This is a genomic window from Streptomyces sp. NPDC093097 (assembly GCF_044754325.1).
GTDB lineage: Bacteria > Actinomycetota > Actinomycetes > Streptomycetales > Streptomycetaceae > Streptomyces.
The window spans coordinates 341,994-383,622 of the sequence record NZ_JBIVOW010000007.1 but is presented as its reverse complement, the minus strand read 5'-3'; the positions used below and the strand labels follow the sequence as shown (position 1 = coordinate 383,622).

The window sequence follows — 41,629 nt, the reverse complement described above, 5'->3', positions numbered from 1 at the left end:
CACCCGCAACGGCGCCGGCACCGACCTCCCCATCGGCACCCCCACCGCCGGCCGCACCCACCCCCACCTCGACAACCTCATCGGCTTCTTCATCAGCACCCTCATCCTCCGCACCAACACCACCAACAACCCCACCCACACCCAACTCCTCCACCACACCCGCAACCTCAACCTCACCGCCCTCACCCACCAAGACCTCCCCTTCGAACGCCTCGTAGAAGCCCTCAACCCCACCCGCACCCCCCACCGACACCCCCTCACCCAAACCACCCTCACCCTCAACAACACCACCACCACGAACACCGAACTCAACGGCCAGCACGTGGAGTTCGAGAGCGCCGCCAAGTTCGACCTGACGTTCTCCGTCACCGAGCACCACACGGCGGACGGCGCCCCCGACGGCCTCACGATCACCATCGAGTACGCCGCCGACCTCTTCGAACCCGCCACCATCGAGCGCCTGGCCGGCCAGTTCCAGCGCATCCTGCGCAACGCCGCCGACCACCCCGACACCCGCATCCACGACATCGACCTACTCGGCGAGGAGGGCCGGACCGAGCTGGCCGCGCTGGCCACCGGTGCCGTCCACCCGCTGCCCGCCTCCGCCCTGCCGGAGCTGTTCGCCGCCCAGGTCGCCCGCACCCCCGACGCCACCGCCGTCACCTGCGGCACCCACACCCTCACCTACACCCAACTCGACACCGCCGCCAACCGCCTGGCCCGCCACCTGGTGGCGCTCGGCGCGGGTGCGGAACGCCCGGTCGCGTTGCTCCAGCAGCGCTCGGCGGAGCTGGTGGTCAGCACGCTGGCCGTGGTGCGGGCGGGCAGCGCGTACGTGCCGCTGGCCGAGAGCTGGCCGGACGAGCGGATGGCCCTGGTCCTGGCCGACACCGGCGCCGCACTGCTACTGGTGGACGACGCCACCCGCGATCTACCGTTCGTCCGGGAGCAGGCCGCGGCCGGTGTGCAGGTGGTGGACGTCTCCGCCCCGCTGCCGGACGCCCCGGCCCGGCCCGTCCCTACGATCCAGCCGGACCGGCTCGCCTATGTGATGTACACCTCCGGCTCCACCGGCCGCCCCAAGGGCGTCGCCGTCACCCACGCGGACGTGGCCGCGCTGGCCGCCGACCGCTGGTGGCGGCGGGACGGCCACCACGAGCGGGTGCTGTTCCACTCCCCGCACGCCTTCGACGCGGCGACCTACGAGGTGTGGGTGCCGCTGCTGAGCGGCGGCCAGGTCGTGGTCGCACCGGCCGGCGAGCTGGACGCGGAGCGCATCGGGCGCCTGGTCGCCGAGCACCGGGTCACCGCGCTCTGGTTGACCGCCGGCCTGTTCCGGCTGCTCGCCGAGGACGCGCCGCAGAGCCTGGCCGGTGTGCGCGAGGTGATGACCGGGGGCGATGTGGTCCCGGCCGCCGCGGTGCGCCGCGTCCTGGCCGCCCATCCGGAGCTGCGGGTGGTCGACGGCTACGGCCCGACCGAGACCACCGTCTTCGCCACCCGGCACCCGATCGCCGCCGGCGACGCCCTCGGCGGCACCGTGCCGATCGGCCGGCCCCTGGACAACATGCAGGTGCACACGCTGGACGCCACGCTGCGGCAGGTGCCGCCGGGCGTGCCGGGCGAGCTGTTCATCGCCGGCGCCGGACTGGCCCGCGGCTATCTGGGCCGTCCGGGCCTGACCGCCGAACGCTTCCTCCCCGACCCGTACGGCGCGCCCGGCGCCCGGATGTACCGCACCGGCGACCTCGGCCGCTGGCACCACGACACACAGGGCGAAGCACAACTGGAGTTCCTCGGCCGCACCGACGACCAGATCAAACTCCGCGGCTTCCGCATCGAACCGGCCGAGATCGAGACCCACTTCACCACCCGCCCCGACATCGCACAGGCCGCCGTCCTCCTGCGTGAGGACCACCCCGGCGACCAACGCCTCATCGCCTACCTCGTCCCCACCACCGACACCACCCCGGACCCCACCGAACTCCGCACCCACGCCGCCGCCCACCTCCCCACCTACCTCGTCCCGTCCGCCGTCGTCCTCCTCGACACCCTCCCGCTCACCCCCAACGGCAAACTCGACCGCAGCGCCCTCCCCGCCCCCGGCACCACCCACGCCGCCGACGCCCCCTCCCGAGCCCCCCGCACCGCCCAAGAGCGCCTCCTCTGCGACCTCTTCGCCACCACCCTCAACGCCGACCACATCGGCATCGACGACAACTTCTTCCAACGCGGCGGCCACTCCCTGATGGCCATGCGCCTGGTCGCGGCCGTCCGGGCCGAGTTCGACGCGGAGGTCGGCGTCCGCGACATCTTCGAAGCACCGACCGTCGCCGCCCTCGCCGAACGCCTCGACGCGGCCCGGCCCGCCACCGCACTGCCGCCCCTGGTGCGCACCGAGCCCCGGCCGGAGCGGATTCCGCTCTCGTACGCGCAGTCCCGGCTCTGGTTCCTCAACCGGATGGACGAGACCGAGCGCGCCTCCTACAACATCCCGGTGGTGCTGCGGTGGGGCGGGGCGGTGGATGTCGCCGCGTTGCAGGCCGCGTTGGACGATGTCGTCGAGCGGCACGAGACCCTGCGCACCTCCTTCCCCGAGACCAGCGGCGAACCACGGCAGCACATCCACCCCGCCGCCCCCGCGCTCATCCCCCTCACCACCGTCGAGGCCGACGAGACCGAGGCCCGCGAGAAGGTCACCGCACTGTCCGCGCGTCCCTTCGACCTGACCAGTGAACTTCCGTTGCGGGCGGCGCTGTTCACCCTCCCGTCCGGTGACCATCTGCTGGCCCTGGTGCTGCACCACATTGCCGGTGACGGCTGGTCCATGCGCCCCCTCACGGACGACCTCACCACCGCCTACCAGGCCCGCGCCCACGGCCACGCCCCCGCCTGGGACGCCCTGCCGGTCCAGTACGCCGACTACGCCCTCTGGCAACACCACCACCTCGGCGACCCCCACACCCCCGGCACCCCCCTCCACCAACAACTCACCCACTGGACCCACCAGTTGGCCGATCTCCCCGAAGAGATCCCCCTGCCCACCGACCACCCACGACCCACCAACCCCACCCACCAAGCCCACACCCACACCACCCACACCGACCCCACCACCCACCACAAACTCACCACCCACGCCCACACCCACCACGCCACCCTCTTCCACACCCTCCACGCCGCCCTCGCCACCCTCCTCACCCGCAACGGCGCCGGCACCGACCTCCCCATCGGCACCCCCACCGCCGGCCGCACCCACCCCCACCTCGACAACCTCATCGGCTTCTTCATCAACACCCTCATCCTCCGCACCAACACCACCAACAACCCCACCCACACCCAACTCCTCCACCACACCCGCAACCTCAACCTCACCGCCCTCACCCACCAAGACCTCCCCTTCGAACGCCTCGTAGAAGCCCTCAACCCCACCCGCACCCCCCACCGACACCCCCTCACCCAAACCACCCTCACCCTCAACAACACCACCACACACATCGACCGCGAACGCACCGATGACGGGCAACTCGCCTCCCACGACGTCGAGTTGAGCAACGCCGCCAAGTTCGACCTGTCCTTCACCGTCACCGAACACCACACCGCCGACGGCACCCCCGACGGCCTCACCGTCACCATCGAGTACGCCGCCGACCTCTTCGAACCCGCCACCATCGAGCGCCTGGCCCACCAGTTCCAGCGCATCCTGCGCAACGCCGCCGACCACCCCGACACCCGCATCCAGGACATCGAGCTGCTCGACGAGGGTGAGCGCAGGGCGCTGTTCACCGACTGGAACGGCCCGTCGCGCGAACTCCCCGGCCGGACGCTGCCGGAGCTGTTCGCCGCCCAGGTCGCCCGCACCCCCGACGCCACCGCCGTCACCTGCGGCACCCACACCCTCACCTACACCCAACTCGACACCGCCGCCAACCGCCTGGCCCGCCACCTGGTGGCTCAGGGGGCCGGTCCCGAGCGGCTCGTCGCGCTGGCCGTGCCGCGTTCGGTGGAGACCCTGGTGGCCGTGCTGGCGGTGCTCAAGTCCGGTGCGGCGTATCTGCCGGTCGACCTCACCCACCCGCACGAGCGGATCGCCTACACCCTGGCCGACGCCCGGCCGCTGTGCGTGCTCACCACCGCCGAGGCGGCCGCGGGGCTGCCCGTGACCGAGCATCCGCGCCTGCTGCTCGACGCGCCGGACACGGTCGCCGCGCTGGCCGAACTGCCCGCGCACGACCTCACCGACGCCGACCGCTTCGCGCCCCTGTCGCTGCGCAATCCGGCCTATGTCATCTACACCTCCGGCTCCACCGGCCGTCCCAAGGGCGTGGTGGTCGAGCACCACTCGCTGGACGCCTATCTGGCCTGGGCGCGTGCGGCCTACGGCAGCGTGGCCGGGCGGGCGCTGGTGCACTCGCCGGTCTCCTTCGACCTCACCGTCACCGGTCTGTTCGCCCCGCTCACCAGCGGCGGCACCGTCCAGCTGGTCGAACTGGACGATCAGGCGCCCACGGCAGGGGAGTTCGACCGGCCGACCTTCGTCAAGGCCACCCCGAGCCACCTGGCGCTGCTGACGGCGCTGCCGGAGCGCTTCTCGCCCAGCGAGCAGCTGGTGCTCGGCGGCGAGTCCCTGATGGGCGAGGTGCTGGACGAGTGGCGCCGGCGGCACCCGGGCGCCACCGTGATCAACGAGTACGGTCCGACCGAGACCACGGTGGGCTGCACCGAGTTCCGGATCGAGCCCGGCGACGCCGCGCCCTCCGGTGTGATCACCATCGGGCGGCCGATCTGGAACACCCGGATGTATGTGCTGAACGCGTCCCTGCGTGCGCTGCCGGTCGGTGTCGGCGGCGAACTCTTCATCGCCGGCGACCTGGTGACCCGCGGCTATCTGGGCCGTCCGGGCCTGACCGCCGAGCGCTTCCTCCCCGACCCGTTCGGCGCGCCCGGCGCCCGGATGTACCGCACCGGCGACCTCGGCCGCTGGCACCACGACACACAGAGCGAAGCACGACTGGAATTCCTCGGCCGCACCGACGACCAGATCAAACTCCGCGGCTTCCGCATCGAACCGGCCGAGATCGAGACCCACTTCACCACCCGCCCCGACATCGCACAGGCCGCCGTCCTCCTGCGTGAGGACCACCCCGGCGACCAACGCCTCGTCGCCTACCTGGTCCCCGCCGCCGACGCCACTCCTGACCCGGCCGAACTCCGCGCCCAAGCCGCCGCCCACCTCCCCGCCTACCTCGTCCCGTCCTCCGTCGTCCTCCTCGACGTCCTCCCGCTCACCCCCAACGGCAAGCTCGACCGGCGGTCCCTCCCCGCGCCCGGTGCGGCCGGCTCCGGCGGCGCCCCCGCCCGTGCGCCGCGCACTCCCCACGAGCACGTCCTGTGCGACCTCTTCGCCACCACCCTCACCGTCGACAGCGTCGGTATCGACGACAACTTCTTCGATCTCGGCGGCCACTCCCTGCTCGCCGCCCGGCTGACGGCCCGGATCCGGGAGGAGTTGGGCGTCCCGATCGGTCTGCGGGCCCTGTTCGAGACCCCGACCGTGGCCCTGCTGGCCGAACGGATCAGCGCCGAGGGCGGTACCGCATCCACCGACGGGCTCGGCCAGTTGCTGCCGCTGCGCACCGGCGGTTCGCGTCCGCCGCTGTTCGCCGTGCATCCGGGCGGCGGCCTGGGCTGGTGCTACTCCGGTCTGGTCCGCCATCTGGACCGCGACCGGCCGCTGTACGCCGTGCAGGCCCGTGGGCTCGACGGGGAGGGCGAACTGCCGGGCACGGTCGCGGAGATGGCGGCCGACTATCTGCGGCTGATCCGGGAAGTGCAGCCGAGCGGCCCGTACCACCTGCTCGGCTGGTCCTTCGGCGGCACCGTGGCGCACGAGCTGGCCCGTCAGCTCCAGGCGGCGGGCGAGGAGGTGGCGCTGCTGGCGATGCTCGACGCGCACCCCACCGGCCGGTTCCGGCACGCCGGGCGGCCCAGTGACGCGGAGATCCTCTCGCTGGCGCTGGACGGGCTCGACCTCGACGAGGTGGACGCGCTCGCCGCCACGGCTGCGGCGGACGGCACGGACGACGCCCTGGGAGACCAACTGCCCTCCGCCGACGCCGTGTTGGAGCTGCTGCGGGAGCGCGGCAGCGTGCTGGCCGGGCTGGACCCGGCGGCGCTGGGCCGGCTGCTGAAGGTGACCGCCAACAACCTCGTACTGGCCCAGGGCGAGGAGCCGGGCCGCTACCGGGGCAGGGTGCTCTTCTTCGAGGCCCTGCCGGGCCGGGGCGCCGACGGCACCCCGCTGACCGACCTGTGGGCCGGACATGTGGACGGCCCCGTCGAGAACCACCCGTTGGACATCCCGCACAGCCGCTTCACCACCCCGGAGGCCCTGGCCGAGATCGGCCCGATCCTCGCCGCCCACCTGCGCTGACCGCGGGTGGGGCGGGCCGCCAGGCCACTCCGGCCGGGCGGCCCGCCCGCCCTCGTCCCTCCCCGGCGCCTGCCCGTCCCACCGCCGCCTGCGAACGGAGCCGTTCCATGCCCCTGTCCCTCGCCCCACCCCCGGTCCCGGTGGAGCGGCCATGACCACCTTCCTCCTCGTTTGGGCCGGCCGGCTGCTGACCGCGCTCGGCTCCAGCATCTCCGGCTTCGCCCTCGGCCTGTGGATCTACCAACGGACCGGCTCCGTCACCCAGTTCGCCACCGGGCTGCTCCTCGGCTTCGCCCCGGGCATGCTGGCCGCCCCGGTCGCCGGCGTCCTGGTGGACCGCTACCGGCGCCGCACCGTCCTGCTCTGCGCGGACGCGGCGGCCATGCTCGCGGCGGTGGCCCTGCTCACCGCCCAGACGACCGGGCACCTGGCCGTCTGGCAGGTGTACGCGACCACCGTCGTGGAGTCCTGCTGTGCGGCCTTCCAGTGGCCCGCGCTCGCCGCCGCCGTCACCGGTATGGTCCGGCCCGAACAGCGCGGCCGGGCCGGCGCGATGACCCAGACCGCCCTGGCCGGGGCCCAGTTGCTCGGTCCGACGCTGGCCGCCGTGCTGCTCGGCGCGGGCGGGCTGCGCGCCGTCCTGGTGACCGACGTCGTCTCGTTCGCGCTGGGGGTGCTGACCCTGCTGCTCGCGCGCTTCCCCGAGCCACCCGGCCATCCGGCGCGCACGGATCAGGCCGGGCAACGCCCCGGCTGGCGGGCCGAGTTGGCCGAGGGGCGACGGCTGCTCACCGGTCAGCCGGGGCTGCGGCACCTGCTGCGTCTGGTGACCGTGTTCAACGGGGTCGAGGCCACCGCCACCGCCCTCCTGGTGCCGCTGGTCCTGGCGGCCACCCCGGCGCCCGCGCAGAACGCCGCGGTCGCCCTGGTCAGTACCTGCGGTGGGCTCGGCCTGGCGGTCAGCAGCGTCGCCATGGCGATCTGGTCCACCCCGCGCCGGCCGCTGCCGTGGATCACCTCGGCCACCGTGCTCAGCGGCGGCGCGGTCCTGCTGGCCGGCCTCCACCCGCGCCCGGGTCTGCTGGCGGCGGCCGCCTTCACGTTCTTCCTCGGCCTGCCGGTGGTCACCAGTTGCTCGCAGGTGCTCTGGCAGTCCGCGGTGGCCGCCGAGGCCCAGGGGCGGGTGTTCGCCCTGCGGCGCATGTTCACCCAAGGGGGCATGCTGCTCGGCTATCTGCTGGCCGGCCCGCTCGCCTCGCAGGTCTGCGCTCCGCTGGTGTCCCCGGGCGGCCCGCTCGCCGCCACCCTCGGCCGCCTCCTGGACACCGCCGGCGACCGCGGCAGCGCCCTGCTGCTCTGCGGCAGCGGACTGCTGCTGGTCGTCACCGGCCTGGTCGGCCGCCGCCACACCATCACCGCCCTGCCGCCGGCCGCCGAGCACCCGCCACCCGCCCGGGACACCCCCACGCCACTTCCGGAAACCCGCCCCCGCCCATCGTGAGTACATTCGGATGCGATGGGCCCCGCCCTTCGGGCTGCGCCCCCCACGTCACCGATTCGGAGCCCCTGTGATCTTCCGCCCCACCGTCGAGTCCGACCTCGACCGTTTACTCCCCCTCATCGTCACCGACCCGGCCGGCAGCCTGACGGCCCAGACATACCGGGACCGGCTCTCCTCCGGTGAGTACCGTCCCGGCTGGACCTGGATCGCCGAGGACGCCGCCGACCGCACCCCGCTCGCGCTCGCCGTCTGGTGGGGCGACGCGGACGAGGCCCAACCCGGCGCGCTCGACGGGGTGTTCGTCCACGAGTCGGTGCGCTCGGACGCCGAACGCACCGCGCTGGCCGCGGAGTTGCTCACCGCCGCGCACACGGCATACGCCGGGGCCGGACTGGAGACCGCGCCGGAATACCACTTCTTCCTCCCCGGTGACTGGCACGACCGGCCCGACACGGTCGCGGCCGTGGCCTGGCGGCGGGAGGCGGCCCGCCGGGCCGGTCTCCCGGTGAGCCTGGAGCGCCTGCGCTACGAGTGGACGCCGCAGGCCGGCCTTCCGGAGCCGTCCGGGCGTCTGCTCTTCGGCGCCGAGCCCGATGACGAGGTCTTCGTCGACCTGTTCCGCCGGGCCCTGGTCGGCACCCTCGACACGGACTCCCGGAAGGAGGCCGAGCGCGTCGGCGCCGAGGCCCAGGCACGCGACGACGTGGCGTTCTACCGCGACAACATGCTCGGGGACCGGTCCTGGTGGCGGATCGCCCGGACACCGGACGGCGAACGGGTCGGCTTCGGCCTCCCCTCGCGCAACCACGCCTTCCCCGTGGTCGGTTACCTGGGTGTGCTGCCCGAACACCGGGGCCGTGGCTACGCGGACGAGATCCTCGCGGACATCACCCGCGTCCTGGTCTCCGCAACCGATCCCGAGCGCGTCCGCGCCGACACCGATCTGACGAACGCGCCGATGGCCGCGGCCTTCGAGCGCGTGGGATATCTCAACAACGCCCGTCGCCTGGTGCTGTCCGCCCACTGATCCTCGCGGCCCATGGGCGTGGGCCGTCGGCGGAGAGGCCGATGGCCCACGCAGGTCCGGGCGGCCGCGTGGCCGTCGTGTCCGTGCACGGCGGCCACCGCCGACGGCTGCCTCGGCGGGCGGCTGAGATCAACTGAGTATCCGGTGAATATCGCCGCCCGCTTCCATGGACCTGAGCGGAAGTCACATGGATGGATACGGGTACGCGTCGGCCAAGCCCGGGAGAGGATCAACCCCGCATGAACACCGAAGAGTTGGCCGTCGCTTCGACCGCGGCCGAGGCCCGGGCCGCGTTCGTGTCCCGGGCCGGCGGCCCGGCGCTGGAGGCGGGCACCCTGCTCGACCGCGCGGCGCAGTCGCTGCCCGGCGTGGTGCACCCGGCCTCGGACGTCGAGACGGCACTCACCGCACTGGCCGCGCACGCGGCGAGCCCCCCGGCACCCGCCGCGCCCGCGGTCTGGGGCCTGGACCTGGCCACCGGGGCGCTGCGCCGGGTGCCGGTCCCCGCACCCGGCCTCTCGGCGGGCGTCGCGGCGGGTCTGACCTGGGTGAGCGCCCTCGAAGCGGGCCTGGCCCAGCACTGCGAGGCCCTCCTTGCCCAGCGGCTCGCCGCGCCCGGCACCCGCGTGCCCAGGCTGTGCCTGGACCGGCTGGCGAGGCCGGGCTGCGGCGCGGGAGAGAGCTGCCTCGTGCCGCCGGGTCTCGACCTCGCCGAGGACGGCCATGCGGCCCCCGACGCGCTGGTGCGGGCCCTGCGGAGCGGGGAGGAGCCGATCGCGCACGATCTGTCCGGTCTGCTCTGCCTGCCCGCCTGCGCCCTGCGGCTCGACCCGGACTCGGGGACGGACACCGGCCCGGACGCGCACCCGGATGCGTCCGAGGGCCCGGCCCCGTCACCGGGCACAGCCGTGGACACAGACGTGGACACGGACTTGGACACGGACCCGGACCTGGCCAGGGAGCGGAACGGGGGCGGGGACCGGGGCACGGTCGTCGCCACGGGCACGTCCCTGGTGGCGGCCTTCCGTACCGCCGCCGGACGCGCCCTGGCGCACCGGCGCGCCCGCCCGAGCGGACGTCCCGGGGCGCACACCGTCCCGGCCATCGGGCGGGAACAGGAGCTGGTCGCCGCCCGCCCGCCGTCCGTCGCGCACTGGTCCCGCCCGTTGGACGCCCTGCGTGCCCAGGGGCACCGGCCGGTGGCGGTGCTGTTGAACCACGACGCCGAGGTGAGCGAGGTGCTGCCGTACCTGGTGCGGATCGTGCTGATGACGGAGTGACCGGAGGGGCCGGTACACCGGCCGGGAGGGCGCGCCGGGTCGTCGGCGCGTCCGGGGGTCGCGTCTTGGGCGGGGTGACGAACGGCCGGGGCCGGGTGGCGTACCCACCCGGCCCCGGCCGTACCGCGTATCGGCAGTCTCGTGCGTCTGCCGCGAGCGCGCCGACTACGACTGCACGCTCTCCGCCGACCGCCGCGTACGGCGCTGCTTGACGCGGTCCGCGGCGATGATGGCCCCCACCACGAGGGCCGTGCCGACAAGCTGGTGACGGCCGTCCGAGCCGGCGGCCATCACGGCGAACACGCCGAGGACGGCGGCCAGCGCCACATAGGTCAGGTAGGGGAAGGCCCACATGCGGACCATGAGCCGCTCGGGGTCCTCGCGCTCCAGGCGGCGGCGCATCTTGAGCTGGGTGAGGCAGACGATGGTCCAGACGACCAGCACCGAGCAGCCGGCGATGTTCAGGAGCCAGGCGAACACGGTGGTCGGCCAGATGATTCCGGCGATCACCGCGGCGAAGCCGAACGCACAGGACGCCACCACCGCCGCCGCCGGCACGCCCCGGGTGACGCGGCTCAGGAAGCGCGGGCCCTGGCCCCGGTTGACCAGGGAGTACGCCATCCGCGACGAGCCGTAGATGTTGGCGTTCATCGCGGAGAGCAGCGCGATCAGGACCACGACCTGCATGATCGTGCCGGCCGCGGGGATGCCCAGCCGGTCGAGCACGGTGACGTAGGGGCCGTCGGTTGCGACCTTCGGGTCGTTCCAGGGCACCAGGGTGACCACCACGGCCATGGAGCCGATGTAGAAGACCGCGATGCGCCAGACGGCGGTGCGGACGGCGCGGGCCACGTTCCGGCTGGGGTGGTCGGACTCCGCCGCCGCGATGGTGACGGTCTCCAGGCCGGCGAAGCCGGAGATGGTGGTCAGCAGCCCGGCGGCGAGTCCGGCGGCGCCGGTCGGGAAGAAGCCGCCGTGGTCGAAGAGCTGGTGCGTGCCGGGTGCGGAGCCGAAGACTCCGAAGATGGCGAGCACGCCCAGCACCAGGAAGGCGACGATCACGGTGACCTTGATCGCGGAGAACCAGAACTCGAACTCGCCGAAGTTCTTGACCGCGGTCAGGTTGCTGCCGCAGAAGAGCGCCATGAAGATCGCCACCCAGCCGTAGGCGGGGAGGAACGGCAGCCAGTTGTGCATGATGGCGCCTGCCGCGGTGGCCTCGGCCGCCACGCCGGCGCAGAGCATCAGCCAGTACATCCAGCCGGAGGTGTTTCCGGCCCAGGTGCCGAGCTCTTCCTCGGCGTGCACGGAGAACGAGCCGGTGGAGGGCCGGGCCGCGGACATCTCGCCGAGCATCCGCATGATCAGCGTGACCAGCGCGCCGGTGCCCACGAAGAGCAGGACGATGGCCGGTCCCGCCGAGGCGATGCCGACTCCGGAGCCTACGAAGAGTCCCGCACCGATGACTCCACCGAGCGCGATCATCGAAAGATGGCGCTGCTTGAGGCCGTGCGACAACGCGGGAGCGGGGTCCTGCGCTGCCGGCAGTGAGCCCTGGGGCAACGGGATGCGGGTCCGAGTCATGGGCATGCCTGTTCATTGCTTGACGATCATTGAGCCCGATGAGTCTGCGGCGCACGGTGCACCGATGACGTGAACGCCCGCTATGCGGACACCCCGCTCACTCACCGTGAGGATGCGGCTGTACTCGGTGCTCGGATATCGCGGCAAACCGGCGTGAATGCCGGCGGTTCGCCGGCCGTGCCGACTACGGATGGTGTGGCCCGTTGACCGTCCGTGCGGTGGGGTCGGCGAGGAGTCCCAGGGCGGCGATCGCGCGCTGGGCGGGGTCGTCCGCCGGTCCGCCGAGTTGCCGGTTGCGGAGGTGGGCGGACTTCAGATCGGTCCAGCGGGCGGCCTGTCGCGGCGTGAGAGTACCGCGGAGTTCGGCGAGTTTGAGCAGGTTGGCCTCGGCTCCGGTGGTCAGGGTCTGGGCTTCGGCGGTGTAGTGGTCGTCGATGACCGCGGCCAGTTCGTCGTCGTTCATGACGGGCTGGAGGCGTTGCGCGATCTTGTTCATGTTGCGGTAGGAGCCCTGGAGTTGGAAGGGCGGTTCGGTGCGGGTGGCGTCGGTCTGCGCGGCGGAGGCGATATAGGCGGCGTTGACCGCGAGGACGGTGGTGCGGGCGGTGAGCAGATGCCGCAGGACGGCGGTGATGCGGTCCAGTTCTTCGGGGGTGCAGGGGTGGGTGAGGCGGTCGGCCTGGGCGGTGGGGTCGCCTTCGGCGAGCCGGACGAGGAGGTCGAGGTCGCCGCGGTCGCGGCCGGCGAGGGGGGCGAGGACCGGGTTCGCGGTGAGGGCGTTCTCGATGAAGCTGGTCGCGAAGGCGTTCTCCTTGCCGGTCAGGACGTCGCCGAGGTTCCAGACGTCGGCGCGGTTGGCCAGCATGTCGGGGACGTGGAAGCGGCCGCCGGACTCGGTGTAGGGGTTGCCGGCCATGCTGACCGCGAAGCGCTTGCCGCGCAGGTCGTAGCTGCGCGGCGCACCGTCCCACACGCCGTCGACGCGGCGGGTGGCGTCGCACAGCGGGACGAACTTCTGGAGCAGTTCCGGGCAGACGTGCTGGATGTCGTCGAGGTGGAGGAGGGTGTTGTTGCCGGCGGCCAGGGCGAAGTTGACCTTCTCGACCTCCTGGCGTGCGGTGGCGTTCGGCGCTTCGGCGGGGTCGAGGGAGGTGACGGACTGGCCCAGGGCCGGGCCGCTGACCTTGACCAGGAGGAGCCCGAGGCGTTCGGCGACGTATTCCACGAGGGTCGTCTTGCCGTATCCGGGTGGGGAGATGAGCAGCAGCAGGCCGGCGGTGTCGGTGGTCCTGGTGTCGTCGGCGGTGCCGAGTTGCTTGGCGAGGTTGTCGCCGATGAGGGGGAGGTAGACCTCGTCGACGAGGCGGTTGCGGACGAAGGACGACATCACCTGGGGCCGGTGGGTGTCGAGGCGGAGACGGGTGCGTTCGGCGGCGATCAGGGTGGTGCGGTGGCGCTGGTAGGCGCGGTGGCCGGGGACGTCGTGGGCCCGGAAGGCGCGGGTGCGGGCGAGCAGTTCGTCGATGCGGAGGGTGAGGGTGCGGCCGGTGATGCGGGGGTGGGTGCCGAGCAGTCCCGGCACGGTCGCGGTGAGGGGTGCGTCGGAGGCGTAGCGGGTCAGGTCCGGGCAGAGTTCCGCGGCGACGGCCTCGGCCAGGTCGCCCGGGGTGGTGTCGGCGTCGGTTGCGGTGGCGTAGGCGGACAGCCATGCCTCGGTCAACTGGCGCCGGGCGGCGAGGTCGAGGGCGGTGGGGTCCTCGTCGTGGGCGGGGGTGCCGGCCTTGTCGTGGAAGGCGTCCAGCAGGGTGCGGGTGGCGGTGGGCAGGACGAAGCCGTCCGGGCCGCTGGTGAGTTCCTCGAAGAGGTAGCCGGCGGCGGGGGTGGCGGCGGGGCCGCCGATCGCGGCGGCGAATTCTTCCTGGAGGTCGGCGATGGCGGGGGTGGGGCCGAACCGCTCGCGGGCGCGGGCCAGTGACCTGGCGCGGCGGGTCCAGGCGTCCCGGGCCCCGGGGGTCGTCGCGTGGGCCCAGAACAGCTGGGCCGCGGCGCGGGCGGCGGGCTCGTGGCGCAGGGTCCCGGCGGTGTCGTGGAGGTGGAGCAGGACCTGGAGGATGGCGTGCGCGTCGTGGTCGTGGACGCCGCGTTCGTAGCCCTCGTCGTACGCCTCCGCCGCGGCCCGTTGCACCAGTGCGGGCAGGTCGGCCGTGGCGAGCGCGGCCGCGCCGTGGTCGTCGAGCAGCCGGACCGCGAGGTGTTCGGCGCGGTAGACCTCCGGGGACTCCGAGGGCAGCAGCCGGTCCCAGTACGGGCGGGTGGCGGCGAAGTCCGGGTCGGTGACCGGGGAGCGGTAGTCGGTGCCGGCGAGGGCGAAGGCGAGGCCGTCGCCGTGCGGGACGAGGGTGAGGTCGAGGGACTGGGTGTGCACGGCGAAGTGGTGGCGGCCCAGGCGCAGGGTCCGGCCGTCGTGTGCGTAGAGGTCGGTGCGGTCCTTCAGGCTGCGCAGGGCTTCCTGGCGGGCGGCCTTGAGGCGGCCGTCGAGTTCCTGCGCGCGCACCGGGTCGCCGAGCGCGCGGAGTTCGTCCGCCATGGCGCGGGCCCGGGTGACCATCGGGTCGGAGGCGAAGTGGGTGGCGACCGCGTCGGGGTCGGTGAGCGTGGCGGCGCGGCGGGCCAGGGCGGTCAGGACGCGGGCGGCCGACTCGGCGAGCTGTTCGGCGCGCCGGGCCCGGGCGTCGGCGAGGGTCTGCTTCCGGGCGGAGAACGCCTCGTAGATCTCGGTGCGCTTGTCGGCCAGTTCGGCGGTGGCGGCGTCGAGTTCGCCGAAGCGGGATTCGAGGTCCTCCAGCCGCATCAGCATGCGTGTCAGCTGCTCGTCGCAGCTCTCGGGGGTGTCGGCGACGGCGAGCGCGCCGGTCGTCGCCTGGCCGAGCAGGGCGAACTCGGCGGCGAACTCGGCGCGCCCCTCGCGGTCGAGGAGTTCTCGGCGGCGCGCGTCGAGGGTGGCGCGGGCGCGGTTGGCGCCGCCGAGCACCTCGGCGATCCGCGCCAGGACGCCGGTGCTGACGGTGGCGTCGCCGATGTCGAGGCCGGTGACGACCTCGGTGACGGTCCCCAGCCCGTCGGCCAGTTCGTCCAGGCGCGCGGTGACGGGGGCGGCCTCGGCGACGGTGGTGATCGATTCCGCGTCCGTGACGAGCTGTTCGATGCTCTGGTGGTGGCCGGCGAAGGCGTCGTCGCCGGCCAGGAAGGCGACCGCGCGCCGGCCGAACGACGCCAGGTCGCGCTCCGCCTCGTCGGCGAGGGCGTCGAGGCGGTCGGTGTCGGCGTAGCGCAGTTCCTTGAGGGTGAGCAAGTGGCCCTGGGCGTGGCGCAGTTCGGTCAGGCCCGCCACCCAGGCGTCGGCGCCGCGCGGGGCCTCGCCGCGCAGGCGGCGCACCACCGCGGCGATCCGCTCGGCGGCCCGGTCGACGGCGTCGGCGGCCTGCCGGGTGAGTGCCTGGACGGTCTCGAACTCGCCCAGCACCGCCTCGGCAGTGGTCCGCACCGCCTCCAACGGGCTGCGCAGGCCGCCCAGTTCGGGGTCGTCCAGCCAGTGGTGGGTGTCCGTGGCCCGCACACAGCCGGCGATCAGTGCCTGGTACATCGCCGTGGTCGGGGTCGGCTCGGCCGCCGTGCGGGACAGGACCAGGCAGTCGGAGAGGCCGCGGACGAGGTCGGCGTTGCCCACGCGGGCCAGTGGCCCGCTCCCGGTGGGTTGTGCGGCGGCGTGGGTGTCGGAGAGGTAGGGCGAGCGCCACCGCTGGAGCCGGTGGACGGCCGTCGGTTCGGCGCCGCCGCCGTGCAGGGCGATCAGGGTGCCGTCGTCGAAGAGCGTCCAGCCGTGGCAGAGCAGGGGTGCGGCGACCTCTTTGCGGATCAGGTTGTAGGGCAGCAGCAGACTGTGGCCCTCCCCCGGTGCGCGGAAGGCGAACAGCACGTCCTCGCCGTTGGGAGCCCGCACCGAGGTCTCGAACTCCAGGCCGGCCGGCTGGCCGGGGCCGGTGTCGAAGGTCCGGTGTTCCCCGGAGGCCAGGCAGTATCCGCCGGGGAAGACGATGCCCTGGTCCTCGGGCAGGCGGCGGCATGCCGCCCCGATGCCGTCCAGGCGCACCACGGTCCTGGTGAGGGTGTTGAGGACCAGGTAGCGGTGGGCGGGTTCCTTGTAGGGGCGGATCCGCAGGAGGACGAGGGCGCCGATGCGGGCGGAGGCGACGTCCGCGTCGGCGAGGGACTGGAGCGGTTCGGCGACGGGTTCGGTGTGGATGCCCTCGCCCGTCTCGGTGTCGTCGTCGAGCTTGAGGGTGAGGGCGCCGCCGGTCGTCCCCACGTAGACCTCGCCCTGGACGGCGATGTGCGGATGGCGCCCCGGGACGTGGTCCTCGCGCGTCGCCGTCGTCCAGGTGAAGTCGTACGGGGGCGGGACGGTGTGGTCGCGTTCGCCCCGCGCGTCGAGGAAGCGGGCCCGGCCGTCGTCGGTCAGGGTCCAGCGCAGTACGCGGATGTCGTCGGCCTGTTCGCCGGTGCGGAAGACGGCGAGCAGCCGGTCCGCCACGCGGCGCAGCCGGAGCAGGCGGGTGCCGCGGTAGTAGCGGTGGAGGGCGGCGCACTCCCGGACGAAGGCGGCGTCGTCCAGGAGGCCGGGCACGGCGTCCTCGGGCAGCGGGTTCAACTCGCGGTCGTACAGCGCGAAGACCCCGCCCGGCGCTCCCTGGGCGTCGGTGGGGGTGTGGCGGCCGAACAGCAGCGCCTCGCCGACGGCGGCGATGTCGCAGGGCACGGACGCGCGGTCGGTCCGCAGCCGCTCGGTGCCGGTGAGCTCCAGGCGGGTCGCGCCGAACTCCTCGACGCGCCGGTCGTTCAGCTCGTCCGCGCGCCGGGCCAGTTCGGCGGCCTGTGCGACCAGCCGGTCGCGCAGCACCTCGTACGTACCGGTGTCCAGGCCGGTTGCCATCGCTGTTCGGTTCCCTTCCCACGGGTGGTGAACCGGAGCTGCCGTCCCCTGTGCGGCAGCTCCGGTGGCTGTGGCGGCTTACGCCGTGACGGTGCCGGCGTTCGGTGTGCCGTTGAGGGCGGCGGCCAACGGCAGGTCGGCCAGGCCCAGTTCGCCGGCCCGCTCCCGCAGTGCGCGGAGTTGGCCCGCCTGGGTGCCGTCGGACGTCATGAGCTTGGTCAGCAGTGCGGAGACCGTCAGGTTCTGCACGTCGGCGGTGGACATCGAGCCCAGGATGCGGCCGAGGTCGTCGACGAAGTCGGAGGTGCCGTCCAGCCAGGGCTTGGCCAGTGTCTGTACGGTCCGGGAGTTCTGCACGAAACCGTCGACGCCCTTGCCCAGCGCGATGGAGTTCACCAGCCGGTCGAAGAAGACCGACTCGCCGCCGACGATGTTGATGTCGGCGCTCTCCAGGCCGGTCGCGAGCACCGTGGCCTGCGCCTCGGCGACCTGCCGCTGGACGTCGAGGCCGGCCAGGCGGACCTCCTTGTCGGCCTCGATCCGCAGCCGGTACTCCTCGTGGCCGCGGGACGCCTCGTCGAGGGCGGCCATCGCGGCGGCCTTCTCGGTCAGGCCGGCCGCTTCCGCCTTGAGCTTCTCGCCGATGGCCGCGGCCTCGGCCAGCGCCTTCGCCCGCACGCCCTCGGCCTCGGCACGCAGCCGCGCCTGCGTGGCCTCCGCCTCGGCACGGCCGGCCTTCTCGATGACCTCCGCCTCCTTGTCCCGCACCTGGACGGCCGCGAGCCCCGCCGCGGCGCTCTCGGCCCGGACGCCCTCGGCGAGCCGCGCCTTGGCCTGCGCGTCCAGGTCGGCGGTCTTCAACCGGGCCTCGGCCAGGGTCAGTTCCTCTGCGGCCCGGTGCACGGCGGCCTGCTCGGCGGCCTCGGCCGCCTTGATGTCCTTGACCAGGTTCTCCTGTGCCTGGGCCTCGGCGGCGATGATGACGGCCTGGCGATCCCGCTCGGCCTCCTCCACGGCCCGCAGCCGCTTGATGGACTCCTCCTGCTCGGCGACCGTGCGGTCCACCGCCACGCGTTCCCGGATGACCTCGGCGATCTCCCGGCGCTCGGCCTCGACCTCCTTCTCGGCCGCGATCCGGGTCAGCTCGGTCTCCCGCTCCCGGGCGATCATCTCCAGTACGCGGTCCTTCTCGATCCGCTCGGTCTCGACGGCCAGTACCCGCTCGCGGTTCTTCGCCGCGACCGCCACCTCGCGTGCCTGGTTCTCGCGCTGGACGCCCAACTGCTCCTCGGTGTGCAGGAACGCCTGCTGCGCCCGCAGCCGTTCCTCCTCCCTCACCCGGGCGGTCTCCGCCTCCTCGCGGGCCCGCACGGTGTCGATCTCCCGCTTCTGCTTGATCTCCGCATCGGCCTGCCGGCGCTCCAGTTCCAAGATGGCCTCCCGGGCGTCGACGTTCTGGCGGGTGATCTCCTTCTCCTCGGTGCGCTGGGCCTCGTTGGTGCGCACATGCTCGATGGCCGTCAGCTCGGTGATCTTGCGGATGCCCTGCGCGTCCAGGACGTTGGCCGGGTCCAGCTCGGCGAGCGGCGTCTGCTCCAGGTAGTCGATCGCCGCGTCCTCCAGGTGGTAGCCGTTGAGGTCGACCCCGATCAGTTCGATGATCTTGTACCGCAGTTCCTCGCGCTTGGTGTAGAGGTCGGTGAAGTCCATCTGCTTCCCGACGGTCTTCAGCGCCTCGGAGAACTTCGCGTGGAACAGCTCCTGCAACGTCGCCTGGTCACTGGCCCGTTCCGTGCCGACGGCCTGGGCGACCTTGATGACGTCCTCGACGGTCTTGTTGACCCGCACGAAGAACGAGATGCGGATGTCCGCACGGATGTTGTCCCGGCAGATCAACCCGTCCCGCCCGGACCGGACGAGTTCGATCGCCTTCACCGAGATGTCCATCACCTCGGCCTTGTGCAGCACCGGCAGCACCATCTGGCCGGTGAAGGTCACATCGACCTTGCGCATCTTCGAGACGATCAGCGCCTTGCCCTGCTCCACCTTGCGGAAGAGCCGGGAGAGGGCCAGCAGCATGACGACGGCTACGAGCAGGACAACGACGACGAGCGCGCCGATGCCCACGGTGATGGCATCCATGAGAAACGTCCTTGCAGCTCTTGAGGCAGCGGGAAGCGGGAAGCGGACTCGGCCTGCGGGCCGGTCGGTCAGGAACGCGGGGCGCGCGGGTGCAGCGGCGCGCGGTGGGGCGGGGCGGGGCGGACCGAGTGCGGCGCACCGGGGCACGGTGGGGCGCGACGCGAAGGAACGCGCCGTCCTCGTCGCAGGCGTACGGCGGCGCCGCACTGCGGTGCGTCGGCGGCCGGGAAGGGGGACTAGGAATCCGGGCGACGGCCCCGGACCGCCGCGAGGTATCCGCCCGCCGCCACCTCCGCCGGACCGGACGTGGCATCCACGTGCCCGGGGCGGACGGTGCGGGTTCGCCGGGCGGGGCCGGATTCCGCGGGAAGCAGCCGGCGCAGCGGGCGTACGAGCAACCGGGTCCCGGTCCAGGCGGTGAGCAGCGCCGCGGCCAACACACCCAGGCGCACCAGCCCCTGGCCCACTCCCGGCGGAACCAGTGGCACCAGCAGCACCGTTCCGGCCAGACTCACGCACCAGGCCAGCACGGTCGGTACGGAGAAGGCGACCGCGACCGGCACCCCGTCCACGCCCCACGCCGCGGCGTCCACGTCCGCGTCGAAGCTGCCGGCATCTGCCAGTCCCACGGCGACCAGCAGCCAGAACACCACGGCCACTCCGAGGGCCGAGGTGAAGAAGAGGGTGGGAAACGCCGCAGCCGCCGACACCAACGTGCCCATGCTGGTCTTCCCCCCGTCTTCCTGTTCCAGTCTGCCGTTTCCAAGGCAGTGGGGGGGGAGACGGTCCCGGTGCGCAGCATGACTGCCGACCTCCGGCACCAGGACTGTCCTCCGCGTCCCCCGCAGCACCATCTTCCCCTCGCGCACCACTCCCCGTCATTGCCGGTTTCCGGCAGTGTTCCCGTGTTCCTCCATGCCAGGTTGCCGCTATGAAGGCATCATCAACGCGTTAAGAATCCGCTGAATTCATGGCCAGATCCGCGGCGAACACGGATACTACGCGCCCTGGTTGACGTAACCGCTGCGCACAACTTGCTCTGCCGCCGACGCTTCGAGGGCGTGCGCACCCGGGCCTGGCCCCCACCACCGCTAGGCCTGCCCACCCGACAGCAGCATCGCGACCGCCACCACGGCGAGCAGACCGATATACGTCCAGGCATGGATCCGGTCCGGAATCCGCGGCGGGCGGCGGCGCAGTACCGCGATCACCGGCAGGGCTCCCAGGAGCAGCGCCGCCGCGGCGACGGCGTCGACGAGGCCCAGCAGATGCAGATGCGCGTCCGGGGCGGTCGCGAGCCCGGCGCCGCCGAGCGAGACCGCGGCGGCCGGGAGCGCGATGACCAGGGTGAGGGGGTTGGCCAGCGCCGTCGCCACCTGCATGGTGTGCCCGGCCCGCCGCAGCGCGGGCACGGTCATCACGCTGCCCCCGACGCCCAGAAAGGCGGCGACCGCACCAACTGGCGCGCCGAGCAGGGCCGGTAGCGACCGCGGGTGGTCGCCAGGCACGGAGACAGGAGCGTCGCCAGGCACAGACACAGGCACGTCGCCAGACGCGTCGTCAGACGCCTGGCTCCGCACGCGCGGACGCAGGAAGCCAGGGCGCAGCAGCAGATCGACGATGGTCAGGGCCACGTACCCGACGAACGCCCAGCGGACCACGGCGCCCGGGACGAGGCGCGTGGCCAGCGCCCCCACCACGGCACCGACCGCCAGCAGGAGCAGCAGCGCCCGGCTGTCACGGAGGCCGACAAGCACCCGGCGCGGCGTGACGGCCGTCGCGATCCCCGCCTCCCCCGACCTGGCGTCACTCTGCCGCGCCTACCTGGCCGCACCGGACGTCGGCATCACCAACGCCGTCTGGGCCGCGCAGACGGCCATGAGCGAACGGCCTTCACCCGGCGCTTCCGCTCGGAGACCGGCGACAGCCCGGCCCTCTGGCGGGCCCGCGCCCGCCTCCTGGCGGCCGTCCCCCTCCTGCGTACCGCCACCGTCAGCGAGGTCGCCGGCCACCTCGGTTACGCCTCGCCCGCCGCCTTCACCGCCGCCTTCACCCGCACCTTCGGACTACCACCGTCCCGCTTCACGACCCGCGGCCAGACCGGCAACCCCAACCTCGGCCGGCGTTCCTGAACGCGGACTCCGGCACGCACCGAGCCCCCCGACCCAGGCACCCGCCCCCTACGCTCCCCGCCGCGCGCCCCTCGGCCAGACAACGGCCACCGGCACCCCCGCACTACGCGCCTGCTCCACGGCGTGCGCGGTACCTCCCCTCCTACCGCAAGGGGGTACGCCGTCCCAGACCGCCACCAAGAGGTCGGCCCGCTTGAGCAGTTCACCGTTCGCCGCCTCATACGCCTCACAGCTCGCCACGTCGTACGGCATGGTCACCACTTCCGCCAGCGCGGCCAGGCGGTCGAACGCGGGGGCATGGTCGGGCTTGACCTTGGCCTGCCGATAGTCCCGCGAGGGCACGACGGCAACGAGCCGACCGCCGGACAGGTCGTCGCGGTGGTCGGCGCGACCGGTCAACTCGGGTCGGCGGCGGTGCTCGTGGCGCTCGCCCGGGGTGCGGCGGCGGTCGTTGCCGTCGGTCGCAACGGTGGCGCGCTGGAGGTTCTCGCGGGCCTCGATCCGCGCGTGGTGCCGGTGCGGCTCACCGGCGACCGTGGAGCCGACGGGCGGGCGATCGCGGCGGCCGCCGGACCGGTCGATGCGGTCGTCGACACGCTGGGCCCGGTGCCGAGCCCGGATCCGACGATGGCCGGGTACGACGCGCTGCGTCCCGACGGTGCCTGGGTCCTCGTCGGCGGGGTGCGGCAGGACCTGCCGATCCCGTACGGCGACTTCATGCACCGCCGGCTGACGCTGCGCGGTTCGTGGATATGCCGCGACGCGACCGTGCTCGCAGTGTGGTCGATGGTGCGCAGCGGCGTCCTCGACCTCTCGGTGCTCGACGTCACGGTGGTCGGACTGGACGACCCGGCCGGGGCGCTCGCCACGGCGTCCCGCTCGCGCGGACTGGAGGTCGTCGTCCTCGTACCGTGATCACGTGTGAGGGGAGAGACAGCGGAGAATTTCCGGCATATTTGACCAAAGTGCACCACCAACCACCCGCCAGGCACCCCCACCCCCGACTCCGATCAGGATTCAAGAAGCCTCACGCGCCGAGCCGTGGCTAGCGTGACCGGCATGAACCTCACGCCGCACGCGACCTTCCTCCCGCACACCGACGCGGACGCCTCCCTGGCCGCCGCCGAGGTCGTCCAGGAGCCGGCCGCGCGGCCCTGGGATGCCCGTGGCTGTGTCTTCCACGACCCCGCGGGCACTCTGGTCCGCATCGACGAGGTGCCTTGAGCCGTCCCGCGATCACGGCCGCGACCTGCGCGGATGACGGCATCGCGCGGGAGTGCGCGGCCGGCGTCGCCCCGGTGCCGGCCGGGCGGCCCCGCCCCGCACGGCACCACCCGTCCCGGACGGCGACTACCGTTGCCGCGGGACACACCGCCCGTTGCCGCGGGGCACCCCGCCGAGGCAGAAACAGAAGCAGGAAAAGAAGCAGACATGCTGCTCGCCGGCGTTCGGATCGAGTCAGGTCATGTCGAGGGGGACCGCGCCGGCGGTCCCGCCCCACAGATGGAGACGCCATGAGCACGGCCACGAGGACGGCCGCCCGGTCGTCCGCGCCGCACGCCGCCGACAGCCACGATCTGATCCGCGTGCACGGTGCGCGGGAGAACAACCTCAAGGACGTCAGCATCGAGATCCCCAAGCGGCGGCTGACGGTGTTCACCGGGGTCTCCGGCTCGGGCAAGAGCTCGTTGGTGTTCGACACGATCGCCGCCGAATCGCAGCGGCTGATCAACGAGACCTACAGCGCCTTCGTGCAGGGCTTCATGCCGAACCTGGCGCGGCCCGAGGTCGATGTCCTGGACGGGCTGACGACCGCGATCATCGTCGACCAGCAGCGGATGGGCGCCGACCCCCGTTCCACGGTCGGCACCGCCACCGACGCCAACGCGATGCTGCGCATCCTCTTCAGCCGGCTCGGGCAGCCGCACATCGGGCCGCCCGGCGCGTTCGCCTTCAACGTCCCCTCGGTCCGGGCGAGCGGCGCGATCACCGTCGAGCGCGGCGCCAAGAAGGCGGAGAAGGTGACCTTCAGCCGCACCGGCGGGATGTGTCCGCGGTGCGAGGGCCGGGGCTCGGTCTCCGATCTCGACCTCGGCCAGCTCTACGACGACGCCAAGTCGCTCGCCGAGGGCGCGCTGGCCGTCCCCGGCTACAAGGCGGGCGGCTGGAACCACCGGCTCTACGCCGAGTCCGGCCTCTTCCCCGCGGACAAGCCGATCCGCACGTTCACCAAGCGGGAGCTGCACGACTTCCTGCACCGCGAGCCGATCCGGATGAAGATCGCGGGCATCAACATGACGTACGAGGGTCTGGTCCCGCGGATCCAGAAGTCGATGCTCGCCAAGGACCGGGAGGCGATGCAGCCGCACATCCGGGAGTTCGTGGACCGGGCGGTCGCCTTCACCACCTGCCCCGACTGCGACGGCACCCGGCTCAGCGCGGCGGCCCGGTCGTCGAAGGTCGCGGGGATCAGCATCGCCGACGCCTGCGCGATGCAGATCAGCGACCTGGCCGACTGGGTCCGCGGCCTCGACGAGCCCTCGGTGGCGCCGCTGCTCACCGCGCTGCGGCAGAGCCTGGACTCGTTCGTGGAGATCGGTCTGGGCTATCTCTCGCTCGACCGGCCGGCGGGCACGCTGTCGGGCGGCGAGGCGCAGCGGGTCAAGATGATCCGCCACCTCGGCTCCTCCCTCACCGACGTCACCTACGTCTTCGACGAGCCCACCACGGGGCTGCACCCGCACGACATCCAGCGGATGAACAACCTGCTGCTGCGGCTGCGGGACAAGGGCAACACGGTGCTCGTCGTGGAGCACAAGCCGGAGACGATCGCGATCGCCGACCACGTCGTGGACCTCGGCCCCGGCGCCGGTACGGCCGGCGGCAGCGTCTGCTTCGAGGGCACCGTCGAGGGGCTGCGGGCCGGCGGCACCCTCACCGGCCGCCACTTCGACGACCGGGCCCGCCTGAAGGAGACGGTGCGCAAGCCCACCGGCCGGCTGCCGATCCGCGGCGCGACCACGCACAACCTGCGCAACGTCGACGTCGACATCCCGCTCGGGGTGCTCACCGTCGTCACCGGCGTCGCCGGCTCCGGCAAGAGCTCGCTGGTGCACGGGTCGCTGCGCGAGCGGTCGGGGGCCGACGGCGCGGGTGTGGTGTCGATCGACCAGAGCGCGATCCGCGGCTCGCGGCGGAGCAACCCGGCCACGTACACCGGTCTGCTCGACCCGATCCGCAAGGCGTTCGCCAAGGCCAACGGCGTGAAGCCGGCGCTGTTCAGTGCCAACTCCGAGGGCGCCTGCCCCCCGTGCAACGGCGCGGGCGTCCTCTACACCGATCTGGCGATGATGGCCGGTGTCGCCACCACCTGCGAGGACTGCGAGGGCAAGCGGTTCCAGGCATCGGTGTTGGAACACCGCCTCGGCGGCCGCGACATCAGCGAGGTGCTGGCGATGTCGGTGGCCGAGGCCGAGGAGTTCTTCGCCGCCGGCGAGGCGCGCACCCCGGCGGCGCACCGTGTCCTCGGCCGGCTCGCCGATGTCGGGCTCGGTTACCTCAGCCTGGGCCAGCCGCTCACCACGCTGTCCGGCGGCGAGCAGCAGCGGCTCAAACTGGCCACGCACATGGCCGAGAAGGGCGGCGTCTACGTCCTCGACGAGCCGACCGCGGGCCTCCATCTCGCCGATGTGGAGCACCTGCTCGGTCTGCTCGACCGGCTGGTGGACGCCGGCAAGTCGGTGATCGTCGTCGAGCATCACCAGGCGGTCATGGCGCACGCCGACTGGATCATCGATCTCGGCCCCGGTGCCGGCCACGACGGCGGCCGGATCGTCTTCGAGGGCACTCCGGCGGACCTCGTCGCCGCCCGCACCACCCTCACCGGCGAACACCTCGCGACCTACGTGGGCGCCTGACCGAGCGGGGAAGCGAGTAACGGCAGGGGACGGCAGGGGAGTTGGCGTGGAGGGGGGGCTCTCCGCGCCGACTCCCCCGTCTCGCCTGCGTGTCAGGCGGCGCGGCCGGTGGACGGCGGCAATGCGGTGGACCTGAGCGCGCGGGCCTGGCACTCTCCCCGCATGGCACCCCAGGTATGGCCCTTGTACCGACTCCGGATCACCACCCCCCGCCTTGAGCTGCGGCTTCCCGACCTCGATCTCCTCGGCGAGCTGGCCGAGTCGGCCGCGGCGGGCGTGCACGACGAGACCCGCATGCCGTTCACCGTGCCGTGGACGGCGGTGGGTCCGGAGGAGCGTGGCCGCGCGACGTTCCAGTACGTCCTCGGCACCCTCGCGAACTGGCGCGCGGAGGACTGGACGCTCAGTCTGGTCGTGCTCCGCGACGGCCAGGTCGTCGGGTTGCAGGACCTCTCCGCGGCCGACTTCGCGGTGACCAGGGAAGCGGGCACGGGTTCGTGGCTCGGCCTCGCCCACCAGGGCCAGGGCTACGGCACGGAGATGCGCGCGGCCGTCCTGCACCTGGCCTTCGCGGGGCTCGGCGCGCGTGCGGTGACCTCCTCCGCGATGACCGACAACCCGGCCTCCCTCCGGGTGTCGGAAAAGCTCGGCTACGTTCCGGACGGCCTGGCGGTGACGTCCGTGCAGGGCGTCGCCCGCACCCTCCGGCGACTGCGGCTGAACCGTGCGGACTGGGAAGCGCACCGCTCGCTGCCGGTGGAGATCCACGACCTCGCCCCCGGCCTGCCGCTCTTCGGGCTGTAACGGCGCGCCTCGGACCTGCACGCCCCCTGGCCCACCGGCAGCCCGACGGCAGTCCGACGACGAGCCGGCCAGGCACGGACCGGCCTGTCCGGCCGGCCGGATGCACGCGCCGCAGGCGGATCGCATCCGGCCGGCCATGGGGACAACAGCACACGGGGACGGCGGCGGAAGTGGGAACAGGAGGTCAGCAGCCCCGCTGCTGATCCACCGTCAACTCCCCTTGTTCCGTGGCCAGCGTGTGGTCGTAGCAGGTGGTCGGGCCGTGGAGGCGGTAGCGCTCACGGGAGACGCCGGTGGCATGGCGTTGCTCGCGGGGCACGTTCTGGTTGTACGACGCGTCGCCCGTGTAGGTGTCGTCCAGCCGCGACCAGTCGGTGCGCCGGCCGCCCCGCAGGGTGGCGCTGTCTGCGCGGTCGCCCATGGTCATGGTGGTGCGCAGCCGGTCGCCGGCGTCGACGGTCGTCGCGCCGTCCATGGTGTAGGCGCGCCGGGTGTGGGTGGTGGTCGCGGGCCCCCGGCCGCGTACGGTCACCGTCTCGTCGTCGTGCCAGCGTGCCTGGAGGGCGTCGGTCGACTCGTCCGCGTTCCAGCGGTGCGTCGAGTCTCCGGTGAGCTTGCGGGTGACGGTCGTGGTGACCCGGCCGTGCGAGGTGTCGAGGTATCCCGACACCGTCAGGGAGTGGCCGCCCTCGGCCGTCAACCGGCGCTCGTCACCCGGCTCGTACGCCGTTGTGTTGACGAGGTCGCCCGCCCGGCTGGTGAGCAGGGCGCCGCCCACGTGCGTCGCCTTGGCGTCCTGCCAGACCAGGACGTTGGTGGGGGTGCTCCAACCACTCTGGCCCGCCGGCAGACCGGCGACGGAGATCGCGATCCGGTGCGGGCGGCCGTCGTTGAGCTGCCCGGCGAAGGGGGTGAGGTCGTACTCCACCGGCCGGACGTCGAAGGCCCGCGGGCCGGGGATCACGTACCACAGGAAGGGGTTGGACCAGCCGCCCGTCCACACGGTCGGGTACGGCGCCGCGATGCCGGCGAGCTTGCCGTCCACCGTCACCTGCACCTCGCGGTACGGTCCGTCCTTGGCGTGGCACGAGTACGGTGCCGCGTCCGGCACCGTCAGGTACCAGAACTCCTCGCAGCCGCCGCCCGATCCGGTGGCGTAGACCTCGGCGACGATGCGTTCGCTGTTGCGCGGTGTGGTCAACTGCCCCTGGTAGACCCCGTCGTCGGTGTGGGCGCCTTGCAGGGTGAGGACCTTGTCGGGGGTGTCGGCCGGCTTCGCCCGGCCCTGCGCCAGGTAGAAGGTCAGCGTCACCTTGACCTTGATGACGCCGGTGTAGGTCCCGTCCACGGTGTTGCCGATGAGCATCTCGACGGGCTGCCGGGCGCGCAGTGTGGAGGCGTAGCGCGTGACGTCCTTCTCGACGTTCCAGGTGATGCCTTCGGGAGACGGTTCGGGGGTCGAGGTGCGCAGGACCTCCACGCCGCCGATGTGCAGATACCCCAGGCGGTCGAACTGCCGCCCGGCCACGGACCCTTGGAGCCGGAGGACGACCTTGTTCCAGCGGTGTCCGGCGCCGCACTTCCCGGGCGGTATGTAGGTGCCTTTGTACGGGGTGAAGTCGCGGAACTCGGTGTCGGCGAGCGTCACTTGGCAGGAGGGGGTGTCCGGTACGGGAACCGGCGGCCCCGCGGTGACCGGGTCGTGCCATCGGGTACCGAACTCGGAGGGCGGCGCCGCGGCGGTGGCCGGGCTCACGCCCAGCATCAGGCCGGCGACAGCGGCGCACAGCGTGAGGAACAGTCGTCTCATGGGTCAGGAGTGAAGCGCGTCGCGCCGCGGTGCACCAGTGCCCCTTTGGCCGCAACCCGCGCGTCCGCCCCCGCGCGCACCCGTGACCTGCGTCTACGGCCACCCCGCCGACCGTCACCCCGACCGTTCCGGCCGACCTCCGGCGGCCGGCGAAGCAGGTTCGCGCCGAGTGCCGGAGGGGTAGGGCGAGCGGGCGCCTACCCGGATCGGTTGTCGAACTGCGGGCGGAGGGCGCGGAGTCGTCGGGCCGACGCGGGCGTGAACGTCATGACTCGGGGGATTCGGATGCGGTGGCCGCGTAAGTGCGGCGCAGCGCCTGGGCGTTGGGTCCGGCCGGCGTTCGCCACGACTCGTTCACCCAGCAGGGTGCGCCGGCGACGGGAACTTGGTGCACTGGCGGCATGACGTCATTGCCGCACCGCGCCCTCCAGGCACTCGACCGGTTCAACTCCGCCCACCCCTGGGACCACAACGCCCACTACCACCGGTGGATCCTGCGCCGGCTGCCCGCCCGCTTCGCCCGCGCCCTCGACGTCGGCTCGGGCAGCGGTGACCTGGCCGGACTCCTGGCCACCCGCTCCACCACCGTGCACGGCATCGACTCCGACCCGGCCATCACCGCACAGGCACAGCGCCGTACTCCCCCCGCTCCCCACGCCGCTCTCACCTTCACCGTCGCAGATGCCCTGACCGGGATCCCCGCCGCCTCCTACGACGTCATCACCTGCGTCGCCACCCTCCACCACCTGCCGTTCCGGGACGCGTTGACCGCCTTCCGCCAACACCTCGCGCCCGGAGGCACCCTGGTGGTCGTCGGCCTCTACCGCGCGCAGACCGCCACCGACCACCTGTTCAACACCGCCGCCGCCCCGCTCAACGCCGCCATGGGCTGGTTCAGGAACAAGGGTCGCCCGGCCCGCCGACCGGTCTCGATGACGGCCCGCACCCGGCCGGCGGACATGGGCTTCGCCGACATCGTCCGCGAGGCCCGGGACGTGCTGCCCGGCGCGCGGCTGCGCCGTCGGCTGTTCTGGCGCTACACGCTCGTGTGGCACCGCCGTTGACCGGTCAGTGCGCTCCCCCACGTCCGCGGCCTTGTCCACGAACGCCGGCGGGGTCCGCCCCGGTCATATCGCTGCTGGCGGCCCACAGTCGGGCCGCGACGAGGGTGTCGGTCAGGTGGGTCCACACCGGTTCCCGTCGCGGTTCACCGCGCAGCCCGAAGACGCGCGGTCCCCACAGCTGCCCTCCGCGCACGGCCGGGTCGAGCACGGCCCGTACCGCGGACCAGGCACCGGCGTGCTTGCCCTGGACGACGAGGCCGGCGGGCCGACCGCGCAACCAGGCGCCGCCGGTCCGCACATGCACCGGTGGACGTGAGGGGGTGAGGGAGTCCAGGGCGCCGCCGGGATGGACCACCACGCTCGACACCGGACTGTCCGCGGCGCGCAGTCGGCGGTCGAGTTCCAAGCCGAAGTGCATCTGCGCCAGCTTGGAGCGTCCGTAGGTGCGCTTGGGCCGGTATTCCCGCCGGGACTGGAGGTCGTCCAGGTCCAGCCGCTCGGACTTGGCCGCGAAGCTGCCCATGGTGACGACGCGGCCTGCCGGGGCGGCCGACAGCAGCGGCATCAGCCATCGGGTCAGGGCGAAGTGCCCGAGGTGGTTGGTACCGAACATGAGCTCGTGGCCGTCCCCGGTCTCCTGGCGCGGTGGATCGTCCAGCGCGACCCCGGCGTTGAGTATCACGGCGTCGAGGAAGTCCGCCTCCAGTGCTGCCACCGAGGCGCCGAGAGACGCGAGGTCGGCCAGGTCCAGTCGCAGGGCACGCAGCCGGGCGCCGGGGACCCGGCGGCGGATCGACGCCATGGCGGCCTCGGACTTCGCCGGATCCCGGCTGCCCAGGACGACGGTGGCCCCGGTCGCCGAGAGCTGTTCGGCGATGAAGTACCCGATGCCCTTGTTGCCACCGGTGACCAGGAAGGTGCGGCCTTCGGCAGATGGCAGACGGTGAACGTCCCAAGGGTGGGCGGAGGACATGGACGACATGGTGACAGGCTCCCAAGCAACTGGCTGACCAGGTGGTTTCCGGGCCTCTCGCGGATGAGCGACCCGGAAGCCATGGTCGTGGCGGCCGCCGACACCGCTCCGACAGATCGCCGACAGTCCCGACGGAGGCCCGACGTCCCACCGACAGACCTGCCGCCGCCGAACCGCAGACATGCCCTCAACCCGGCTTCGGACACCGCGCGTTGCCGGCAGACCCGCACTCCCCCACCACGCGCCCCCGCACACCTTCCTCCCCCACCCACCCGCACACGCGGCGCACACCACACTTTCACGAACACCTCTGTTCGTGGAACGTCTCCCAACGCTACCTTTGGCGTCGCGTAGGGGCGGAACTCCCGTTCTCCCCAAGCCGATTCGAGACGAGGTGCACATGCGCAGAGCACGATCGTTCCTCGCAATACTTGCCACCCTGCCCGTCCTGGGGCTGGGCGCGCCGCAAGCCGTCGCGGCCGCTCCGCAGGCGCAGCCCCGGGCCGACTGTCCGAGCGCCATGATCTTCGAGGTCGGCGGTCACCTCGACCGCGACGCGACCGTCTACGACCACAGCAACGCCGGCCTCCCTGAAGGCGTGTCCTTCACGAAGATCCACTACTCGGCGTCCATCGCCCCGTACCCCGGCGACACGGTGTCGCTGGACGACTCGGTGGCCGAGGGCATCGGCAAACTCGACGCGGCGGTCAAGGAGTTCCACGGCGCGTGCTCCGCCAGTCACCTCACCATCGCCGGCTACTCGCAGGGCGCGATCGTCGCCGGCGATGAGCTGGCCGCCCTCTCCGGCAGCAACGCCGTCCCGCACCACCAGATCAACGGTGTGCTCTACGGCGACCCCCGGCGTCCCGGTGCGAACGGCGGGCCGGGCGGCATCGAGACCAACCTGCCGACGATCCTGCCGGGCATGACCATGAAGGGGCCGCGCGGCTTCGGCGACCTCACGGTCAAGGAGATCTGCAACACCAACGACGGCATCTGCTACTCCGAGAACGTGCTCACGAACCTGGCGTGCTTCGCCAACGGTGTCGTCGGCTATCTCACCGGCGACCACGCCTACGACATCAACCCGCACGCCGTCTCCGGCGGCGGCGATCAGCTCAACCGCCAGACACCGAAGGTCCCGATCTGCGGGCCCGGCCTGCCGGTCCTCGGCAAGACGGCGCATGCGCTGTCCCACGGTGACCCGGCAGCGGGGCGGCAGCAGACGGCCGGATACCGCACACTGGTGAAGCCGCTGCTACCCGCCGGCCTGCGGGGCCAGTCGACCGGCTTCCCCTGGCTCCCGTGACGGGCTGACCGCTTCAGCCGAGGAGTCGTACCGCGAGGCGGACGAGTGGGTCCTCCAACGCGCACAGGCCCTGCGGATCGTCCGCGACCAGCCGCACCGTCACCAGGTGCGCGGCGGCCGCGACCAGGGCCTCGCAGTCGAAGCGCCGCTCGTCCGCACTCGCGTCCTCGGCCCCCGCCTGGAAGATCTCGGCGAGGGCGTCCGCGAACCGGCGCTGCCAGTCCATGCGGCGGGCCATCGCCTCGGGCCCGGCGGCGTAGACCTCGACGAGGAACAGCCGGGCAAAGGCGGACTGTTCGGTGAGGGTCTGCAAATAGAGGCGCAGCAGCCGGCGGAAGGTCTCCTCCGGGGCAGGCGCACCGGTGGCCTCCGGGGAGCCGTCCGGCGGCTGCCAGGCAGCCTCCAGCAGATCCGCCAACTGGTTCGTGGCGGCGTCCAGCGCCTGGACGAAGCAGTCCTCCTTGGAACGGAACTGCTGGTAGAACGTCTCCCGCGACACCCCGGCCCGCCGGATGATCTCGGCGACCGAGGTCCCCGCGTATCCCTTGTCCCGCATCGCCTCCGCGGTGGCGGTCAGCATCCGCGCCCGCTGCGATGCCACCACCTCCTGGCGGCTGAGGTGGTGTCGACCGCTGGGCAACGGCCCGGACCGCCCCGCGTTCCGCAAGGACTCAGCCACTCTCGCCTCCACGTAGCATCCCGATCGCACCCAAGGCACCGCCTGGCGGTCGCCTCGGCCGGCACCGACAGTGCCTCACCGGCGTCCTGTGTCGTTCCGTCAGCCCACATAGGTGAGCTGGACGAGGGTGATTTCGGTGTCGCCGATGAGGATGACCCCGGCGACATGGCTGCGGGCGATGGTCCGCATCATCCGGTCGTCGGCGCCGTAGCGCTCGGAATGGGCCAGCGGGTCGACCAACGCGTCCAGCAGCAGCACGGATAAATCCCTACGGGCCTCGTCGGGAAGGGCCTTGTAGGTGGCGTGGAGGGCGGGGTCGAGGTGGAGCCGGTACGTCACGCGGCGCCTCGTCCCCGGGAGTCCTTGTCGCCGGCGGCGGAGCGCAGTTCCTCGGTGGTGACGTCGAGCAGGCCTGCGCGGTAGGTGGCCGGCAGGTTCCCCGCGCCGCTCAGGGTGGTGCGCAGTTGCTCGACCCGCTCGCGGTCGGCCTCGAAGCTCTCGATGAACCTGACCCAGCGGTCCAGGAGGCCGGGCAGTTCACGGACATCGGTGAAGCCGATCTCCCGCAGGAACGTCGCCCGGAGTTCCGAGTGCGGAAGGGCGTGCGCGATGCCGTCGACGGTCCACGACCGACCGGAACTGCTCATCGGGTCCTCCTCACGACACTGCCGTCACGGATGCGTGCCCCCACCGTAGCGAACTCCCCGCGCCGATGGCCGATCGCCTCAAGCGCGTGGCCCGACGCGGCCGGCAGTGCGGCAAGGCAACACCGCGAACCCATCGGGCCACCGCGCAGGTTGGCCGGGTGAGCGCACGCCGAACGCCGCCGTTCACCACAACTCACCGCAGGCATCGGCAGTCAGGGACACGGGGCCCCGCCGTAGGGAGGCGGTTGCGTTGACCGCCAGGAGCCCTCGCCGCTAACTTCGCCTTCATGTCTGGTACTCCACGCCTTCCTGGGCTTGCGTTGGTCGAGGCGGACTGGTTGGTGCACACCGCGTTGGAGGTCGGCGCCGAGCGAGGATTCCCTCCGCTGGCGGTGGCCGTTGTCGACCTTGCCGGAGAGGTGATCGTGCTGCGGCGGGGCGATGGCGGTATGCCCATGACCAGCCGCATCGCCGTGGCCAAGGCGCGCACCGCACTGCGTGCGCTGCGACCCTCCGGCCTGATCAAGTTGCCCGGGGAGATCGTCGACAGCATCCAGCACCTCTACGGCGGCGACTTCGTCCCGCGGGCCGGCGGTGTTCTGATCACCGACGGTGAGTTGGTCCTCGGTGCCGCCGGCGCGTCCGGTGCCCTTGCTGTGGAAGACGAAGAGGCCGTGCAGACGGCGGTGCGGCGCTGGCAGGAGAGCCGTTCCGCCGGATAGCCCGGCAGTGCTGCGGGGTACCGGGCTGCCCACCCGGGAGGTTCGGGCCCTGGTGGCCAGGTCCGGCGGGTGCGGCGCCCCGCGTTGGCGGGGCGCGTTCGGGTGGGCGCCGCCTGGCATCGTCCGGTGGCGGCGCCTGCGCGCGGGAATCACAGGACGGCGTCGAGCAGTGAAGCGGTCCGGGTACTGGTGGCGGATCGGGTCGGTCTCCGCCTTCCAGTAGGGGTTGCGTTCCAGGGTGAGGCGCTGGTTCTGCCGGTGCTCGGTGATCCGGTACGGGCCGCTGGCGAACGGCCTGACGTCGTAACCGGTCCCGGTGTCCTTGGGCTCAGCGTCAGCAGCAACAGCAGCGTCGGAAAGGCCAGTAGGACGTTGCAGACGAAGGTGAAGGCGCGGTCGACGAGACCGCTGAGGTATCCCGCGGTGACGCCGACCACCACCCCGATGACGGCGCTCACGGCCGCCGAAGCGAACGCGATCACCAGCGAGGTCCGCATGCCGTAGAGCAGTTGGGCCAGTACGTCCCGGCCGAGCCCGGGTTCGATGCCGAACCAGTGCGCGGCGGACATCCCGCTGTTGGCCAGCACCGGCAGCCCTTCCGGGCTCAGCAGCCCGGGCTCGTTCTGCCCGTAGTGCTCGGTGGCGTTCTTCCCGTAGAGGGCGGTGAGCGCGGGTGCGGCGAGGGCCAGCAGCGCGAACAGACAGACAACTCCCAGTGCGACCAGGCTGATCGGGTCGCGACGCAACGCCCGCAGCGCCGCGGCGAGCGGGCCGCGCGGGGGCGCTGCGGACTCCGTGTCCGCCTCCGGCTCCGCCGCCGGCCGCGGTGCCGGCTTCGACTCCGGCTCCGTCACGGACTTCTGGCTCGGTGGTTCAACTGGCGATGGTGCTGCCATCTCGCTGTGCTCCCAGGTCACTTCGGCCGCCCCCCTTGAGGGGCGCCGATGCCACCGCACCCCCATTGGAGAGGTGTGTCACATCGGGCGGAGGGCGGAGGGCAGAGGGCGGAGGGCGGCGGCGTCACGCCTCGGCGACGACGATGTAGAACGTCACCGCCGCGAGGAAGGGTCCCCGCGTGAGGTGGTCCAGCCAGCGCTCGGCGGCCTCCTCGGTGAAGTAGCCGGCGGCGACCGCGCGCCGCGTGGTGCGTTCCAACCCGAGGAAGGTGTCCGCGATCTGGGCGTCACGGAAGACCGAGGTGACGGGGATGACCGCGGGCACCGTGAAACCGGCCCCGGCCGCCAGCCGGGGAAGCTGCCTGCCGATCGCCGCGTTGCGCACCACCTCGTCGGCGACATGGCGGGTGTAGGCGCGCGTCAGAGCGCCGTCCGGGTGGTCGATGGTCAGGGTCTCCCAGTCGGGCTCGCCCATGACGAGCCGACCGCCCGGCCGCAGGACCCGGCGGATCTCGCCCAGTGCCCGGCGGGGGTCGGCGACATGTTGCAGCACCCGGTCGGTGCGGGCCCGGTCCGCGGTGCGCTCGGGCAGCGCCAGGTCGTGGACGTCGCCCAGCCGGACGTCCACGACCGGCTGGTCGGCCATACGGGCGCGGGCCGCGTCGACCATGGCCGGTTCGCGATCGACCCCGATCACCGTCCCGGTCGCGGTGACGGCGGCGGCGAGGCGTCCGAGGTCCGTACCGGGTCCGCAGCCGAGGTCGAGCACCGTCTGCCCGGCACGGACGTCGAGTTCGTCGAGCATGCGCCGCTTGTAGGCGCGGCCGATGTCGCTCACGGCCAGCCGGTCGAGGTAGTCGATCGGGTCGGGCCGGTCCGTGGTGAACGCGGAGGACGTCATGCGCGCCAGTGAACCACCGGGGAAGGGCCGCCGTCCCGGATTCGGCGGCCCGCGCGCTCAAATGGCGCTGCCCGCCTTCCCGTTACCCGGCCAGGCGGTGGACGACGGGGAGGATGGTGACCTGCGCGGACTGGCTGCGCTGACGGGCCTCCCAGACCTCGCGTCCGCGGTGCGGTCTGGTGTCCAGCAGGGGGATGATGCCGCTGATGGCGAGCGTGGGCAGCCATGAGGCGTACATGTGCGCCGTCCATCGTTCGATGTTGGCGTGGCTGTCGTCCAGCGCCGGGCCGAGCGCCGCGATCCCGGCCCACGCCTGGGCGACCAGTCGGCCGAAATCCTCCACGTTGATACCGGGGAGCAACTCCTTCCGGCCGCGGGCGGCAGTGAGTTGGGCGGTGGTGTGCTGGATCCACGCCGCCCAGGGGGTCCGCAGGCTCTGCTGCACGGCGGGCTCCATGGACAGGCGCAGTGCCGCGCGCAGCAGCGTGTCCCGAGGTAAGCGGTGGGCGATGACCATGCCGGTGTCGATCCACTCCTGGAGCTTCAACTCCTGGGGCTCGACGGCCCAGGAGACACCGGGCTGGGTTTCGTCGAGCACGCCCTGCACCAGTGCGTCTTTGTTCTCGAAGTGGTAGTAGATGCCCCCTTTGGTGAGTTGCGACTTGCTGGCGATCTCTTCGATGGAAGCCGAGTAGCCGCGTTCGTCGAACGCGGCGGCGGCCGCTTCGAGGACCTGCCGACGGGTCTTGCGCGCACGGTCTTGTTTGAGCTGTGTCATCCGGTGTGGCTTCCTTCGTGCTCGTCGGCAGGTTCCCCGTTGGCGGTGCCCTGCGAGCCGGTACGGCCCGAACCAGAGCAGTTGAACAATGAATTTACCCAACCCTGACGCGCTCGTAGCAATAACGGAGCAAGAGAGGGTGCGAAACTGCCCAATTCCGACCGGGACGCATACGGAGTTGCGCTACGGGGTTTCGACGTAGCGTAAGTGACGTTTACAGGCAGGTGAATTGATGCGGTCGGGTAGCGAACGCACTGGCGCCGCCCGAGGGTTGAAAACCAGTCACCGCTTCCGGGGGCGGCATCCCCGGCCGCAGACGGACGCGGCGGCGGGCGCGACTGCCGGCGCGGGCGTCACTCGCCGGCGCGGAGTCGCAGGCGCGGCAGGACGTGCGGGGCCGCGATGGTCGGGAGGGTGTGCTCGAAGAACACCGCCAACTGGTGTTGCAGCCCCGCCCAGGTGTGGCGCTCCGAGCTGACGTCGGCGAGCAGTTGGATGCCGGCGAACGCGCCGACGTACATCTCGGCGACCTGGTGCAGGCGCTCGGGGGTGTTGACCGCCGGCAGCAGCTCGTGCCGCCGGCCGGCCTCGATCAGCAGCGCCTCGACGTACTCCGTCCACAGGGTCATCGCCTGCTTGCGGTCGAGCTGGTTGGAGCCCTCCTCCAGGGTGAGGCGGGCCGCGGCGCGCTGCACCGGGTCGCTCTGCAACCCCGCAACCAGGCGTTGGCCCTTCAGGACGAGTTCGCGGAGCTTGATGTCCTGGGGCTCGACGGCGATGTCACCGACGTGCTGCTGGAGCAGTGCGTCGGCGATCTCCTGCTTGGACCTGTAGTGGTGGTAGAGCGCGCCCTTGGTGACTCCCGCCGCCGTCAGGATGTGGTCGATGGTCGCGCCGTCGTAGCCGTGCTCGAAGAAGACCTGGGCGGCCGCTTCGATGATCCTGCTCTTGGTCCGCTTCGAGCGCTCCTGCTCCCGCACCGCCGGCCTCCCTCCGCTCCGCTCGTCGCGCTGTGTGACGCGACGCAGACAAACAGCCACGTTCCCGCTTCGCGGGAAAGCCGGAAAAATACCGGCTGGTGCAAATCGTATCCAGCCACCGGCATCTCTGGCGAACAGGGATGCGAGAGAGGCTGGAACCAGCGCGACGATCCAGGGTCCGGCCCCGCCTCAGCCCGGCCCGCCGGGGGCCGGAGGCCGAGGACGAAGGCCGAGGGCGACGGGCTGATCGCGTGGGGAGTCCGGCACCGGGAGCGGGCCGCGACCCGGCCGGCGATGCCGTCGGGGAGCCCGGCCCGGAAGCCCACCTCTCGCCCGCCCGGCACCCCGCCCCCTCCCCCGCGTCCCGCGCACAACCGGCCCCGCGACCCAACCGGCGAAGTTGGCCTGAAAGTATCTACCGTGGCCGCCGCCGATGCGCTGCCGTCCCGCACCGCCACGCCTCCGCAGGGCGACGGAGCGTCAGGACGGTCAGCAGTCATGGACACCCGGCACCACGAGCGGCCCCTCGCCAGACAACCGGCGATGCCTGCCGACCGCACCACGACCCCCTATCCACACCAAGGAGTGCACCCATGTCGCGAACCGTTCTGGTGACCGGTGGGAACCGAGGCATCGGCAAGGCCATAGCCGAACGCCTGCTGAAGGACGGCGACAGGGTCGCCGTCACCTACCGCAAGGAGGACCCGCGGATACCGGGCGCCTACGCCGTCCCCTGCGATGTGACCGACAGTCAGCAGGTGGACGCGGCCTTCGACGCGGTGGAGCAGGAGCTCGGCCCGGTCGAGGTCCTGGTCGCCAACGCCGGTACCACCAGTGACAACCTGCTGCTCGATATGACCGACGAGCAGTTCCGCCACGTCATGGACACCAATGTGTTCGGGGTGTTCGCGGCGGCCCGCCGGGCCCACAAGACCATGCCGGCCGGCGGCTCGATCATCGTGATCTCCTCGGCCATGGCCCCCTACGGCGGCTACGGCCAGGCCAACTACGCGGCCTCCAAAGGCGCGCTGGTCTCCCTCACCAGGTCGCTGATGCGGGAGTTCGCCGCCCGCGAGATCCGGGCCAACGCCGTGATGCCCGGCCCGATCCACACCGACATGTTCTACGAGCTCAGCGAGGAGCAGCGCACGGCCCTGGTCGCGATGGTGCCGCTCGGCCGCGCCGGAACGCCGGAGGAGGTCGCCGGCGCGGTCGCCTTCCTCCGGTCCTCGGACGCAAGCTTCGTCAACGGCACGGTACTCACCGTCGACGGCGGCGCCCTGGGCGGCATCGCGGCTCCCTGAGGCCGCGGCCGGCGCTCACCCGCGCGCCGGCGGGGAAGGCTCTGCGGCATGACGACCTCCACTGGCGAACCCCGCCCGGCGACGGCCCGGAGCGCTCCCGCGCCCCGCGCCCTGGCCGCCGGCGCGGTCGGCAACTTCATCGAGTGGTACGAGTTCGGCGTCTACGCCTACTTCGCCACCGTCATCGCGGCCGACTTCTTCACTCCGCACGCCGGCGGAGCCGCGGAGGCACTCGTCAGGACGTATGCGTCCTTCGCGGTGGCCTTCTTCTTCCGGCCCGTCGGCGCCTTCGTCCTGGGCCGGGCCGGCGACCGCTTCGGCCGCCGGCCGGTGCTGCTGGCGTCGGTGGCGACCATGAGCGGCGCCACCGCGCTGATCGGCGTGCTGCCCACCTACGCCACGGTGGGCGCCGCCGCGCCCTGGCTGCTGACGGCGCTGCGGATCGTGCAGGGGCTGTCGGCCGGCGGGGAGTTCGGCGGTGCGGTGTCCCTGATGACGGAGAGTGCGCCGCCCGGCAAGCGGGGGCGGTACGGTGCCTGGCAGTCCCTCACCGTGGCGTTCGGACTGCTCGGGGGCGCGGGCGCGGCGACCCTGGTGACGGCCGCGCTGTCGGAGGCGCAGGTCGCGGCGTGGGGATGGCGGTTGCCGTTCCTGGCGGCCCTGCCGATGGGCGCGGTCGCGCTGTGGCTGCGCCTGCGACTGGCGGAGTCCCCGGAGTTCCACCGCTCACAGCAGTCGCGGGCGGCGGCCGGCCCCGCATCCGGCGCCCCGGGCGAGGGCGCTGCCCGGGCTCCGGTGACGCCCGGGCAGACGGCGTTCGCGATCCTCGTCGGATGCGGACGCCTCATGGCATGGGCGGCCGCCGGCTACACCTTCCTCGTGGTCCTGCCGTCCTACTTGCAGAACACGGTGGGTACGAGCCCCCAACAGGCGCTGCTGACCACCGTCGTGGCCAACCTGGGGTTCGCCGCCACGATCCTGCCGGCCGGTGCGCTCAGTGACCGGGTGGGCCGGCGGACGGTGATGCTCACCGGGGCGGTCCTCATCGCGGTGTCGGCACTGCCCCTGCTCCATGTGGTGCAGGACCGGGGGTCCCCGGCGTGGCTGGCGTACGGCGCGGTGGCGTTCGCGGGGGCCCTGGTGGGCCTGTTGGCCGGCCCGGGTCCGGCGATGCTGGCCGAGATGTTTCCCACGGCGGTGCGCTACACCGGCCTCGGCGTGGCCTACGCACTGGCGAACGCGGTCTTCTCCGGGTGTGCGGGCCTGCTCATCACCGAGTTGGTCCACCGCACCGGCGAACCGGACGTCCCCGCCTACTACCTGGTGGTCACCTGCGGCCTGGGGGCCCTCGCCCTGGCGACCTTGCGGGGCGACGACCACCGCGGAACGCTGCACGACCAGAGCGCGACAGGGCGGTCATGAGGGCCGGCCAACTCGGCTGAAAAGAGGGGCAGTTCGCAGGCCACCGTGCCGGACTCCGGCCATGACGATCCGACATCCGCGCCCCCTGCGCCCCGGAGACCGCATGGCCGTCACCTCCCCTTCGAGTGGCGTCGGCCCGGGGAGGTGGGCGCGCCCGGAAGTGGCGATCGCGTCGGTCCGGGCACACGGCCACGAAGTGGTGGTGGGCCGCTGCATGGACGCGACCGGGCACCTCACTCGGCGGGCAGCGCCTCCCGCACGGCCTGTGCCGTGGTGTTCGGGTCGTAGTCGTCGGGCACACCGCCGACCAGGATGATGTCGCCGTCGATGTGCCGTGCGCGCAGCGGTGCGATCTCCTGGTAGGCGGGCGAGTCCCACCAGTCCCGCGCATCGGCGAGGGTGGGGAAGCCGATCACCACGAGGTCTCCGGGCCAACTCCCCTCCTTCACCTCGTGCTGCGTGCCGTGGACGAGGAAACGGCCGCCGTAGGGCGCGAAGGTGGCGGTGATCCGCTCGATGTACGCGACGATCTCCGGGTGCGGGGTGGCGTTTCGGAGATGGGCTATGGCGTAGGCGGGCATGGCGCGTCCTTCCGGTCGATCGGGTCTTCGTGCGTCGGCGTTCCCGGCGCGTCGGTGTGCTCCGTACGCCGGCGTGCTCCGTACGTCGACGATCCTGGCAGGGCGGGTGGTCGGGGGCGATTACCCGGCGGGTAATCGGGGCCGTGCTGCGGGAGCCGGCCGGGCGCCGGCGGGGTGGGGCTGCGCGGGCCGGGTTGTCCGAGATCGCGGTGGCTGCCCCGTTCCGCATGGGATCATGTTCCTCACCAGGCAATTCATCGAAGGAGACGGGCCGGGATGTTTGACGCGCTGAAGAACCTCAAGGAGAAGGCCGAGGAGATCGCCGAGGCACACGGCGACAAGATCTCCGACGGGCTGGAGAAGGTCGGCGGGTTCCTCGACGACAAGACCGACCACAAGCACAGCGACAAGATCGACACCGCGGTCGACAAGGCCCAGGACCTCGTCGGGAAGCTGGGCGAGAAGAAGTCCTGACACACGGTCGGACGACCGGTCCGGGCACCGCACCGCGTCGGGGCCCGGATCGCGGGCGCGCCGAAAGGGCCGGGCGTGGTCCAGCGCGCCGCGCGGGGGCTGGGCAGGGCCGCGGCGAACCGCCTCACGAATTGGTCTAGTCCTGCCTTGGTCCAGTCCATTGACATGCCCCTGACCTCAGGGTTATCCCAGAGTCAATACCGCTGTGCACAAAGGGAGTTGGCGGTAAACCTCCTAGACCTGGGACCGATATGAGACGCAGGCGCTCGTTCCGCGCAGTACTCACCGCTACCGTCACCGCTGTGGCCACGGCGGGTCTGACCGCCCTCGGCGGTGGCGCCGCCCACGCGGCGACCCCGCTCCCGAGCCATGTCTTCGCGCCCTACTTCGAGTCGTGGACGGGCGAGAGTCCGGCCGCGCTGTCCGCGCAGTCCGGTGCCAAGCATCTGACGATGGCCTTCCTCCAGACCGAGAACAAGGGCTCCTGCACCGCCTATTGGAACGGCAGCACCGATACACCGGTCTCCGCGGCCTCGTTCGGCAGCGACATCAAGACGATCCAGGGCAAGGGCGGTGATGTCATCCCCTCCTTCGGTGGTTACACCGCGGACACCACCGGCACCGAGATCGCCGACAGCTGTACCGACGTGCAGAAGATCGCCGACGTGTACGAGAAGGTGATCACCACCTACGACGTGTCGCGGCTCGACATGGACATCGAGGGCGATTCGCTGGACGACTCCGCCGCGGTCGATCGGCGGAACAAGGCCATCAAGCTGGTCCAGGACTGGGCGGCGGCCAACGGCCGCGCGGTGGAGATCTCCTACACCCTGCCGACGACGACGCAGGGCCTCACCGACAGCGGAGTGGCCCTGCTCCAGAACGCGGTGCGCAACGGCGCGCGGGTGGACGTCGCCAACATCATGACGTTCGACTACTACGACAACGCCAGTCACCACATGGCCGACGACACCCAGACCGCCGCCCAGGGGCTGTACAACCAGCTCAAGCCGCTCTACCCGGGCAAGACCGCCGCCCAGTTGTGGGCGATGGTCGGCATCATCGAGATGCCTGGCGTCGACGACTTCGGCCCGGCCGAGACGTTCACCCTCGACAACGCCACCCAGGTCTACAACTGGGCGGTCTCCAAGGGCATCAACACCCTGTCGTTCTGGGCCCTCCAGCGGGACAACGGCAGTTGCCCCGGCGGCGCCTCGGCCGACAACTGCTCCAGCATCCCGCAGAACACCTGGGACTTCACCCATATCTTCGCGCCGTTCAC

General features: G+C 72.2%; 29 protein-coding genes and 3 pseudogenes (1 of these 32 running past the window's edge). 16 read left to right on the top strand and 16 right to left on the bottom strand.

What is annotated here, in order from left to right; translation table 11 throughout:
- The 4 genes from ACIQE0_RS15745 to ACIQE0_RS15730 all read left to right on the top strand — a co-directional run.
- Positions 1–6,430 (top strand): amino acid adenylation domain-containing protein (locus tag ACIQE0_RS15745; protein ID WP_402332262.1); only part of this gene is annotated, 6,430 nt, incomplete at its 5' end.
- Positions 6,431–6,581: 151 nt separating this feature from the next.
- Complete coding sequence (locus ACIQE0_RS15740) at positions 6,582–7,931, top strand: MFS transporter (protein ID WP_402332259.1); 1,350 nt, start codon at positions 6,582–6,584, stop codon at positions 7,929–7,931.
- A 67-nt stretch (positions 7,932–7,998) separates the two neighbouring features.
- Positions 7,999–8,958, top strand: a complete 960-nt coding sequence (locus tag ACIQE0_RS15735; RefSeq protein WP_402332256.1) for a GNAT family N-acetyltransferase — start codon at positions 7,999–8,001, stop codon at positions 8,956–8,958.
- Between the two features lie 239 nt (positions 8,959–9,197).
- Complete coding sequence (locus ACIQE0_RS15730; RefSeq protein WP_402332253.1) at positions 9,198–10,238, top strand: hypothetical protein; 1,041 nt, start codon at positions 9,198–9,200, stop codon at positions 10,236–10,238.
- Positions 10,239–10,403: 165 nt separating this feature from the next.
- Here ACIQE0_RS15730 and ACIQE0_RS15725 read toward each other — a convergent pair whose 3' ends face one another.
- The 5 genes and pseudogenes from ACIQE0_RS15725 to ACIQE0_RS15705 form a co-directional block, all read right to left on the bottom strand.
- Entirely contained in the window at positions 10,404–11,822 is a 1,419-nt protein-coding gene (locus tag ACIQE0_RS15725) for an amino acid permease (RefSeq protein WP_402332297.1), read from the bottom strand.
- Positions 11,823–12,006: 184 nt separating this feature from the next.
- On the bottom strand, positions 12,007–16,812 hold the full coding sequence (locus ACIQE0_RS15720) for a DNA repair ATPase (protein WP_402332250.1): 4,806 nt from the start codon (positions 16,810–16,812) through the stop codon (positions 12,007–12,009).
- 78 nt (positions 16,813–16,890) lie between these two features.
- Positions 16,891–18,954: an SPFH domain-containing protein gene (locus ACIQE0_RS15715; RefSeq protein ID WP_402332247.1), complete on the bottom strand. Its 2,064-nt coding sequence runs from the start codon at positions 18,952–18,954 to the stop codon at positions 16,891–16,893.
- Between the two features lie 236 nt (positions 18,955–19,190).
- Complete coding sequence (locus tag ACIQE0_RS15710; protein ID WP_402332244.1) at positions 19,191–19,676, bottom strand: hypothetical protein; 486 nt, start codon at positions 19,674–19,676, stop codon at positions 19,191–19,193.
- Between the two features lie 369 nt (positions 19,677–20,045).
- A pseudogene (locus ACIQE0_RS15705) lies at positions 20,046–20,744 on the bottom strand (TSUP family transporter); the annotation flags it as partial.
- On the opposite strand from ACIQE0_RS15705, the pseudogene ACIQE0_RS15700 reads away from it, so the two are divergent.
- Positions 20,731–21,086, top strand: a pseudogene (locus ACIQE0_RS15700) (helix-turn-helix domain-containing protein); the annotation flags it as partial. The pseudogenes ACIQE0_RS15705 and ACIQE0_RS15700 sit on opposite strands and share 14 nt — an antisense overlap.
- 48 nt (positions 21,087–21,134) lie before the next feature.
- On the opposite strand, the pseudogene ACIQE0_RS15695 reads toward ACIQE0_RS15700, so the two are convergent.
- Positions 21,135–21,449 (bottom strand): annotated as a pseudogene (locus tag ACIQE0_RS15695) (hypothetical protein); the annotation flags it as partial.
- Between ACIQE0_RS15695 and ACIQE0_RS15690 the strand changes: the two are divergent.
- From ACIQE0_RS15690 to ACIQE0_RS15675, 4 genes are all read left to right on the top strand, one after another.
- Positions 21,384–22,001 (top strand): zinc-binding dehydrogenase, encoded by a 618-nt coding sequence (locus ACIQE0_RS15690; RefSeq protein WP_402332241.1) that lies wholly within the window; start codon positions 21,384–21,386, stop codon positions 21,999–22,001. The pseudogene ACIQE0_RS15695 and the gene ACIQE0_RS15690 overlap by 66 nt on opposite strands.
- 144 nt (positions 22,002–22,145) lie before the next feature.
- A complete protein-coding gene (locus tag ACIQE0_RS15685) occupies positions 22,146–22,310 on the top strand; it encodes a hypothetical protein (protein ID WP_402332238.1) in 165 nt (54 codons plus the stop codon).
- Positions 22,311–22,600: 290 nt separating this feature from the next.
- On the top strand, positions 22,601–25,003 hold the full coding sequence (locus ACIQE0_RS15680; protein WP_402332235.1) for an ATP-binding cassette domain-containing protein: 2,403 nt from the start codon (positions 22,601–22,603) through the stop codon (positions 25,001–25,003).
- A 162-nt stretch (positions 25,004–25,165) separates the two neighbouring features.
- Positions 25,166–25,807 carry a GNAT family N-acetyltransferase gene (locus ACIQE0_RS15675; protein WP_402332232.1) on the top strand — a complete coding sequence of 214 codons (642 nt, stop codon included), beginning with the start codon at positions 25,166–25,168 and terminating at the stop codon, positions 25,805–25,807.
- Positions 25,808–25,991: 184 nt separating this feature from the next.
- Here the strand turns inward: ACIQE0_RS15675 and ACIQE0_RS15670 are convergent, their stop codons facing one another.
- Positions 25,992–27,617, bottom strand: a complete 1,626-nt coding sequence (locus ACIQE0_RS15670) for a peptide-N4-asparagine amidase (RefSeq protein WP_402332229.1) — start codon at positions 27,615–27,617, stop codon at positions 25,992–25,994.
- A gap of 401 nt (positions 27,618–28,018) precedes the next feature.
- On the opposite strand from ACIQE0_RS15670, the gene ACIQE0_RS15665 reads away from it, so the two are divergent.
- Positions 28,019–28,681 (top strand): class I SAM-dependent methyltransferase, encoded by a 663-nt coding sequence (locus ACIQE0_RS15665; protein WP_402332226.1) that lies wholly within the window; start codon positions 28,019–28,021, stop codon positions 28,679–28,681.
- A 4-nt stretch (positions 28,682–28,685) separates the two neighbouring features.
- Here the strand turns inward: ACIQE0_RS15665 and ACIQE0_RS15660 are convergent, their stop codons facing one another.
- A complete protein-coding gene (locus tag ACIQE0_RS15660; RefSeq protein ID WP_402332223.1) occupies positions 28,686–29,663 on the bottom strand; it encodes an SDR family NAD(P)-dependent oxidoreductase in 978 nt (325 codons plus the stop codon).
- A 391-nt stretch (positions 29,664–30,054) separates the two neighbouring features.
- On the opposite strand from ACIQE0_RS15660, the gene ACIQE0_RS15655 reads away from it, so the two are divergent.
- Complete coding sequence (locus ACIQE0_RS15655; RefSeq protein ID WP_402332219.1) at positions 30,055–30,963, top strand: PE-PPE domain-containing protein; 909 nt, start codon at positions 30,055–30,057, stop codon at positions 30,961–30,963.
- Positions 30,964–30,976: 13 nt separating this feature from the next.
- On the opposite strand, the gene ACIQE0_RS15650 is transcribed toward ACIQE0_RS15655, so the two are convergent.
- The 3 genes from ACIQE0_RS15650 to ACIQE0_RS15640 all read right to left on the bottom strand — a co-directional run bounded on the left by ACIQE0_RS15650 (position 30,977) and on the right by ACIQE0_RS15640 (position 32,289).
- Positions 30,977–31,642, bottom strand: coding sequence for a TetR/AcrR family transcriptional regulator (locus ACIQE0_RS15650; RefSeq protein WP_402332216.1), 666 nt, complete (start codon positions 31,640–31,642; stop codon positions 30,977–30,979).
- Between the two features lie 99 nt (positions 31,643–31,741).
- On the bottom strand, positions 31,742–31,900 hold the full coding sequence (locus tag ACIQE0_RS15645; RefSeq protein ID WP_402332213.1) for a hypothetical protein: 159 nt from the start codon (positions 31,898–31,900) through the stop codon (positions 31,742–31,744).
- Between the two features lie 77 nt (positions 31,901–31,977).
- Positions 31,978–32,289, bottom strand: coding sequence for a hypothetical protein (locus ACIQE0_RS15640; protein WP_366328659.1), 312 nt, complete (start codon positions 32,287–32,289; stop codon positions 31,978–31,980).
- Positions 32,290–32,576: 287 nt separating this feature from the next.
- Here ACIQE0_RS15640 and ACIQE0_RS15635 point away from each other — a divergent pair, with 287 nt between their 5' ends.
- Complete coding sequence (locus ACIQE0_RS15635) at positions 32,577–33,011, top strand: heme-binding protein (RefSeq protein ID WP_366328661.1); 435 nt, start codon at positions 32,577–32,579, stop codon at positions 33,009–33,011.
- Between the two features lie 149 nt (positions 33,012–33,160).
- Here the strand turns inward: ACIQE0_RS15635 and ACIQE0_RS15630 are convergent, their stop codons facing one another.
- The 4 genes from ACIQE0_RS15630 to ACIQE0_RS15615 all read right to left on the bottom strand — a co-directional run bounded on the left by ACIQE0_RS15630 (position 33,161) and on the right by ACIQE0_RS15615 (position 36,566).
- The gene (locus tag ACIQE0_RS15630; RefSeq protein ID WP_402332209.1) at positions 33,161–33,865 is read right to left on the bottom strand and encodes a hypothetical protein; all 705 of its coding nucleotides are present in this window, start codon (positions 33,863–33,865) and stop codon (positions 33,161–33,163) included.
- 166 nt (positions 33,866–34,031) lie between these two features.
- A complete protein-coding gene (locus ACIQE0_RS15625; protein WP_402332206.1) occupies positions 34,032–34,808 on the bottom strand; it encodes a methyltransferase domain-containing protein in 777 nt (258 codons plus the stop codon).
- Positions 34,809–34,890: 82 nt separating this feature from the next.
- Positions 34,891–35,586: a ScbR family autoregulator-binding transcription factor gene (locus ACIQE0_RS15620; RefSeq protein WP_366328667.1), complete on the bottom strand. Its 696-nt coding sequence runs from the start codon at positions 35,584–35,586 to the stop codon at positions 34,891–34,893.
- Between the two features lie 353 nt (positions 35,587–35,939).
- Positions 35,940–36,566 (bottom strand): ScbR family autoregulator-binding transcription factor, encoded by a 627-nt coding sequence (locus tag ACIQE0_RS15615; RefSeq protein ID WP_366328669.1) that lies wholly within the window; start codon positions 36,564–36,566, stop codon positions 35,940–35,942.
- A gap of 593 nt (positions 36,567–37,159) precedes the next feature.
- Here ACIQE0_RS15615 and ACIQE0_RS15610 point away from each other — a divergent pair.
- Both ACIQE0_RS15610 and ACIQE0_RS15605 read left to right on the top strand, forming a co-directional pair.
- The gene (locus ACIQE0_RS15610) at positions 37,160–37,870 is read left to right on the top strand and encodes an SDR family NAD(P)-dependent oxidoreductase (RefSeq protein ID WP_402332202.1); all 711 of its coding nucleotides are present in this window, start codon (positions 37,160–37,162) and stop codon (positions 37,868–37,870) included.
- Positions 37,871–37,918: 48 nt separating this feature from the next.
- Positions 37,919–39,292, top strand: a complete 1,374-nt coding sequence (locus ACIQE0_RS15605) for an MFS transporter (RefSeq protein ID WP_366328673.1) — start codon at positions 37,919–37,921, stop codon at positions 39,290–39,292.
- 233 nt (positions 39,293–39,525) lie between these two features.
- On the opposite strand, the gene ACIQE0_RS15600 is transcribed toward ACIQE0_RS15605, so the two are convergent.
- Positions 39,526–39,873 (bottom strand): DUF1330 domain-containing protein, encoded by a 348-nt coding sequence (locus tag ACIQE0_RS15600; protein ID WP_366328675.1) that lies wholly within the window; start codon positions 39,871–39,873, stop codon positions 39,526–39,528.
- Between the two features lie 276 nt (positions 39,874–40,149).
- Between ACIQE0_RS15600 and ACIQE0_RS15595 the strand changes: the two genes are divergently transcribed.
- Positions 40,150–40,347, top strand: a complete 198-nt coding sequence (locus tag ACIQE0_RS15595; RefSeq protein ID WP_366328677.1) for an antitoxin — start codon at positions 40,150–40,152, stop codon at positions 40,345–40,347.
- Between the two features lie 251 nt (positions 40,348–40,598).
- Positions 40,599–41,629, top strand: partial view of a chitinase gene (locus ACIQE0_RS15590; RefSeq protein ID WP_402332197.1) — the 5' portion only. Its footprint extends 493 nt past the window's final position; the window shows 1,031 of its 1,524 coding nt (coding positions 1–1,031); its start codon is at positions 40,599–40,601; its stop codon lies beyond the right edge, outside the window.

Excerpts from the sequence above, each read along its gene's own strand:
- ACIQE0_RS15740 (WP_402332259.1), top strand. The coding sequence starts at position 6,582 with ATGACCACCTTCCTCCTCGTTTGGGCCGGCCGGCTGCTGACCGCGCTC.
- ACIQE0_RS15730 (WP_402332253.1), top strand. The coding sequence starts at position 9,198 with ATGAACACCGAAGAGTTGGCCGTCGCTTCGACCGCGGCCGAGGCCCGG.
- ACIQE0_RS15725 (WP_402332297.1), bottom strand. The coding sequence starts at position 11,822 with ATGACTCGGACCCGCATCCCGTTGCCCCAGGGCTCACTGCCGGCAGCG.
- ACIQE0_RS15720 (WP_402332250.1), bottom strand. The coding sequence starts at position 16,812 with ATGGCAACCGGCCTGGACACCGGTACGTACGAGGTGCTGCGCGACCGG.
- ACIQE0_RS15715 (WP_402332247.1), bottom strand. The coding sequence starts at position 18,954 with ATGGATGCCATCACCGTGGGCATCGGCGCGCTCGTCGTCGTTGTCCTG.
- ACIQE0_RS15710 (WP_402332244.1), bottom strand. The coding sequence starts at position 19,676 with ATGGGCACGTTGGTGTCGGCGGCTGCGGCGTTTCCCACCCTCTTCTTC.
- ACIQE0_RS15690 (WP_402332241.1), top strand. The coding sequence starts at position 21,384 with ATGGTCGGGCTTGACCTTGGCCTGCCGATAGTCCCGCGAGGGCACGAC.
- ACIQE0_RS15685 (WP_402332238.1), top strand. The coding sequence starts at position 22,146 with ATGAACCTCACGCCGCACGCGACCTTCCTCCCGCACACCGACGCGGAC.
- ACIQE0_RS15680 (WP_402332235.1), top strand. The coding sequence starts at position 22,601 with ATGAGCACGGCCACGAGGACGGCCGCCCGGTCGTCCGCGCCGCACGCC.
- ACIQE0_RS15675 (WP_402332232.1), top strand. The coding sequence starts at position 25,166 with ATGGCACCCCAGGTATGGCCCTTGTACCGACTCCGGATCACCACCCCC.
- ACIQE0_RS15670 (WP_402332229.1), bottom strand. The coding sequence starts at position 27,617 with ATGAGACGACTGTTCCTCACGCTGTGCGCCGCTGTCGCCGGCCTGATG.
- ACIQE0_RS15665 (WP_402332226.1), top strand. The coding sequence starts at position 28,019 with ATGACGTCATTGCCGCACCGCGCCCTCCAGGCACTCGACCGGTTCAAC.
- ACIQE0_RS15660 (WP_402332223.1), bottom strand. The coding sequence starts at position 29,663 with ATGTCGTCCATGTCCTCCGCCCACCCTTGGGACGTTCACCGTCTGCCA.
- ACIQE0_RS15655 (WP_402332219.1), top strand. The coding sequence starts at position 30,055 with ATGCGCAGAGCACGATCGTTCCTCGCAATACTTGCCACCCTGCCCGTC.
- ACIQE0_RS15640 (WP_366328659.1), bottom strand. The coding sequence starts at position 32,289 with ATGAGCAGTTCCGGTCGGTCGTGGACCGTCGACGGCATCGCGCACGCC.
- ACIQE0_RS15635 (WP_366328661.1), top strand. The coding sequence starts at position 32,577 with ATGTCTGGTACTCCACGCCTTCCTGGGCTTGCGTTGGTCGAGGCGGAC.
- ACIQE0_RS15625 (WP_402332206.1), bottom strand. The coding sequence starts at position 34,808 with ATGACGTCCTCCGCGTTCACCACGGACCGGCCCGACCCGATCGACTAC.
- ACIQE0_RS15620 (WP_366328667.1), bottom strand. The coding sequence starts at position 35,586 with ATGACACAGCTCAAACAAGACCGTGCGCGCAAGACCCGTCGGCAGGTC.
- ACIQE0_RS15610 (WP_402332202.1), top strand. The coding sequence starts at position 37,160 with ATGTCGCGAACCGTTCTGGTGACCGGTGGGAACCGAGGCATCGGCAAG.
- ACIQE0_RS15605 (WP_366328673.1), top strand. The coding sequence starts at position 37,919 with ATGACGACCTCCACTGGCGAACCCCGCCCGGCGACGGCCCGGAGCGCT.
- ACIQE0_RS15600 (WP_366328675.1), bottom strand. The coding sequence starts at position 39,873 with ATGCCCGCCTACGCCATAGCCCATCTCCGAAACGCCACCCCGCACCCG.
- ACIQE0_RS15595 (WP_366328677.1), top strand. The coding sequence starts at position 40,150 with ATGTTTGACGCGCTGAAGAACCTCAAGGAGAAGGCCGAGGAGATCGCC.